Origin of the sequence: Curtobacterium sp. MMLR14_002 (assembly GCF_001864975.1) — a bacterium.
Classification (GTDB): domain Bacteria; phylum Actinomycetota; class Actinomycetes; order Actinomycetales; family Microbacteriaceae; genus Curtobacterium; species Curtobacterium flaccumfaciens.
Genome location: NZ_MJGT01000047.1, coordinates 113,737 through 169,162 on the forward strand (window position 1 = coordinate 113,737; position 55,426 = coordinate 169,162).

At 71.1% G+C, this 55,426-nt stretch carries 56 protein-coding genes and 3 tRNA genes; 35 read left to right on the forward strand and 24 right to left on the reverse strand.

Annotated elements, in window-relative coordinates; genetic code table 11:
* Positions 1-103 precede the first annotated feature (103 nt).
* Genes BIU91_RS05000 through hemL form a run of 3 tightly spaced genes read left to right on the forward strand, consistent with a single transcriptional unit; the run spans position 104 to position 3,065 of the window.
* On the forward strand, positions 104-685 hold the full coding sequence (locus tag BIU91_RS05000; RefSeq protein WP_290439502.1) for a uroporphyrinogen-III synthase: 582 nt from the start codon (positions 104-106) through the stop codon (positions 683-685).
* Positions 682-1,737, forward strand: a complete 1,056-nt coding sequence (hemB, locus tag BIU91_RS05005; protein WP_290439503.1) for a porphobilinogen synthase — start codon at positions 682-684, stop codon at positions 1,735-1,737. The genes BIU91_RS05000 and hemB overlap by 4 nt, the downstream gene beginning before the upstream one ends.
* Positions 1,734-3,065, forward strand: a complete 1,332-nt coding sequence (gene hemL, locus BIU91_RS05010; protein WP_071404478.1) for a glutamate-1-semialdehyde 2,1-aminomutase — start codon at positions 1,734-1,736, stop codon at positions 3,063-3,065. The genes hemB and hemL overlap by 4 nt, the downstream gene beginning before the upstream one ends.
* 48 nt (positions 3,066-3,113) lie before the next feature.
* Here hemL and BIU91_RS05015 read toward each other — a convergent pair whose 3' ends face one another.
* The 6 genes from BIU91_RS05015 to BIU91_RS05040 all read right to left on the reverse strand — a co-directional run bounded on the left by BIU91_RS05015 (position 3,114) and on the right by BIU91_RS05040 (position 9,080).
* Positions 3,114-3,797 (reverse strand): hypothetical protein, encoded by a 684-nt coding sequence (locus BIU91_RS05015; protein ID WP_071404479.1) that lies wholly within the window; start codon positions 3,795-3,797, stop codon positions 3,114-3,116.
* Positions 3,798-3,896: 99 nt separating this feature from the next.
* Positions 3,897-4,694 carry an ATP-binding cassette domain-containing protein gene (locus BIU91_RS05020; protein WP_071404480.1) on the reverse strand — a complete coding sequence of 266 codons (798 nt, stop codon included), beginning with the start codon at positions 4,692-4,694 and terminating at the stop codon, positions 3,897-3,899.
* Positions 4,691-6,013, reverse strand: a complete 1,323-nt coding sequence (locus tag BIU91_RS05025; RefSeq protein ID WP_071404481.1) for a hypothetical protein — start codon at positions 6,011-6,013, stop codon at positions 4,691-4,693. The genes BIU91_RS05020 and BIU91_RS05025 overlap by 4 nt, the downstream gene beginning before the upstream one ends.
* 3 nt (positions 6,014-6,016) lie before the next feature.
* Entirely contained in the window at positions 6,017-6,685 is a 669-nt protein-coding gene (locus BIU91_RS05030) for a GntR family transcriptional regulator (RefSeq protein ID WP_071404482.1), read from the reverse strand.
* Between the two features lie 92 nt (positions 6,686-6,777).
* Entirely contained in the window at positions 6,778-7,755 is a 978-nt protein-coding gene (locus BIU91_RS05035) for an MDR family oxidoreductase (protein ID WP_071404483.1), read from the reverse strand.
* A 296-nt stretch (positions 7,756-8,051) separates the two neighbouring features.
* On the reverse strand, positions 8,052-9,080 hold the full coding sequence (locus BIU91_RS05040) for a 6-phosphofructokinase (RefSeq protein ID WP_071404484.1): 1,029 nt from the start codon (positions 9,078-9,080) through the stop codon (positions 8,052-8,054).
* Positions 9,081-9,153: 73 nt separating this feature from the next.
* Between BIU91_RS05040 and BIU91_RS05045 the strand changes: the two genes are divergently transcribed.
* Positions 9,154-10,119, forward strand: a complete 966-nt coding sequence (locus BIU91_RS05045; protein ID WP_084740648.1) for a DNA-3-methyladenine glycosylase — start codon at positions 9,154-9,156, stop codon at positions 10,117-10,119.
* Positions 10,120-10,208: 89 nt separating this feature from the next.
* Positions 10,209-11,696: a sugar porter family MFS transporter gene (locus BIU91_RS05050; protein WP_084740651.1), complete on the forward strand. Its 1,488-nt coding sequence runs from the start codon at positions 10,209-10,211 to the stop codon at positions 11,694-11,696.
* A 68-nt stretch (positions 11,697-11,764) separates the two neighbouring features.
* Here the strand turns inward: BIU91_RS05050 and BIU91_RS05055 are convergent, their stop codons facing one another.
* Complete coding sequence (locus tag BIU91_RS05055; protein ID WP_084740654.1) at positions 11,765-12,622, reverse strand: NAD-dependent epimerase/dehydratase family protein; 858 nt, start codon at positions 12,620-12,622, stop codon at positions 11,765-11,767.
* 99 nt (positions 12,623-12,721) lie between these two features.
* Here BIU91_RS05055 and BIU91_RS05060 point away from each other — a divergent pair, with 99 nt between their 5' ends.
* A complete protein-coding gene (locus tag BIU91_RS05060) occupies positions 12,722-14,086 on the forward strand; it encodes a hypothetical protein (protein WP_071404486.1) in 1,365 nt (454 codons plus the stop codon).
* Positions 14,087-14,152: 66 nt separating this feature from the next.
* On the forward strand, positions 14,153-14,680 hold the full coding sequence (locus BIU91_RS05065; RefSeq protein ID WP_071404487.1) for an AAA family ATPase: 528 nt from the start codon (positions 14,153-14,155) through the stop codon (positions 14,678-14,680).
* On the opposite strand, the gene BIU91_RS05070 is transcribed toward BIU91_RS05065, so the two are convergent.
* Entirely contained in the window at positions 14,669-15,340 is a 672-nt protein-coding gene (locus tag BIU91_RS05070; RefSeq protein ID WP_071404488.1) for an HAD family hydrolase, read from the reverse strand. The genes BIU91_RS05065 and BIU91_RS05070 overlap by 12 nt on opposite strands.
* A gap of 162 nt (positions 15,341-15,502) precedes the next feature.
* On the opposite strand from BIU91_RS05070, the gene BIU91_RS05075 reads away from it, so the two are divergent.
* From BIU91_RS05075 to BIU91_RS05090, 4 genes are read left to right on the forward strand one after another with little or no spacing between them, the layout of a single operon-like run.
* Complete coding sequence (locus tag BIU91_RS05075) at positions 15,503-16,564, forward strand: TerC family protein (RefSeq protein ID WP_071404489.1); 1,062 nt, start codon at positions 15,503-15,505, stop codon at positions 16,562-16,564.
* A gap of 43 nt (positions 16,565-16,607) precedes the next feature.
* Positions 16,608-17,297 (forward strand): YceI family protein, encoded by a 690-nt coding sequence (locus tag BIU91_RS05080; protein WP_071404490.1) that lies wholly within the window; start codon positions 16,608-16,610, stop codon positions 17,295-17,297.
* 2 nt (positions 17,298-17,299) lie between these two features.
* Complete coding sequence (locus tag BIU91_RS05085; RefSeq protein WP_260688267.1) at positions 17,300-17,809, forward strand: sigma-70 family RNA polymerase sigma factor; 510 nt, start codon at positions 17,300-17,302, stop codon at positions 17,807-17,809.
* Positions 17,806-18,513 (forward strand): zf-HC2 domain-containing protein, encoded by a 708-nt coding sequence (locus tag BIU91_RS05090; RefSeq protein ID WP_071404492.1) that lies wholly within the window; start codon positions 17,806-17,808, stop codon positions 18,511-18,513. Before BIU91_RS05085 ends, BIU91_RS05090 begins: the two co-directional genes overlap by 4 nt.
* Here the strand turns inward: BIU91_RS05090 and BIU91_RS05095 are convergent.
* Complete coding sequence (locus BIU91_RS05095; RefSeq protein ID WP_071404493.1) at positions 18,510-18,989, reverse strand: MarR family winged helix-turn-helix transcriptional regulator; 480 nt, start codon at positions 18,987-18,989, stop codon at positions 18,510-18,512. The genes BIU91_RS05090 and BIU91_RS05095 overlap by 4 nt on opposite strands.
* A gap of 128 nt (positions 18,990-19,117) precedes the next feature.
* On the opposite strand from BIU91_RS05095, the gene BIU91_RS05100 reads away from it, so the two are divergent.
* Positions 19,118-22,687, forward strand: a complete 3,570-nt coding sequence (locus BIU91_RS05100) for a bifunctional proline dehydrogenase/L-glutamate gamma-semialdehyde dehydrogenase (protein ID WP_071404494.1) — start codon at positions 19,118-19,120, stop codon at positions 22,685-22,687.
* Positions 22,688-22,796: 109 nt separating this feature from the next.
* On the opposite strand, the gene BIU91_RS05105 is transcribed toward BIU91_RS05100, so the two are convergent.
* From BIU91_RS05105 to BIU91_RS05120, 4 genes are read right to left on the reverse strand one after another with little or no spacing between them, the layout of a single operon-like run.
* Complete coding sequence (locus tag BIU91_RS05105; RefSeq protein WP_071404495.1) at positions 22,797-22,994, reverse strand: hypothetical protein; 198 nt, start codon at positions 22,992-22,994, stop codon at positions 22,797-22,799.
* 10 nt (positions 22,995-23,004) lie between these two features.
* On the reverse strand, positions 23,005-23,547 hold the full coding sequence (locus BIU91_RS05110; RefSeq protein WP_071404496.1) for a dihydrofolate reductase family protein: 543 nt from the start codon (positions 23,545-23,547) through the stop codon (positions 23,005-23,007).
* A 33-nt stretch (positions 23,548-23,580) separates the two neighbouring features.
* Positions 23,581-23,901 carry a hypothetical protein gene (locus tag BIU91_RS05115; protein ID WP_139196653.1) on the reverse strand — a complete coding sequence of 107 codons (321 nt, stop codon included), beginning with the start codon at positions 23,899-23,901 and terminating at the stop codon, positions 23,581-23,583.
* 17 nt (positions 23,902-23,918) lie between these two features.
* Complete coding sequence (locus tag BIU91_RS05120; RefSeq protein ID WP_071404498.1) at positions 23,919-24,914, reverse strand: SDR family oxidoreductase; 996 nt, start codon at positions 24,912-24,914, stop codon at positions 23,919-23,921.
* 92 nt (positions 24,915-25,006) lie between these two features.
* On the opposite strand from BIU91_RS05120, the gene BIU91_RS05125 reads away from it, so the two are divergent.
* On the forward strand, positions 25,007-25,720 hold the full coding sequence (locus tag BIU91_RS05125) for a DUF4175 domain-containing protein (RefSeq protein ID WP_139196654.1): 714 nt from the start codon (positions 25,007-25,009) through the stop codon (positions 25,718-25,720).
* On the opposite strand, the gene BIU91_RS05130 is transcribed toward BIU91_RS05125, so the two are convergent.
* The 4 genes from BIU91_RS05130 to BIU91_RS05145 are packed head-to-tail and all read right to left on the reverse strand — an operon-like array spanning position 25,692 to position 28,115.
* On the reverse strand, positions 25,692-26,453 hold the full coding sequence (locus tag BIU91_RS05130) for a DUF2071 domain-containing protein (protein WP_253183693.1): 762 nt from the start codon (positions 26,451-26,453) through the stop codon (positions 25,692-25,694). The two genes, BIU91_RS05125 and BIU91_RS05130, sit on opposite strands and share 29 nt — an antisense overlap.
* Complete coding sequence (locus tag BIU91_RS05135) at positions 26,450-27,283, reverse strand: nitroreductase family protein (RefSeq protein WP_071404500.1); 834 nt, start codon at positions 27,281-27,283, stop codon at positions 26,450-26,452. Before BIU91_RS05135 ends, BIU91_RS05130 begins: the two co-directional genes overlap by 4 nt.
* A 3-nt stretch (positions 27,284-27,286) precedes the next feature.
* On the reverse strand, positions 27,287-27,667 hold the full coding sequence (locus BIU91_RS05140) for a hypothetical protein (RefSeq protein WP_071404501.1): 381 nt from the start codon (positions 27,665-27,667) through the stop codon (positions 27,287-27,289).
* Positions 27,668-27,677: 10 nt separating this feature from the next.
* Positions 27,678-28,115: an Lrp/AsnC family transcriptional regulator gene (locus BIU91_RS05145; RefSeq protein WP_017887694.1), complete on the reverse strand. Its 438-nt coding sequence runs from the start codon at positions 28,113-28,115 to the stop codon at positions 27,678-27,680.
* 303 nt (positions 28,116-28,418) lie between these two features.
* Between BIU91_RS05145 and ddaH the strand changes: the two genes are divergently transcribed.
* Both ddaH and rocD read left to right on the forward strand, forming a co-directional pair.
* Positions 28,419-29,327 (forward strand): dimethylargininase, encoded by a 909-nt coding sequence (gene ddaH, locus BIU91_RS05150; RefSeq protein WP_071404502.1) that lies wholly within the window; start codon positions 28,419-28,421, stop codon positions 29,325-29,327.
* The gene (gene rocD / locus BIU91_RS05155) at positions 29,327-30,556 is read left to right on the forward strand and encodes an ornithine--oxo-acid transaminase (RefSeq protein WP_139196655.1); all 1,230 of its coding nucleotides are present in this window, start codon (positions 29,327-29,329) and stop codon (positions 30,554-30,556) included. Before ddaH ends, rocD begins: the two co-directional genes overlap by 1 nt.
* 120 nt (positions 30,557-30,676) lie before the next feature.
* On the opposite strand, the gene BIU91_RS05160 is transcribed toward rocD, so the two are convergent.
* Positions 30,677-31,669, reverse strand: a complete 993-nt coding sequence (locus BIU91_RS05160; protein WP_071404503.1) for an NAD-dependent epimerase/dehydratase family protein — start codon at positions 31,667-31,669, stop codon at positions 30,677-30,679.
* Between the two features lie 99 nt (positions 31,670-31,768).
* On the reverse strand, positions 31,769-32,356 hold the full coding sequence (locus BIU91_RS18435; protein ID WP_139196656.1) for a hypothetical protein: 588 nt from the start codon (positions 32,354-32,356) through the stop codon (positions 31,769-31,771).
* Positions 32,357-32,599: 243 nt separating this feature from the next.
* Here BIU91_RS18435 and BIU91_RS05170 point away from each other — a divergent pair, with 243 nt between their 5' ends.
* On the forward strand, positions 32,600-33,610 hold the full coding sequence (locus BIU91_RS05170; RefSeq protein WP_071404504.1) for an aldo/keto reductase family protein: 1,011 nt from the start codon (positions 32,600-32,602) through the stop codon (positions 33,608-33,610).
* A 142-nt stretch (positions 33,611-33,752) separates the two neighbouring features.
* Here BIU91_RS05170 and BIU91_RS05175 read toward each other — a convergent pair.
* From BIU91_RS05175 to BIU91_RS05185, 3 genes are all read right to left on the reverse strand, one after another.
* Positions 33,753-33,825 (reverse strand) — tRNA-Phe (locus BIU91_RS05175).
* A gap of 1 nt (position 33,826) precedes the next feature.
* A tRNA-Asp gene (locus BIU91_RS05180) sits at positions 33,827-33,903 on the reverse strand.
* A 53-nt stretch (positions 33,904-33,956) separates the two neighbouring features.
* Positions 33,957-34,029: transfer RNA gene (locus BIU91_RS05185), tRNA-Glu, on the reverse strand.
* Positions 34,030-34,287: 258 nt separating this feature from the next.
* Here BIU91_RS05185 and BIU91_RS05190 point away from each other — a divergent pair.
* Positions 34,288-35,565 (forward strand): M23 family metallopeptidase, encoded by a 1,278-nt coding sequence (locus BIU91_RS05190; protein WP_071404505.1) that lies wholly within the window; start codon positions 34,288-34,290, stop codon positions 35,563-35,565.
* A gap of 34 nt (positions 35,566-35,599) precedes the next feature.
* Positions 35,600-37,090 (forward strand): NlpC/P60 family protein, encoded by a 1,491-nt coding sequence (locus BIU91_RS18440; protein ID WP_071404506.1) that lies wholly within the window; start codon positions 35,600-35,602, stop codon positions 37,088-37,090.
* Between the two features lie 256 nt (positions 37,091-37,346).
* Here BIU91_RS18440 and BIU91_RS05200 read toward each other — a convergent pair whose 3' ends face one another.
* Entirely contained in the window at positions 37,347-37,838 is a 492-nt protein-coding gene (locus BIU91_RS05200) for an inorganic diphosphatase (RefSeq protein WP_027467055.1), read from the reverse strand.
* Between the two features lie 64 nt (positions 37,839-37,902).
* On the opposite strand from BIU91_RS05200, the gene tilS reads away from it, so the two are divergent.
* The 15 genes from tilS to BIU91_RS05270 all read left to right on the forward strand — a co-directional run bounded on the left by tilS (position 37,903) and on the right by BIU91_RS05270 (position 50,890).
* Positions 37,903-38,922 carry a tRNA lysidine(34) synthetase TilS gene (gene tilS, locus BIU91_RS05205; RefSeq protein ID WP_027467056.1) on the forward strand — a complete coding sequence of 340 codons (1,020 nt, stop codon included), beginning with the start codon at positions 37,903-37,905 and terminating at the stop codon, positions 38,920-38,922.
* 9 nt (positions 38,923-38,931) lie between these two features.
* Positions 38,932-39,483, forward strand: a complete 552-nt coding sequence (gene hpt, locus BIU91_RS05210; protein WP_017887686.1) for a hypoxanthine phosphoribosyltransferase — start codon at positions 38,932-38,934, stop codon at positions 39,481-39,483.
* A gap of 158 nt (positions 39,484-39,641) precedes the next feature.
* A complete protein-coding gene (gene ftsH / locus BIU91_RS05215; protein ID WP_027467057.1) occupies positions 39,642-41,630 on the forward strand; it encodes an ATP-dependent zinc metalloprotease FtsH in 1,989 nt (662 codons plus the stop codon).
* 6 nt (positions 41,631-41,636) lie between these two features.
* Entirely contained in the window at positions 41,637-42,605 is a 969-nt protein-coding gene (folP, locus tag BIU91_RS05220) for a dihydropteroate synthase (protein WP_171907780.1), read from the forward strand.
* Positions 42,602-42,991 carry a dihydroneopterin aldolase gene (folB, locus tag BIU91_RS05225; RefSeq protein WP_071404507.1) on the forward strand — a complete coding sequence of 130 codons (390 nt, stop codon included), beginning with the start codon at positions 42,602-42,604 and terminating at the stop codon, positions 42,989-42,991. Before folP ends, folB begins: the two co-directional genes overlap by 4 nt.
* Positions 42,988-43,542: a 2-amino-4-hydroxy-6-hydroxymethyldihydropteridine diphosphokinase gene (folK, locus tag BIU91_RS05230; RefSeq protein ID WP_071404508.1), complete on the forward strand. Its 555-nt coding sequence runs from the start codon at positions 42,988-42,990 to the stop codon at positions 43,540-43,542. Before folB ends, folK begins: the two co-directional genes overlap by 4 nt.
* Positions 43,539-44,030, forward strand: a complete 492-nt coding sequence (locus BIU91_RS05235) for a DUF3180 domain-containing protein (protein WP_071404509.1) — start codon at positions 43,539-43,541, stop codon at positions 44,028-44,030. The genes folK and BIU91_RS05235 overlap by 4 nt, the downstream gene beginning before the upstream one ends.
* A 24-nt stretch (positions 44,031-44,054) precedes the next feature.
* The gene (locus tag BIU91_RS05240) at positions 44,055-44,576 is read left to right on the forward strand and encodes a PH domain-containing protein (protein ID WP_071404510.1); all 522 of its coding nucleotides are present in this window, start codon (positions 44,055-44,057) and stop codon (positions 44,574-44,576) included.
* A 9-nt stretch (positions 44,577-44,585) separates the two neighbouring features.
* Positions 44,586-46,346 (forward strand): PH domain-containing protein, encoded by a 1,761-nt coding sequence (locus BIU91_RS05245; RefSeq protein WP_071404511.1) that lies wholly within the window; start codon positions 44,586-44,588, stop codon positions 46,344-46,346.
* Entirely contained in the window at positions 46,343-47,035 is a 693-nt protein-coding gene (locus BIU91_RS05250) for a Rossmann-like and DUF2520 domain-containing protein (protein ID WP_071404512.1), read from the forward strand. Before BIU91_RS05245 ends, BIU91_RS05250 begins: the two co-directional genes overlap by 4 nt.
* 253 nt (positions 47,036-47,288) lie before the next feature.
* Complete coding sequence (gene lysS, locus BIU91_RS05255) at positions 47,289-48,815, forward strand: lysine--tRNA ligase (RefSeq protein WP_071404513.1); 1,527 nt, start codon at positions 47,289-47,291, stop codon at positions 48,813-48,815.
* Positions 48,816-48,844: 29 nt separating this feature from the next.
* Positions 48,845-49,048 carry a hypothetical protein gene (locus BIU91_RS05260; protein ID WP_071245264.1) on the forward strand — a complete coding sequence of 68 codons (204 nt, stop codon included), beginning with the start codon at positions 48,845-48,847 and terminating at the stop codon, positions 49,046-49,048.
* A 58-nt stretch (positions 49,049-49,106) separates the two neighbouring features.
* Positions 49,107-49,280, forward strand: coding sequence for a hypothetical protein (locus tag BIU91_RS18830; protein ID WP_171907781.1), 174 nt, complete (start codon positions 49,107-49,109; stop codon positions 49,278-49,280).
* Positions 49,281-49,343: 63 nt separating this feature from the next.
* Positions 49,344-49,478 (forward strand): hypothetical protein, encoded by a 135-nt coding sequence (locus tag BIU91_RS19440; protein ID WP_258320880.1) that lies wholly within the window; start codon positions 49,344-49,346, stop codon positions 49,476-49,478.
* A gap of 353 nt (positions 49,479-49,831) precedes the next feature.
* Complete coding sequence (locus BIU91_RS05270) at positions 49,832-50,890, forward strand: sigma-70 family RNA polymerase sigma factor (protein ID WP_035809350.1); 1,059 nt, start codon at positions 49,832-49,834, stop codon at positions 50,888-50,890.
* Positions 50,891-51,078: 188 nt separating this feature from the next.
* Here the strand turns inward: BIU91_RS05270 and BIU91_RS05275 are convergent, their stop codons facing one another.
* Entirely contained in the window at positions 51,079-52,011 is a 933-nt protein-coding gene (locus tag BIU91_RS05275; protein ID WP_071404515.1) for an NAD(+)/NADH kinase, read from the reverse strand.
* Between the two features lie 70 nt (positions 52,012-52,081).
* Between BIU91_RS05275 and BIU91_RS05280 the strand changes: the two genes are divergently transcribed.
* Together BIU91_RS05280 and BIU91_RS05285 are read left to right on the forward strand one after the other, a co-directional pair.
* Complete coding sequence (locus tag BIU91_RS05280; protein ID WP_071404516.1) at positions 52,082-52,558, forward strand: Clp protease N-terminal domain-containing protein; 477 nt, start codon at positions 52,082-52,084, stop codon at positions 52,556-52,558.
* 291 nt (positions 52,559-52,849) lie between these two features.
* Complete coding sequence (locus tag BIU91_RS05285) at positions 52,850-55,369, forward strand: ATP-dependent Clp protease ATP-binding subunit (protein ID WP_027467068.1); 2,520 nt, start codon at positions 52,850-52,852, stop codon at positions 55,367-55,369.
* The last annotated feature ends 57 nt before the right edge of the window (positions 55,370-55,426 follow it).

Below are 55,426 nucleotides of genomic sequence, written 5' to 3' on the forward strand. Positions count from 1 at the left end.
GCCGTCCGACCCCGCCGCGCTCGACGCTGCGGTCCGCCGCCTGGTCGCCTCCGGGGCGGCCGGGAGGAACGGATCGCCGAATCCCATCGGTGACCGGACCCCTGTGGCTGGTTACGCATGGGTGGTGGTGACCAGTGCGACGGCCGTGACGGTCCTGTCGGAACGCGTGGCGGGCCTCCCGGCCGGGGTGCGCGTCGCCGCGGTCGGCGAGCCGACCGCCCGTGCCGCGCGCGCTGCGGGCTGGGTCGTCGACCTGGTGCCGGACGAGACGTCCGCAGCCGGCCTGGTGCAGGAGTTGCCGGACACCGACGGCACCGTGCTGTTCCCCCGCTCCGAGATCGCGGCACCCACGCTCGTCGAGGGCCTCCGTGCCCGCGGCATCGACGTGGACGACGTGGTCGCGTACCGTACCGTGGGGACCGGCGACGAGCCGATCACCCTCGAGACGGCGCCCGCTGCGGTGCTCGTGACGAGTGGCAGCGTCGCCCGCGAGATCGCCCGCCGGATGACCCCGCTCGACCCCCGCACCATCGTGGCCTGCATCGGCCCCGGGACCGCGACCGACGCCCGTGCGGCCGGACTGCCCGTGCACGCCGTCGGACGCACGCGGTCCGCAGAAGCCCTGCTCGACGCCGTCGTCGAGGCACTGAACCCAACCACCCCCCACCAGGAAGGTCACCCGTGACTGGACGCTTCCCCCAGGTCCGCCCCCGTCGGCTGCGCGCCACCCCCGCGATGCGACGACTCGTGGCCGAGACCCGGCTCCACCCCGCCGAGCTCGTGCTGCCGATGTTCATCCGCGAAGGTGCGACCGACGCCGTGGACATCTCGAGCATGCCGGGCGTGCAGCAGCACTCCCTCGACTCGTTCCGCCGCGCGCTGGTCGACGCCGCGTCGGTCGGTGTGGGTGGCGTGAACCTGTTCGGCGTCCCGACCACGAAGGACGCCGAGGGCTCCGGCGCGACCGACCCGGACGGCATCCTCAACGTGGCCATCCGGGTGGCGAAGGAAGAGGTCGGGGATGCCCTCGTGGTGCAGTCCGACCTGTGCCTCGACGAGTTCACCGACCACGGACACTGCGGTGTGCTGGCCGCCGACGGCTCCGTCGACAACGACGCCACCCTGCTGCGCTACCGCGACATGGCGGTCGCGCAGGCCGAGGCCGGTGCCGAGCTCGTCTGCATGAGCGGCATGATGGACGGCCAGATCGCCACCGCACGTGACGCCCTCGACAGTGCCGGACACAGCGGGACCGCGCTGCTCGCCTACGCCGCCAAGTACGCCTCGGCGTTCTACGGCCCCTTCCGCGAGGCCGTGTCGTCGTCGCTCGTCGGTGACCGCCGGACGTACCAGATCGACGCCGCGAACGGTCGACAGGGCCTCCGCGAGGTCGAGCTCGACGTCGACGAGGGCGCCGACATCGTGATGGTGAAGCCGGCGATGAGCTACCTCGACGTGCTCGCCGAGACCGCAGCCACCTCGCCGGTCCCGGTCTGGGCGTACCAGATCTCCGGCGAGTACGCGATGATCACCGCAGCAGCGCAGAACGGGTGGATCGACCGCGACGCCGCCGCGATGGAGTCGCTCGTCGGCATCAAGCGCGCCGGTGCCGACGCGATCCTGACCTACTTCGCCGTCGACATCGCGCGGAAGCTCAACGAGGAAGCGGGCCTCCGCACCTCGGGCAGCACCGCGGACGTCGCCGGCATCGCCTCGACCGGGAAGGCCCCCGAATGACCACGAACGACCAGCTGTTCGGCCGTGCCAAGAACGCGATCCCGGGTGGTGTGAACTCCCCGGTCCGCGCCTACGGGTCGGTCGGCGGCACCCCGCGGTTCCTGGTGTCCGCGAAGGGCGCCTACGTCACCGACGCCGAGGGTCGCGAGTACGTCGACCTCGTCGCGTCGTGGGGCCCCGCGATCCTCGGGCACGCCCACCCCGGCACGGTCGAGGCCGTGCAGCAGGCCGCCGCGCGCGGACTGTCGTTCGGGGCGTCGACCCCGGGTGAGACCGAGCTGGCCGAACTCGTGAAGCAGCGGGTGTCGGTGGACGGCGACGGCCCCATCGAGAAGCTCCGCATGGTGTCGACGGGCACCGAGGCGACGATGACCGCGATCCGGCTGGCCCGCGGCTACACCGGTCGTGACCTGCTCGTGAAGTTCGCCGGGCACTACCACGGGCACTCGGACTCCCTGCTGGCCGAGGCCGGCTCGGGCGTCGCGACCCTGGCCATGCCGGGCAGTGCGGGCATCACCGCCGAGACCGCCGCGCAGACCCTCGTGCTGCCGTACAACGACCTCGACGCCGTCCGCCGGGCCTTCGACGAGCACTCCGAGCGCATCGCCGCAGTCATCGTCGAGTCGGCCGCCGCGAACATGGGCGTCCTGGCACCGGAGCGCGGCTTCAACCGTGCACTGGCGCAGATCACCCGCTCGCACGGGGCGCTGCTCATCGTCGACGAGGTCCTGACCGGGTTCCGCGTCGGTGCTGCCGGCTGGTGGGGCCTCGAGGCGTCCAAGGTCGTGCCGGACGGCGCCGGGTGGAAGCCCGACCTCATCACGTTCGGCAAGGTCATCGGCGGTGGCATGCCCCTCGCCGCACTCGGTGGACGGCGCGAGGTCATGGACTTCCTCGCCCCGCTCGGGCCGGTGTACCAGGCGGGCACCCTGTCGGGGAACCCGTTGGCCGTCGCCGCCGGCATCGCCACGCTGCGGGCCGCGACGCCGTCCGTGTACGAGTCGCTCAACCGCACCGCTGCGGTCATCTCCGCGGCCACGTCGGAGGCCCTGTCGGCCGAGGGCGTCGCCCACACCGTGCAGCGCGCCGGCAACCTGTTCTCGTTCGCGTTCACCGACCAGGCACCGCGGAACTACGACGACGTGCGGGCGCAGGACGTGTTCCGCTACGCGCCGTTCTTCCACGCGATGCTCGACGCCGGGGTGACCCTGCCGCCGAGCGTCTTCGAGGCGTGGTTCGTCACGGCCGCGCACGACGACCGCGCCGTCGGACGGATCCTCGACGCCCTGCCCGCGGCCGCGAAGGCTGCTGCCGCCGCGACCGCGTGACGGGCGCGGAGGCTGCTGCCGCCACGCCCGCGTGACGGGCGCCGAGGCTCAGGAGCAGTCGGCCTTCGTGAAGGTCGTGTCGACGGTCTTCGACGAGCCCTCGAACTTGTAGGTGTACCGCATGTCGACGTCCTCGTCGAGGAGCTTCTTCGTCTCGCTGTTGGAGCAGAGGTTCGGCCCGACGGCGTCGCGGATGGCCCCCTCGGTGATCGAGGCCGGATCGACGTTCGACGACACCGTGTAGTCGTAGTGGATCGCGGCGCCCTCGGCCTCGATCCCGGTCCACGTCGTGACGGAGTCGACCTGCTTGGGCAGGTCGCTCTGCTCGCGGATCTGCTCGACGGCCTTCGAGACCTTCTCTTCCGTGGAGTCGCTGAAGGCCGCGTTGAGGCCCTGGCGGACGAGGAACGCCACCACCACGGCCACGACGACGCCGAGCACCGAGATGAGGACGCGCTTGCCGCGGGAGGACGACGACTTGGGCGGGGGTGCGTAGGGAGCGGCTCCGGCGGGGGCTGCCTGGGCGTACGGCTGGCCTGCGGGCTGCTGCGGCTGCTGCGCGTACGGCTGGCCTGCGGGCTGCTGCTGCGCGTACGGCTGGCCTGCGGGCTGCTGCTGGGGCTGGCCGGCGGGCTGCTGCGGGTACTGCTGGCCGTTCGGCTGGCCGGCGTTGGGCTGCCCGTCGTTCGGCTGCGGCTCGGACCCCGGGTAGGGCGGCGGCGTGTTCGTCATGGTTCCCCCTGGTGACGGTCCGCGGCGTGACACCGTGGTGCGGTGCCGGGTCCCTCCCCGACACGGGCCGCGGACACTGAACGGCCATTCAAGCACGCGTCAGGCGGATCGGCGTGCCGCCCAGCGCCCTTCCGACCGCAGGATCGCGAGCGGGAAGTCGAACGCGTGCGACACCGCCGACGACGTGATGACCTCGTCCGAGGTGCCCTGGGCCACGACGGCACCGTCGCGGAGCAGCATCGCGTGCGACGTCGAGGCCGGCAGGTCCTCCAGATGGTGGGTCACCATCACGCTGCCCAGCTCGGGGTGCCGGTGCCGCAGCGCGTCGACGGTCTCGAGCAGGTGCTCCCGAGCGGCGACGTCGAGGCCGGTCGCCGGTTCGTCGAGCAGCAGCAGCTGGGGTTCGGACATCAGGGCCCGGGCGATGAGGGCGCGTCCTCGCTCACCCTGCGACAGCACGGGCCAGCGGGCGTCCCGTCGAGCGGTGAGTCCGACGTCGGCGATGTGCTGCTCGGCCAGGGCGATCTGCTCGGCCGAGGGTTCCCACCGCATCATGAGGTCCGTCGTGCCGGTCAGCCCGGTCAGCACCGTCTCGAGCACCGTGAGTGGCGACAGCATCCGGTGCCGGGGGTCGACGTGGCCGATGTGCTCCCGGAGTTCGCGGACGTCGACGCGTCCGAGGCGGCGACCGAGGACCTCGACCATGCCCGCGGTGGGGTGTCCGGTCGCGCCGAGGACGGCGAGCAACGTCGACTTGCCGGCACCGTTCGGTCCGAGCAGCGCCCAGTGCTCCCCGCGCCGGACGGTCAGGTCGACGTCGTGCAGCAGGTCGCGGCCGGAGCGCGTGACGCGGACCCCGGTGGCGTGGATCAGGACGTCGTCGTGCGGGTCGGTCATGACCCCATCGTGCCCCACCGGGCCGTGACGTCGTCCACGTGCGCCCGTGCGACGTCGACGAACCGGCGGGCCGCTGCCCAGGCGGCACCGACGTCTCCGCTGCCGGCCGCCGTGTCGAGCGCCAGCCAGAGCGCTTCTGCGTCCCACTGCCGGAACGCCGGGGCCTCGGGCAGCGCGTAGGTGAGCCGCGCCATCGCGAGGCGGAGTGCCTGCCGTGTCCAGCGGTTGCCGGACTGCTCGGCCAGGAACCGGGTGACGGCGAACGCGCTCTCGGTGTAGCGGTGGTCGCGCACCTGGCCGTCCGCGCGCGTCCGTTCGACGAGCGCGCGGAACTCCTCGAGCGCGGGTCCCCGCAGGCCGGGCAGGACGTGGACGGCACCGTGGGTGAAGACGCCGGTGAGCAGCTCCATCGTGTCGCGCCAGGTCGCGAGCGACGGGTCCACGACGCGGTACCGGCCGCCGTCGTCCTCGACGAGCCCGAGGTCGTGCAGCCAGCGCATCCCGTCGAGGACCTGCTCGGGTGGAGCACCGGTCCGTGTCACGAGGTCCTCGAGCGTGTGCGTGGAGCCGACTGCCAACCCGCCGGAGCGGACGTCGCGGAGCAGGGCGCGGTCGACCGGGCCGACGCGGTGTTCGGTGGTGTCGTCCGCCGGGCGGCTCGTCCGCGGCACCCCGACGTTCCGCCGGTGGACCTCGAACAGCCCGTCGATGACCTCTGCCGCGGTGGTCGTGACGCCCGGGTCCCCGGTGTCCACGGCGCGGCCGGTGGTCACGAACCAGGCGTGCACGTCGTGGACCGACCAGAGCTGGGTGGGGACGCGTGCCCACCGCATCCGCTCGAACGCCCGCAGACCCAGGCTGCGCACCAGGGTGTTCGGGGAGTGCTCGAACCAGAACTGGCAGGCGGCGGAGAACGCCGTCGGGTACTCCGGCAACCGGAGGGCAGCGGTGGTGCGGGCCCGCGCGACCCGGCGATCGAGCTCGGCGCGCAGTTCGGGGGTGAGCGCCGGGATCGTGGCACGGAGTGCGGGACCGAGGAGCGAGACCCAGAAGTCCAGTGCGTCGGACAGGTCGGCGTCGGAGAGTTCCTCGTACTGCCACGTGCCGTTCGGCTGGTGGACCAGGATGCCGAGGTCCTCGAGCCGTGCCGCCGCCGATCGGACGTCACCGAGCGAAGTACCCCACTCCCAGCTCAGTGCGTCGAGGTCGACGGACACCGGTCCGCGGGGGCCGGTCCGGACGTGGGCGAGCAGGGACGCGTAGGCGTCGTCGTGCACGGCCGCCCAGGGGTCGGCGTCACCCCACTCGCCGGCGGCCACGGGTCAGCCGCGGTCGGCGCGGACCGCCTCGATGTGCTGTTCGAAGTTGCGGGTGAGGGCTCGTCCGGCCTCGGCAGCGCCTTCGCCGTCGCGCTCGGTGAGCGCTTCGCGCAGGATCGAGAAGAACGCCTCGGACCCGTACTGCTCGAACGCCGGCGTGGGGTTGAGCGTGAAGCGGACCCGCTCCATGGCGCCGACGGCCGCGTTCTGCACCAGGGGGTTGCCGGAGTGCTCGACGGCGAACTCGATGATCTCGGTGAGGGCGCCGCTGAAGCCGTAGTCCCGCACCTTGCGCATACGGTCGGCCTTGTCGAGCAGCGCGGTGAGGGCTTCGACGTCCTCGTCGCTGTACTCGGGGACGCCCCAGCGCAGGCTGAGCTCGAAGAACCCGGCGGTCGCGCGGGTCGCGATGACCCAGTCCTCGAAGGTCGGTGTGGCGACGCGGGTGTACCGGTTCGCCTCCATCTCGACCAGGCCGATGTCGACGAGCTTCGCGATCGCTTCGCGGATCGGGGTGCGACTCACACCCAGCCACTGGACCAGCTCGTCGTCGTTCAGGCGCTCGCCGTGCTGCAGCGTGCCGTCGCGGAGGGCCGCGAGCATCTTGTCGTAGACGACGTCGCGCAGGAGCTTCCGGGGAGAACTCTCCACGGTGGACTTGGGGACCGGCATGTCATCTCCTCGAGGACGAAATCGACACTCGAAATCCTAGCGTGCCAATATGCAAACGTTTGCTAAATGAATCGCTCGGAAAGCACGCCGGATCAGCCCGTGACGGCGACGACCGTTCGTCCGTGCACCCGTCCCGCGACGACCTCGGCCCCCACCGCGATGGCCTGCTCGGGCGTCACCGTGCGGGTGACGTCAGCCAGGAGCGCCGCGTCGAGGTCGGTCGCGAGCCTGTCCCACGCCCGACGTCGGAGCTCGAGCGGGGCGTCGACGGAGTTGATCCCGAGCAGCGACACCGACCGCAGGATGAACGGCAGCACGGTCGTCGGCAGCGCGGAGTCCTGCGCCAGCCCGCACGCCGTCACCGCACCGCCCCACCGGGTCGAGGCCAGGACGTTCGCCAGCGTGGCCCCGCCGACGCTGTCCACCGCTCCGGCCCAGGTGGCGCGCTGCATCGGCTTGCCCGGCTCGGACAGGGTGCCGCGGTCGATCACCTCGGTCGCCCCGAGTCGACGGAGGGAGTCCGTGTTGGCCGCGCGACCGGTCGATGCCGTGACCCGGTACCCGCGGGCCGTTAGGAGCGCGATCGCCACGGTGCCGACCCCGCCGGATGCCCCGGTCACCAGCACCGGCCCGTCGTCCGGCGCGACGAAGCGCTCCAACGCCAGCACACTGAGCATCGCCGTGAACCCCGCGGTGCCGATGGCCGCCGCGAACGAGTCGTCGATCGCCTCGGGCAGCACGACGAGCGACCCGGACGGCACCACGGCCTGCGTTGCCCACCCTCCGTGTCGGGTCTCACCCAGGCCGGCGCCGTTCAGCACCACCCGGTCACCGATCGCGACCTCGTGCACGCCCGGCCCGAGCCCCGACACCGTGCCGACGACGTCGATCCCCGGCACCAGTGGGTCGAGCCGGGCGACACCGGGGTTCCGCGCGAGGGCCAGGCCGTCCTTGTAGTTGACGCTCGAGTACGTGACATCGACGAGGGCCTCGCCCTCGGCCGGATCCGGCAGGTCGACGTCGGTGACGGTGGGCGGGGCTGCACTGGACACGAGGACGGCGCGGGTCATGCGCCGGACGCTACCCCGGGCCTCCCGGCCTTCGGTCCGTTCTTTCCCAGAACGCGTGCGATGCCTGGCGGATTCGGGCGTACCGGGGCAGAACATCCGACCAGGTACGCCCGATTCGACCAGGTACGCCGATCTGACGCGGCGCAGAGTCGGCGGCGCCTCGGCATGCCCGTTCTTTCCCAGAACGCGCGCGATGCCTGGCGGATTCGGGCGTACCGGGGCAGAACAACCGACCAGGTATGCCCGATTCGACCCGGTACGCCCAGCCCAGCCCAGCCCCCAGCCCCCAGCCCCGCTCAGCCGAACATGATGGCGGCCTCGTCGAACCGCGCCTGCGGCACGGTCTTGAGCTCCCCGAGCGCCTCCTCGAACGAGACGTGCTCGATCTCGGTGCCCCGCAGCGCCACCATCCGGCCCCAGCGCTCCTCGACGACGGAGTCGATCGCCGCCAGCCCGAGCCGGGTCGACAGCACCCGGTCGTACGCGGTCGGCGTGCCACCGCGCTGGATGTGCCCCAGGGTCGTGGCCCGCGTCTCGATGCCCGTCATCTCCTCGATGAGCGGCGCGAGGCGCTCGCCGATGCCACCCAGCCGCGGCCGCCCGAAAGCGTCGAGCCCGCGCTCGGTGTGCGCCGTGTCCTCGTGGTCGGGGACGAAGCCCTCGGCCACCACCACGAGCGGTGCGCGACCGCGGTCGTAGGCGGCCCGCACCCACTTCGCGATCTGTTCCATGCTCGTCTTCTGCTCCGGGATGAGGATCGCGTGCGCGCCCGCGGCCATGCCGGAGTGCAGCGCGATCCAGCCCACGTGCCGGCCCATCACCTCCGCGACCATGCAGCGCGAGTGCGACTCGCCCGTGGTGCGCAGGCGGTCCATCGCCTCGGTCGCGATGGCGACGGCGGTGTCGAAGCCGAACGTGTAGTCGGTCGCGCCCAGGTCGTTGTCGACCGTCTTCGGCACGCCCACGATCTGCAGGCCGGCGTCGGTCAGGCGCTTCGCGGCGGCCAGGGTGCCCTCGCCGCCGATCGCCACGATCGCGTCGATCCCGTGCCGCTGCAGGGTCGCGGAGATGTTCTCGAACCCGCCGTTGGGGCCCTCGAACGGGTTCGTGCGGCTGGTGCCGAGGATCGTGCCGCCCTGCTTCGCGATGCCCTGGATGTCCTTGCGGCCGAGCGGGACGATGTCGCCGTCGACCACCCCGCGCCACCCGTCGCGGAAGCCGACGAAGTCGTGTCCGTAGATGGCGATGCCCTTCAGGACGATCGCGCGGATGACCGCGTTCAGGCCGGGGCAGTCGCCTCCGGAGGTGAGGATGCCGATGCGCATGGGAACTCCGTCGTCGGGTGGTGGTGATCAGTGCCCATCATGACTGACGGTGGTTCCGCATTACCATCCCCGTGTGTCCCTGCTCGCTTCCGCCGCCGTCGACGACGTTGGTGCGTCCGGTGACGCGTCTCGCGTGGACACGGTGTACCGGCCTGGAGGCGCGGTGGACGTCGCGTCGACCCTGCGGCCCCTGCAGCGCGGCTCCGGCGACCCGGCCTTCCAGGTGGTCGGCGGCGTCGTGTGGCTCGCGCTGTGCACGCCCTCCGGTCCCGCTTCCGTGGCGATCCGGCGGGCCGGCGACACCATCGCAGTGTCGGCGTGGGGGAGCGGTGCGTCGTGGGCGGTCGAGCACGCCCCCGATCTGCTCGGACGCGGCGACGACTGGTCGTCGTTCGACGTCTCCGGCAACGAGTTCCTCGCCGCGGCACGACACCGGCAGCCCGGGCTCCGGCTGCTCCGCACGAACACCGTCGTCGCGATGCTCGTCCCGGCGATCATGGAGCAGAAGGTGACCTCGCGGCAGGCGTGGGGCGCGTGGCGGTACCTGCTCCGTCGGCACGGCACCCCGGCGCCCGGTCCGGCACCCGCGAGCATGATGGTGCCGCCGGACGCTCGGACGTGGGCGCGGATCCCGAGCTGGGAGTGGCACCGGGCGGGCATCGAACCGGGGCGCTCGGCCACCGTGATGCGCGCCGTGAAGCTCGCGCCGGCACTCGAACGGACCCTGGCGCACGGGCGCGGTGGCGAGGTCGTCTCCACGAAGCTGCAGTCGATCCCCGGGGTCGGTCAGTGGACCGCCGCCGAGACCGCGCAGCGCTCCCACGGCGACCCGGACTCGCCGAGCGTGGGAGACTTCCACGTACCGGCGCTCGTCGGGTGGGCGCTCACCGGTGCCCCGGTCGACGACGACGGGATGCTCGAGCTGCTCGAACCCTGGCGCGGGCACCGGGAGCGTGTCGTGCGGTTGATCGGTGGCTCCGGGTTCCGGAAGCCGTCGTTCGGGCCGCGGATCACGATCCAGGACCACCGCGGCCACTGAGCGCGAGCGACGCTTCCTCAACGTCCGTTCGTGCTGGTCCGCCTACCGTGACCGCCGGTCCGGGGCGCGCCCGGCACGGAGAGGACGCGATGACGACCACCACCGACGAGGACGAGCACGACAAGGTGCCCGGCGTCCCCCCGGAGATCCCCGAGGACACCGGGTCGGCCGAGACGGCTCGCATCACGAAGCGGCACGTCACCCGGGTCGCGTTCGTCGCGGCACTCGGCGGACTGCTCTACGGCTACGACACCGGTGTCATCTCCGGCACGCTCATCGAGATCGGCAAGGAGTTCTCGATCGGTTCCGCCGTCAAGGAGTTCATCACGGCGTCGATCCTGGTCGGCGCGATCCTCGGCGCACTCGTCACCGGCCCCATCTCGGCGAAGGTCGGCCGGCGGCGCACCATCCTGCTCATCGCGGGCGTCTTCGGTCTGGGCGTGCTCTTCGCCGCGGTGTCGCCGAGTCCGGTGTTCCTGATCCTCAGCCGGCTGTTCCTCGGTCTGGCGGTGGGTGGTTCGACCCAGACGATCCCGACCTACATCGCCGAGATCGCCCCGGGCCCGCGCCGCGGCAGCCTGGTCACGGTGTTCAACTGCGCGATCGGGGTCGGCATCCTGTCCGCCGCCATCGTCGGGGTTGCCCTGAACGGCGTCGTGTCCTGGCGCTTCATGATCGGGGTCGCCGCCGCACCCGCCATCGTGCTGCTGCTCGGGATGCTCCGCCTGCCCGAGAGCCCGCGCTGGTTCGTGTCGCAGGACCGCATCGGTCCGGCTCGACGGGTGCTGCGCTGGCTGCGCCCGGACCACGATGCCGCCGAGGACGAGCTCGACGACATCCGCAAGCTCGACGAGGCCGAACCGAGCGCCGGTTCCGGGCAGTGGGCGCAGCTGCGCAAGCCGTGGGTCCGGCCGGCCCTGATCGCGGGGCTCATCGTCGCCGCGTTCACGCAGCTGACCGGCCTCGAGATGATGATCTACTACACGCCGACGATCCTCACCGACGCCGGGTTCCCGCACGTCTACTCCCTGTGGGCGAACGTCGGTGTGGGGGTCGTCTACCTCGTGATGACGTTCGTCGGGTCGCGGTTGGTGGACCGGATCGGGCGTCGACGGCTGACCCTCGTGATGCTGCCGGGTGCCGCCGTGAGCATCGGCCTGTTCGGTGTGCTCTTCTCCGCGCAGGACGGCAAGCCCTCACCGGTGCTCACGCTCGTGCTGATCCTGGCGTTCATGTTCTTCCAGGCCGGCGGCATCCAGGTCGTCGGGTGGCTCGTCGGTTCCGAGATGTACCCGCTGCGGATCCGGGCCGCCGCGACGAGCCTGCACGCGATGGTGCTCTGGGGCGCCAACCTGCTGGTGACCTCGACCGCGCTGACCCTGACCGGCTGGATCAGCCTGGGCGGCACGATGCTCGTCTACGCCGCGCTCAACGTGCTCGGGTGGGTCCTGGTGTTCCTGCGGGTACCGGAGACGAAGGGCAAGTCCCTGGAACAGATCGAGCAGTCCCTGCGGGACGAGACGTTCCTGCCGCACCGGGGCGGACGCGAGCGTCGCGCCGTGGACCGGACCGCTTGACGGCCGGGAGGCCCGCGGTCGCGTCCGCCACGGGCCTCCCGGCCGTCAGATTGCGGCTCCCGTGCCCGTCACGGGTGGCGGGTGCCCGCACCCGCCAGCACGGCGCGGTAGCCCTCGCGGAACGTCGGGTACCGGGGTGTCCATCCCGTCGACCGGAGGAGCGCATTCGACAGGCGCTTGTCGCCGCCGGCCTGCCGCGCGTCGCCGTCGCCCGTCGACGGCTCGGCGACGTGGAGTTCGTCGGCCAGGAACCGCAGCACGTCGTCCAGCCGGCTCGGCTCGTCGTCCGTCCCCAGGTAGAGCGGCGCCGGGTCGGGCAGGGCCGCCAGGTGCACGAGCGCGGCGGCGGCGTCGTCGCGGTGGATGCGGTTCGTGTGCGGTGAGGTCCCCGGTGCCAGCCGTGCGGCACCGGATCGGACCTGGTCGATGAGCCGCTCGCGGCCCGGACCGTAGACGCCCGACAGCCGGACCAGCACGGCGCCGGGAGCGCGCTCGCGCAGCAGGACCTCGGCCTCGACCAGGACCTCGGCGGTCGGGGTCGCACCGCGCGCCGGGGTCTCCTCGGTGACCGCGCTGCCGTCCGAGACGTCGTACACGGCGGTCGAGGACACGACGAGCACCCGTGGGTCGGCGTCCGAGGCGTCGATGCCGTCGAGCACGTTGCGCAGGCCGTCGACGTAGGTGGCGCGGTACTCGTCGACGTCGCGGCTGCCGGCGGCGAAGGCCACGACGACGACGCTCGTGCCGGCCGGGATCTCGGGGACCTCGTGGCGCAGGTCGACGCTCCGGCCGGTGATCGGTGCGGGGATCAGCTCGGCGCGGCGGCGGAGTCCGATCACGTGGTGGCCCTGGTCGGCGAAGCGCAGGCCGGCTTCGGTCCCGAGGTCGCCGCATCCGGCGATGACGACTGTCGTGGAGTTCTGCACGGCTCGACCTTGGCACGGTCTCATGGTGGAAGGCGGGGAGTTTGATGATAATGGTTCTCAACTGGGCGATCACCGTCCGGTCTTCTCGACAGGAGTTCCATGTCCCCTCGATCCCTGCGTCTCCTCCCCGCGCTCGTCCTGGCCGGGCTCGTGCCGCTCGTCGGTACCGCGATCGCCGTCCCCGCGTCGGCTGCACCCGCCGTGACGCGGACCGCCCACCACAGCTGGCTCGTCACGGCTGACCCGACGGCGAAGCGCGTGTACGTCAACGACGCCGTGACCGGTCGGCGGACCGCCACCCTGAGCGGGATCGAGTTCGGCACCCACGCGGGCTCCGTGCAGCTCGGCCACGGGCAGATCGCGTTCATGGACGAGTCGAAGCCGCAGCTCGACGTCCTCGCCATCGGCCCGCACGGCACGGCGCGCATCGCCCAGCACTACGCGATCCCGAACGCCGACGAGCGCTGGGAGCGCGCCGGCTGGCTGTCGACCGACACCGCGCGCCGGCACCTGGCGGTCGGCTCCGACTTCGACGGCTCCGAGCGGCAGCGGGTCACCGTCATCGACCTGCGGCGGAAGACGGAGCGCACCGCCCGGATCGACACCTCGGCGGTGCAGCTCGCCACGACGGGCAAGCGCGGCACCGAAGAGGTCGAGACGTTCCTGGTCGGCAGCCCCCTGCGCCTGGTCGTCACCGCGGGCGGACGCCTCGACGCCTACTCCGTGTCCGGGATCATGCGCGGGGCGACGCACCCGCGCCCCGTCGCGACCACGCCCCTCGGCGCGTATCCGCACGGCCCGATCGTCAACGCCGCCGGGACCGTGATCGGTTCCGACCTGGCCGCCGGCGTGCAGACCGTCCGGGTGACACGGACCGGCTTCACGGGCTCCCGATCCGTCGCGTACCCGAAGCCGAGCGTGCAGAGCTACCGCCCCCGCATGGCGCCGGACGGGACGACCGTTGTCGGCACCCAGGCCGGCAGCACGGCTGCGGGCACCCCGTGGAACGCCGTCCCTGCGTACCTGACCACCTCGTCGACGTCGTCCAGCAGGATCAGCAGCGTCGACCTCGGCACCGGGTCCTTCACCCGGGTCGCCGTCACCGCCCGGTTCGCCGCCGTCGCGCTGACGTCGGGCACCGGGGACTCGCTCGTCCTGGTGCGGAAGCAGGCCGACGGCGTCTACTCCGGCCCGACGACCTCGGTCCCGCTCACGCCGCTCCGCAAGGGGCCCGTCGCCGGACAGCCGGCCACCGGGGCGTCGGTGCGGTTCACAGCAGCGACCGACGACGGCCGCAGTGTGTTCGTGACGCGGGGCGACGAGGGGAAGATCACCCAGATCGACACCGCCGGTGCGAAGCCCTCCGTGCTCCGCACCATCACGCTGCCGACGGCGCTCGCCGGGGGCGGGTACCTGACGACGGTCGACTCGGCGGTGGCCCCGTACGACCTCAGCGGTCGCTGACCGTTCGGTCGATCGACAACCAGCCGCCGACCGCCCCTCGGGGTGGTCGGCGGCTAGGGTCCTGGTGTGATCGTCTGGTTGAACGGAACACACGGGGCGGGCAAGACCACGACGAGCCGACTGCTCCAGCCGCTGCTGCCCGGCTCGCGGATCCTCGATGCCGAGAAGGTCGGCGAGGTGCTGATGGACGTCACACCGGGGCTGCCGGCCAGCGACAACTTCCAGCACTGGGACCCGTGGCGGCCGCTCGTGGTCGAGACCGCTCGCCGGGTGCACGACTACGTGGGCGGGCCGCTCATCATGCCGATGACGGTGCTGGTCGAGGCGTACTGGCGTGAGATCGCCGCGGGGCTCGCGGACCACGGCATCCCGGTCCGGCACTTCGTGCTGCACGTCGACGAGTCGACGCTCCGCGACCGGATCCAGAACGACCCGATCGTGGGGCCGTCCACGTTCCGGTTCGCGTACGTCGACGCCTACGCCGAGGCGGCTCGCGGCTGGCTGCACGCCGAGGCAGAGGTCATCGACGCGACCGAGGCCCCCGCCACCGAGGTCGCCCGGGCCGTCGCGGACGCGGTGACGTCAGCGCGCTGACCGCACGAGTGCGCGGAGACCAGGGGCCTCCGGCTGCGCGTGGTCGACCAGCACCGCCCGCATCCCGGCTGCCCGGGCACCGGCCACGTCGCGCTCGGGGTCGTCACCGACGAACAGACAGTCCGCCGGGTCGACGCCGAGCTGCCCAGCGAGGGCGTGGAACGCGCGGACGTCCGGCTTCTGGAACCCGATGCGTTCCGAGACGCAGACGCCGTCGAACGCGTCGGCCAGGCCGGTCCGAGCGAGCTTGTCGAGCTGCTGGCTCTCCGTGCCGTTCGTCAAGAGACCGAGGCGGTGTCCGCTTGCGCGCAGCTCGTGCAGCAGCGGCAGGCTCTCGGGGAAGAGCCGCCAGGCCTCGCGGTACGCGAGCAGGTAGTCGTCGAACACCGCGTCCAGGCCGGCCTCGTCGCCGGGCGCCTCGATGCCCAGGTGCGGCAGGACCGTGCGGAGCCGTGCGCGTCGCTGTTCCTGGAAGCTGATCGCCCCGGACCGCCAGCGCTCGAACTGCTCGTCCTCCGCCGTGAACCAGGCGCCGATCGCTTCCTCGGTGGGCTCGACGCCGAAGCCCTGCAGGAACCGGGTCACGCCCACCCGAGCGGACCCGTGGTGGTCGAACAGCGTCCCGTCCAGGTCGAAGCAGATCGCTCGCGGAGTCGCCACGCGCCCAGGCTACGGCGCGTCCGGACGGTGCGACGGCCGCCGAGCGGGACGGTCTGTCCGCCGCACGCAGCCCCGGGGTTCGCCACCGCCCGGATCATGCCGGAGACTGGTGCGGGTCGCTCACGAAGCTGCCCGCCCCACCACCAGCAAGGAAGGCTCCGCATGCCCGAGCTCCCCGTCGTGTTCGAAGTCGGCTCGATGATCGCCCTGGTCGCGATCCTGCTCGCCGACCTGCTCATCGTCGCGCGTCGCCCGCACGTGCCGACGCTGCGCGAATCCGGCATCTGGGTGGGCATCTACGTCGGGCTGGCACTGATCTTCGCGGTGCTCATGCTGGTCTTCGCCGGTGGCGACTCCGCCGGGCAGTTCCTGGCGGGCTGGCTGACCGAGTACAGCCTGAGCATCGACAACCTGTTCGTGTTCGTCATCATCATGGCGCGCTTCTCGGTGCCGAAGAAGATCCAGCAGGAGGTGCTGCTGCTCGGCATCATCATCGCGCTCGTGCTCCGCGGGATCTTCATCCTGGTCGGCGCGCAGCTCATCGAGAACTTCTCGTGGATCTTCTACATCTTCGGCGCCTGGCTGATCTGGACGGCGATCCAGCAGCTCCGCGGCGAGGACGAGGACGACCAGAAGGACACCTTCATCGTCCGGCTGCTGCGCCGCCGGGTCCGTCTCACCGACACGTACGACGGCATGAAGTTCCGCACCCACCACGACGGTGTCCGGCACTTCACGCCGCTGCTCATCGTGCTCATCGCGATCGGCACCACGGACCTGCTGTTCGCGCTCGACTCGATCCCGGCGATCTTCGGCATCACCGAGAGCCCCTTCATCGTGTTCACCGCGAACGTCTTCGCGCTGATGGGTCTGCGCCAGCTCTACTTCCTGTTGGGCGGACTGCTCGAGCGTCTGGTCTACCTGAAGTACGGCATCGCCGTGATCCTGGCCTTCATCGGCGTGAAGCTCGTGCTGCACGCGCTGCACGACAACGAGCTGCCGTTCCTGAACGGCGGCCACCACATCGAGTGGGCGCCGGAGATCAACACGTGGGTGTCCCTGCTGGTGATCGTCGCCGCGATGGCCGTGTCGACCCTGGCGAGCCTCGTGCGGATGCGCGGGGAGACCCCCGCCGACGCCGTGACCGCGGACGACACAGCGGCGGACGACGACCGGTCCGACCGGGACCGCGCCGACCAGGACCGCGCCCGCACCTCCGACTGAAACCCGTTTGAACGATCCGCCCGGCTGCCTCGTCGTTGAGGGTATGGCACTCCGCAAACGAACCAAGGTCATCATCGGGATCTCCGCCGGCGTCGTCGTCGTGGCGGCAGCAGCCGTCATCGCCGGCCCGGTCATCTACGCGAACACCGTCAACGGCCAGGCCGCCGCAGCACCCTCGCTGTCGGCGTCCTCGTCCGGCACCCTCGACGCGAAGGACGCCGACGGCACCTGGACCAGCAAGAGCAGCTCGTACGCCGGGTACCGGGTGCACGAGGTCCTGCAGGGGAATGATGTGAACGTGGTGGGTCGCACGAAGGACGTCAAGGGCACCGCCGTCGTCGACGGCGGGTCCCTCACCAAGGCGTCCGTCACCGTGCAGGTCGGCAAGATCAGCACCCCCGAAGCCGCCCGCGACGAGTACTTCCGTTCCACCGCGCTGCAGACCGACAAGTACCCCACGGCGACGTTCGAGCTGACGAAGCCCGTCGACGTCACGAAGGCGCTCGACGGCTCCACGCAGGACGTCACCCTGACCGGCACGATGGACCTGCACGGCGTCGAGAAGCCGGTCACGGCCGACGCCCAGGTCGCGGTCGGCAAGGGCGGGACCGTCCAGGTCGCCGGCACCGTGCCGATCACCTTCGCCGACTACGGCGTGAAGGCCCCGTCGCTCGGCTTCGTCACCGTGGACGGGAAGGGCTCCGTCGAGTTCTCCCTCGACCTCGGGAAGTGACCGTGACGAGTCGTTCCGCGGACGAGCTGCTCGCGACGCTGTACCGCGAGCACGGTGACGCGCTCACGCGGTACGTCCGGCACCTCACGCGGGACGGCTCGACGGTCGAGGACGTCGTGCAGGAGACGATGGTCCGCGCCTGGCAGCGCCCGGCCGTGCTCGAACGGGCACCCGACAGCGCGCGGGCGTGGCTCTTCACGGTGGCGCGCAACCTGGTGGTCGACGACGCACGGTCGGCCCGCAACCGCCGTGAGCACGGCACCGAGCACCAGGTCGAACGGATCGAGTCGGACAGCACGGACGCCGTGCTGGACCGGATCGTGGTCGCCGACGCACTCGCGTCGCTGAGCCCGGACCACCGTCGCGTGGTGGTGGACGCGTACTGGCTCGGGCACACGGTGCCGGAGATCGCACGACGACACGACATCCCGGAGGGCACCGCCAAGTCGCGGTTGCACTACGGGCTGCGAGCCCTGCGGCTCGCACTGCAGGAACGAGGAGTGACCCGATGAGCGACGACAAGTACGCGGAGTGGGATGCGGCGTACGTCCTGGGGTCGCTCCCGGCCGGTGAGCGGCTGGAGTACGAACGGCACCTCGAGACGTGCGACCGCTGTGCGGCCGCCGTCGCGGAGCTGGTCGGTCTGCCGGGGCTGCTCGGCAAGTTGCCGGCCGACCAGGCGATCGAGATCGCAGAGCCGGACGGGAGGCCCGACACCCGTTCCGAGAGCGACCTCGCCTCCGTCGCGCACCGCGTCCGACACCGTCGCCGCCGTCGCCGGGTCTGGGTCGCCGCAACCGCGGGGCTCGCGGTGGTCGCCGCCGTCCTGGGCGGGCTCGCGGTCGGTGCCGCGGGGGAGCGCACCACGGTGCAGGCCGGTGCCGCTCCGACGGCGGCTGCCACCGCAGACCGCTACGACATGACCGGCGTGCAGGGACTCGACGTCCAGCTCGCCATCAGCGGCGAGCAGTGGGGCACCCGCTTCGACTGGGGGTGCTCGTACGGCGGCAAGGAGTGGTCGCCGGACGGGTCGATCCTCTACGACCTGGTCGTCGTCCGGACCGACGGCACGACGCAGACCGTGGGCTCGTGGACGGCTGCCGGTGCCGATGCGCGCGGACTGTCGGCGTCAACGGACATCCCGCGGGACGAGATCAAGAGCGTGCAGGTCCGGCTGCGCGGTGAGCGCGGCGCGCTCGCCGTCGTCACGCTCTAGCCGACGTCGGCCTCGTCCGAGGCGTCGTCGGGGCCGATGGCGTCCTGGACGCGCGCACTGACGGACCGCAGCGTCTCGGCGTCGGTCCCCACGGGCCTCCAGAACAGGTCCTCGAGCGCACCGGTGTGCGCGCGGATGCCGGCGAGCACCGCGCGACGACCGTCCGCGGTCATCACCACCCAGCTGCCACGGGCGTCGCTCGGGCAGTCCGCCCGCTCGACCAGGCCGCGGGAGACCATCCGCGTGACCTGGTGGCTGACGCGCGACTTCTCCCAGCCGATCCCCGCCGCGATGTCCCGGACGCGCAGACGGTGGTCGGGGTCGCGGTGCAGGCCGATCAGGATCTCGAACTCGGGGACGGAGATGCCGGCGCCCGCCTGGACGGCCCGGTCGAGCGCCCGGTCGAGTCGTCGCCAGGCGTCGTGGTACGCGTCCCAGGTGGCCCAGTCGTGGCCACCGTTGCCCTCCGTCGACATGCCGACCAGCGTATCCACCGGGCGGACGATCGGACCGCGCCGCGAGCCCTTTCATCCGCTCGGATGACTCCTGGCCGACGTACGGCGTGCTCCGAGGTCGCGTCGGACGTGCGGCATACGATCGGGGGATGCCGAGCGCTCGCCTCCAGGACACCACCGATGACGCCGTCGCGCTCGTGCGCCGGTGGCTGGCGGCGTCCGCCGGGGTGAAGCCCGACCCGGGTGCGGTCCGTCTGGCCGAGGTCCTGCGCGACGAACAGGGCCTCGACTTCACGCGGGGGTTCGTGGACAAGGTCATCCGCCCCGAAGACCCCCGGGTGGCGGCACGGAACCTCGAGCAGCTGAGCCGCGACGTCCCCGACTTCCTCGCCTGGTACCTGCGCGGGGCGGTGACGCTCGGCGGCGGGTTCGCCACCATGGCGCCGTGGGCCGTGATCCCGACCGCGCGCCGGATCCTGCGCCGGATGACCGGGCACCTCGTCATCGACGCGAGCACGAGCAAGCTCGGCCCGGCCCTCGCCAAGGTCCGCGGTCCGGGGACGCGACTGAACGTGAACCTGCTCGGCGAAGCCGTCCTCGGCAGTGCCGAGAGCGACCGACGCCTGCAGGGCACCATGGACCTGCTCGCCCGCGACGACGTCGACCACGTGTCGATCAAGGTGAGCGCCGTCGTGCCGCAGACCTCGCCGTGGGCCTTCGACCAGACGGTCGAGCGCGTCGTCGACCGGCTCGTCCCGCTCTACCGCCTGGCCGCGGCACCGACGGCCGCCGGACGCCCCGCCAAGTTCATCAACCTCGACATCGAGGAGTACCGCGACCTCGACGTCACCCTCGCCGTGTTCCGGGCGCTGCTCGACCGTGACGAGTTCGCCGACCTGCCGGCCGGCATCGTGCTGCAGGCCTACCTGCCCGACGCAGCGGGAGCACTCGACGCGCTGACCGCGTGGGCGCAGGAACGCCGGGCGCGCGGCGGTGCCTCGATCACGGTGCGGCTCGTCAAGGGCGCGAACCTCGCCATGGAGCACGTCGACGCGATCCTGCACGGGTGGCCCCTCGCCACCTGGGGCAGCAAGCGCGAGACCGACACCGCGTACCTGCGGCTGCTCGACGCCGCACTGACGCCCGAGCGCACCGACGCTGTGCGGATCGGGGTCGCCGGGCACAACCTGTTCGACCTCGCCACCGCGTGGGTGCTCGCCCAGCGCCGTGGGGTCACCGACGCCGTCGACGTCGAGATGCTGCTCGGCATGGCGTCCACCCACGCCCAGGCCGTCCGGGCCGACGTCGGCCAGATCCTGCTCTACACGCCCGTCGTGCAGCCGGACGAGTTCGACTCGGCCATCGCGTACCTGGCCCGTCGCCTGCAGGAGAGCGCGAGCCCCGAGAACTTCATCGCCGCCGCGTCCGACATCGACCACGACGCCAGCGTCTTCGAGCGGGAGCACAGCCGGTTCCTGGCGTCCGTCGCCGCACTCGACGAGCCCGTCCCCGCCACCCACCGCACGCAGGACCGCCACCGCGCGCTCGGCGAGCCGGTCCTGCGCGACGCGTTCCGCAACGCCCCCGACACCGACCCGTCCATCGCCGCGAACCGCGCCTGGGCGCTCGACGTCCTGCGCCGGGTGCCGCGCTCGCAGCTCGGCGCGCAGACGATCCGCGGTGCGAAGGTCGCCGACCGCTCCAAGCTCGAGCGGATCATGGCGCGCACCGCCCAGGCCGGCGTGAACTGGGGGCGGCAGGACCCGTCCGACCGTGCCGAGCTCCTCGACCTCATCGGGCACGAACTCGAGACCCGCCGCGCCGACCTGATCGAGGTGATGGCCGCCGAGACCGGCACGACCTTCGCCGAGGCCGACGCCGAGGTGACCGAGGCCGTCGACGCCGCGCACTACTACGCCGAGAGCGCCCGCCGCCTCGGGGACATCGAGGGCGCGCAGTACGTGCCGCCGCGGCTGACCGTCGTCGTGCCGCCGTGGAGCTCCCCCGTCGCCATCCCCGCCGGTGGTGTGCTGGCGGCGCTCGCCGCGGGCAGCGGTGTCGTGCTCAAGCCGGCGCCCGAGGCCAAGCGGTCCGGTGCCGTGCTCGCCGACGTGCTCTGGGACGCCGGGGTGCCGCACTCGCTGCTGCAGCTCGTCGACCTGGCCGAGGACGAACTCGGCCGCGACCTCATCGGCCACCCCACGGTCGACCGCATCATCCTGACCGGCTCGTCCGACACCGCCCGTTCGTTCCGCTGGTGGCGCGCCGGACTGCCGCTCACCGCCGGGACGAGCGGCAAGAACGCCATCGTCGTCACGCCGAGCGCCGACCTCGACCTGGCGGTGCAGGACATCGTGCAGTCCGCCTTCGGGCACGCCGGACAGCAGTGCTCGGCGGCGTCCCTCGTGATCCTGGTCGGGTCGGTGGGGGAGAGCGAGCGCTTCCAGCGGCAGCTCGTCGACGCCACCCGCACGCTCCGGGTCGCGTGGCCGGACGACCCCACGGCGCAGGTCGGCCCGCTCATCGCCGAACCGCAGGGCAGGCTCCGCCAGGGGCTGACCGAGCTCGGGCCGGGGGAGTCCTGGCTCGTGCAGCCCGAGGCGGTCGACGACTCCGGCCGGCTCTGGTCGCCGGGCATCCGCGACGGCGTCCGACCCGGCAGCGACTTCCACCAGACCGAGTACTCCGGCCCGGTGCTCGGCATCATGCGCGCCGAGACCCTCGAGCAGGCCATCGCCATCCAGAACGGCACCGACTTCGGGCTGACGGCGGGCATCCACTCGCTCGACGTCGACGAGGTGTCCGAGTGGCTGGCTCGCGTCCGCGCCGGCAACCTCTCCGTCAACCGCGGCATCACCGGTGCCGTCGTGGGACGCCAGCCGTTCGGCGGCTGGAAGGGCTCCTCGGTCGGCACCGGCACCAAGGCCGGCGGGCCCATGTACGTCGCGACGCTCGGCCGCTGGCTGCCCACGCCCCGGACCGTGCACAAGAGCATCCAGCTGCACGGCCTGCCCCCGCGCGTCACCGCGGTGATCGAGGCCGCACGCAGCGGGCTGTCCTTCGAGGAGTTCGACCGCGTCCGCGCCGGGGCCCTGAGCGACGTGCATGCACGAGAGACCCTCTTCCGGTCGCGGGACCTGTCCGGGCTCGTGGTGCAGCGGAACGTGCTGCGCCACCGCCCCCAGTCCGTCATCGTGCGCCAGGCCGAGGACGCCTCGACCGTGGACCTCGTCCGGACGCTCGTCGCCGCGACCTCGGCACGTGCGCACGTCCTGCTCAGCACAGCTCGCCCGCTACCCGGCCCGCTCACGCAGCTGCTGGCGGGGAACCGGTCCCCGCTCGACGTCGTCGACCACCTGGTCGAGTCCGATCAGGAGTTCCACGCCCGCGCGTCGTCGGGGGCTGTGTTCCAGGCGGACTGGTCCACCGACCAGGACGACCAGCCCGTCGACGCGCTCGAGGCCGTGCTGTCACAGGGGCAGGACCGCCCGGCGCACACGGCGTTCGGTGGTCCCGGTGCCCGGATCCGGTTGCTCGGCGGTGACCCGCTCGCCCTCGAGGAAGCCCTGGGTGCGAGCATCGACGTCGCGATCCACGACGCGCCCGTGGTCGAGGCCGGCGTGATCGAGATGCTGCCGTACCTGCGCGAGCAGTCGGTGTCGATCACCGCGCACCGGTTCGGCGACGTCGACAGCGACTTCTCCGAGCTGCGCGTCTAGGCGCTTCCGCTTCGCGCGCGTTGCGCTTCGTACGTTCCGCTTGGTGAGCAGAAGAGGTCGGGTCCCGTGTGGGGACCCGACCTCTTCTGCTCACGAAGTGACCCGAGGATCAGTCCTCGGCGTCACCCGCTTCTTCGTCCTCGACGCCGGTCTCGTCCATGCGGTCGCGCAGGTGGTCGGCCATCGCGCCGGCACCCTCACCGGCATGGTCGTGGTCGACCTGCTCGATCAGGCCCTGCAGCTTCTCGTGGTTCGTGGCATCGGTGGCACCGTCCATGACGGGCTCGGTCTGCTCGTTGTCGCTCATGCTCCGGACGCTACGCCGCGGTTGCTGCGGAACGGTAGTGGAGCTCGACCGCCCCGCCGTCGAACTGCGTGGTGCCGACGAGCTCGAACACCGGGGTCGGTGCGGCGACCGGCAGCAGGGGTGCTCCGGCGCCGAGCGCGATCGGCATCACGGTGACCCGCAGCTCGTCGAGGATGCCCGCCTGCTGGTACTGCGCCGCGAGCAGTCCGCCCCCGACGATCCAGACGTCGCGGCCGTCGGCCACGCGCTCGAGGTCGGCCTGGTGGTCGCCGACCTCGCCGGAGACGAAGCGCACGTCGGCGCCGTCCGGCACCGGAAGGTCTCGCGTGGTGAACACCCACGTGGCCAGGTCCGGGTACGCCCACGTGTCGTCGTGCTCGAGCAGCCACTCGTACGTCGTCGACCCCATCGCGATCGCGCCGACGCCCGCGTAGAACCGGTCGTGGTGCTCCTGGAACGGCTCGAACCCGAACTGCAGCAGCCAGTCGAGGTCGTCGTCGGGCGCAGCGACGAAGCCGTCCAGCGAGGACGCGACGGAGTAGATCGTGCTCATGCCGGGGACGCTACCGAGCACCTCCGACAGGAGTCAGCGACGACCCCCGCGACCGACGACCGCTGCCTCGGCGACCGCGAGCACCACGGCGATCCAGAACTGGTCGACCGCGAACCGGCGTCGACGTGGATCGACGGCGAGCGGCACCATCGTCGCGCCGTGCAGGGCGTCCACGACGGCACTCAGGGTGTGCGCGTTGCCGGAACCCGCCCGCGCGACGAGGACGGCCTGTGCGATCTGCCGGACCCCGAGCACGCCGTGCAGCACCGCCTGGTCGGACCCTCGGGCCGCACGGCTCAGGTGCCACAGGCCGAGCCCGGCCCGGGCCAGCTCGACGACGGCTGTCCCGCTCACGGTCGACGACCGGCGGCTCATCGTCGGCGTCCCGCGACGAGTGCGACGGCCCCGGCGGCACCGAGCACGGCCCCGATGATGCCGTTGCCGACCCGGCGGTGCTCCACCCACCAGGTCTGCGGCGACCAGGCGTGGGCGGACTCGTCGAAGACCCCGTGCGCACCGTGGTCGCCCGGCACCGGCTCGTACAGGTTGTCCCGCATCTCGAGGCCGTCCTTGTCCGGCGCCTGCTGCCCGTCGACCAGGGTCTTGGCGGCGTACCAGTCGGCGAAGCGTCCGCTGATCCGGTTGCCGAGGATCGTGTAGACCGTCGACTCGCCCACCCAGGTGCGGCTGCGCGGTCGCTCGGCCACGGCGGCGATGGCCCGGGCACCGACCTCGGGCTGGTAGATCGGGGCGACCGGCTGCGGGTGGTGCGGCAGCTTCGACTTCACCCACTGGAACTGGATCGTGTTGAGCGCGGGCATGTCCACGCGGGACACCTTGACCTTGCTGCCCTGTTCGCGCAGCTCGGAGACGACGGACTCGGTGAACCCGACGATCGCGTGCTTCGCACCGCAGTACGCGGCCTGCAGGGGGATCCCGCGGAACCCGAGCGCCGAGCCGACCTGGATCACGTGCCCACGACCGCGGGGGACCATCCGCGACAGTGCCGACCGGGTGCCGTTCACGAAGCCGAGGTAGGTCACGTGCAGCGCCCGCTCGAAGTCCTCCGGCGCGGTGTCGAGGAACTTCCCGAACACCCCGACCATCACGCCGTTCACCCACAGGTCGATCGGTCCGAGCTCCTGCTCGACCCGGTCGGCCGCAGCCTCGACGGCGTCGCGGTCGGAGACGTCGGCGACCAGGGCCAGCCCGCGGCGCCCGGCGGCCTCGACCTCGGCGACGGCGGCGGCGACCCCTTCTTGCCCGCGGGCCAGGACGGCCACGTCCCACCCCCGTGCGGCGAGCTCCCGGACGGTCGCCCGTCCCAGTCCTGCGGATCCACCGGTCACCACTGCCACTCGAGTCATGGCTCCCTTGTACCTGCGGTCTGCCGTGCACCACTCAGCCGCTGTCCCCCGACGACCCGTGCCTCAGGGCGGTGGCCGAGCATGATGGTGGTGTGGACACACGAGACGACCCCGTGGAACCCGAGCCGGACGCGGAGCCGCAGCCGCGCTGGATCCGCCGGACGCCGATCGTCCCCGAGCAGTGGTGGGGTCCGCCGACGGCTCTGGCAGTCGGGGTGATGGCGATCGTGGCGATCGGCATCTGGTTGCAGCGTCCCGCCCTGCCCGTCGTGATCCCGGTCGGCGCCGTGGTGCTGGCCGGTGCGTTCGTGCTCGCGGTCGCCGGGCGGCGTGCGTACTGGTATCCGAGTCGGGCGGAGGCTTGGCGCTTGCATCGCACACGGGTCCTCGTGTGGAACGCGGTGGGCGTCGCGTTGTCGGTGTTCGCCTTCGCGGTGGGAGCACGGACGCTCCTGATCGGGTACCTGGTCGCCGCCACCGGCCTGTACACGATGCGACGCGACGACCCGACGCGGTTCGAGCGGCGCGGTCGTGCGGTGGCGTCGGCGGCCGTCGCGGTGGTGGCGGCCGTGTTCGCGGTCGTGGCGTTGACGGTCCCGGTCGTCGACGAAGCGCACGCATCGCTGTGGATCGGGTGGAGCGTCCTGGTCATCCCGGTCGCTGGCGTCGTCGCGGTGCTGAACTGGCGAGCCGCGTCGAGGACGGCCGAGCCCGACCTTGACGGGGCGGAGGGAGTCGAGGGTCAGCGACCGGGACCGGAGCCGGGCACCGATCCGCTCAGCGCCCCCGACCGAACCGCGTCGTGACCCCCGGCGAGTAGAGCACCGAATCCGGCTCGAGCTCGGTCAGCCCGAAGGGCAACCCGGCCGCTCCGACCAGGTCGTCCCGCAGCGACACGACCGAGGCCCGGTGCAACGGCCACGACTCGTGCTCGTTCGGCCAGAACCGCGTCCGCCCCGCCCGGTGCACGTGCATGCCCCACCGCGCCGTCAGGAACGTCTCGAGGGGCCCCGGCTCGTCGAGCACCTCGCCCACACGGACGTCGAGCATCGACCGCAGGTGGGTGCCGTGCCGACGCATCGCGTAGCCCACGCGGCCGTGACCGCTGCGCGACTCCGCGACCGCCCACCGGTACGGCAGTCCGGTCGCGACGCGTGCGCCGATGGTCGGCAGGAGCTTGCCGGCGTCGAGCGACAGGAACACCACCCCGCGTTGCCCCTGCTCGTCGACCGTGTAGACGCGGACGTTCAGCTCGACGAAGTCGCCGATGCTCCCGGTCGAGAACGGCGGGAACCGCGTGTCCTCGAACCGGAACGCGATGAGGCCCACCCAGGTGGTCACCCCGTCGTCGGTGCCGTCGAGCGCCATCGTGTCGGGCCGGGTGCCGGCCGGCAGCAGCGGGGCCACCGCCGACACATCGACGCGCCAGTGCACGAAGACGACGTCGAGCCAGTCCTGCGAGATCCAGGGGCGGCCCGGCAGGCCGGGGGCAACGGCCTGGAGGCCCGGGGTCACGTGGGTGGGTCGGGTGTCGGTCACGATGTGGTCGCCTCCGGTTCGATGTGGGCTGCGACGGGTGCGTCGTCCCACCCGCGCTGCGGGGTGTCGCAGGTGCCGCGGAACACGTACTGCGAGGGTCGCTTCCGCTCGCTCGACGTCCAGTCGATGGCCGGACGTCGTCGTTCCGGGGGCAGGTACCCGATCCGGTAAACGGCCATCAGCTCGAGCGACTCGGGCACGCGGAGCAGTCCCTCGATCTCCTCCCACGCGCCGGGGGTCTCCATCGGGAAGGACACGAACTGGATCCCCAGGCCGAGCTCGGTCGTCGCGAGCCAGATGTTCTCCATCGCCGCGCCCATGCTGAACACCGAGTAGAAGCCGGACAGCTCCTCCTTCCGGTACTCGTGGCGGTCGAGCAGCACGCCGAGCAGCAGCGGTGACCCGGCGACGAGCTTCCGGTTCTCCTCACCCAGGGTCTGCGGCACCCGGAGCGTGTTCATGAGCAGCTGCCCGCGCTTCGTGAACACCTGCTTCGTGAACGGCCGCAGCGGCCCGGGGAGCTTGTCGAACAGCATCCCGTCGCGCCGCTCGTCCATCTCGGCCTTCGAGAACCGGAAGTACGGCTTGTACCGCTCGAAGAACGTGCCCTCGGCCATGGTGCGGGTCATCGAGCTGCCGCTGATCTCGGCGACGCGGTCGATCGTCTGGCGCTCCTCGATCAGCACGAAGCGCCACGGCTGGCTGTTGAGCTGCGACGGTGCCCGGCCGGCGAGCTCCATGAGCAGCCGCTGGTGCTCGTCCGACACCGGATCGGGCAGGAACGGCCCGTTCGTCGTGCGTCGTCGTCGGATGGCCTCGAACAGCTCCACTGCTCACCTCTCTGATCGCCTGCGAGCGAGCACGGCCCCCAGGTAGGACGGTGCGGCGGCGACCGCGACCTTCCAGTGTGCTCCGGAGCGCGGGTTGGTGCGTGGAGCGACCGCCAGGGGCACGAGTGCCGGCAGCAGGAACAGTGCGGTCCGGTCGCGGGTCCACGCGGGGGTCGTCGCGGCGACGCCGGTCAGGGTCGCGGTCACGACGAACAGGCCGTGGTGCACGACACGGAGCTTCTTCGTGCGGATCAGCCGCACGGCGACCGCGGTGCCCCACAGGCAGTTCGCGACGTAGGCGAGGCCCGCAGCGGTGACCAGCTGCCGGGCCGGACGCGATCCCGTGGGCGGTGATCCGCGCCTCCCGGCCGTCTTCCGTCCCATGCGTGGGACGTTACGCGGTCTCTCGACTGACGAGCTTGGAGAGCACGATCGCGGAGCGGGTGTGGTCGACCTGGGGTGCGAGGCGGACCTTGTCGAGCGCCTCCTCGAGCGCGGACAGGTCCTTCGAGCGCATGTGCACGACGGCGTCGGCGCTGCCGGTGACCGTGCCGGCGTCGATGACCTCGGGGACGGTGTCGAGCAGGGCACGCAGCTCGTCGGGCGAGACGGTGCCGCGGCAGTAGAGCTCGACCCAGGCCTCGGTCCCGCGGTCCTCGACGGCGGGGTCGACCTTGATCGTGAAGCCCTGGATGACGCCGTCACCGACCAGCCGGTCGACACGGCGCTTGACGGCCGAGGCCGAGAGTCCGACCACCGACCCGATGTCGCCGTAGCCGGCGCGGGCGTTGTCCCGGAGCTGATCCAGGATGCGGTGGTCGAGCGTATCCATTTGTCCCCATCGTACGCGGACTTGTTGCGAGGCTGGTGGGTCTCGCGCACGAAACGTGCGTCACCCGAACGGGTGTCACGGTCCCGCAGGCGGGGGACTGCACTCCGTGGACGGTGTGTGCCAGGACCGGAGTGGCGTCGATGCTTGAGTGTCACTGTTCCGCTGCGGTGAGTCTGTGGAAGGATCGACTCGGCGTCGACCTGGTCCGCTGCGGTGAGTGAGCCTGCATCTCACCGGAGCTCTTCTCCTCGTTCCGTTTCGGTTCCTGGCAGGCTCGGGCCCCGGTCCCTTCCAGGAGGACTGATGTCGAACACCGCACCCGCCCCTGAGTCCGTCGCCACCCCGGCCCGTGTCGCCACCAAGCGCACGATCCTGATGTGCAAGCCGGACTTCTACACCGTGAGCTACCGGATCAACCCGTGGATGCACCCGGAGGAGCCGACCGACACGTCGAAGGCCGTCGAGCAGTGGGAGTCGCTCGTCGCCGTCTACGAGCAGCTCGGCTTCGACATCTCGTACATCGACCCGATCGACGGCCTGCCGGACATGGTCTACGCGGCCAACGGCGGGTTCGTCCTCGACGGCATCGCGTACGGCGCGAAGTTCCAGTACCCCGAGCGCCAGCCCGAGGGCCCCGCGTACATGGACTGGTTCCGCCAGGCCGGTCTGACCGTCGCCGAGCCGGAACAGACCAACGAGGGCGAGGGTGACTTCCTGCTCATCGGGGACACGATCTTCGCCGGCACCGGTTTCCGGTCGGACAGCACCTCGCACGACGAGCTCGCGAAGATCTACGGCCGCGAGGTCGTCACGCTCAAGCTCATCAACCCGAGCTTCTACCACCTCGACACCGCCATCGCCGTGCTCGACCCCGAGCCCGCCGTCGACGGGGCGAGCAACATCGCGTACCTGGAGAGCGCCTTCGACGAGCCGTCGCTGGCGATCCTGCGCGAGCGCTTCCCGGACGCGATCATCGCCACGGAAGAGGACGCCGCGATCCTCGGCCTGAACTCGTACTCCGACGGGTACAACGTCGTGATCGCCGCCCGGGCTGTTCGGTTCGCCGAGCAGCTGCGCGAGAAGGGCTACAACCCGATCGGCGTCGACCTGTCCGAGCTGCTGCTCGGTGGTGGCGGCGTGAAGTGCTGCACGCTCGACCTGCACCCGGTCGGCACCGGCACCTCGGTCGCGCGTTCGCTCGGGGTCAGCTGATGTCGGCGGCAGCGTCGCTCGGGGTCAACACCGCGGCGGCGCTCGCCGTCGAGGACCGCGCCCTCGCGCACAACTACAGCCCGCTGCCCGTCGTCATCGCGTCGGGTGCCGGAGCGACCGTCACCGACGTCGACGGCAAGCAGTACCTGGACGGCCTCGCCGCGTACTCGGCGGTGAACTTCGGCCACGGCAACCCGCGGCTGCTCGATGCCGCACGGGCGCAGCTCGACCGCGTGACGCTCACGAGCCGCGCGTTCGTGAACGACCAGCTCGGGCCGTTCGCGGCAGCACTGGCGGCGTTGACGGAGACCGAGATGGTCCTGCCGATGAACACCGGTGCCGAGGCCGTCGAGTCCGCGATCAAGGTGTCCCGCGCCTGGGGCTACCGGGTCAAGGGCGTGCCGGCCGAGCGGGCGACGATCATCGTCGCGTCCGGGAACTTCCACGGGCGCACCACGACGATCATCTCGTTCTCGGACGACCCCTCGGCCCATGATGACTTCGGACCGTTCACGCCCGGCTTCCGCACGGTGCCGTACGGCGACGTTGCGGCCCTGCGCGAGGCGATGGACGAGACCGTCGTCGCCGTGCTGCTCGAGCCGATCCAGGGCGAGGGCGGCGTGGTCATCCCGCCGGAGTCCTACCTTCCCGACGTCCGCGCGGTCTGCGACGAGTTCGGTGCGCTGTTCATCGCCGACGAGATCCAGTCCGGCCTCGGTCGCACCGGACACACGCTCGCGGTGCAGCGCGTCGGGGTGCGTCCCGACCTCATCACGCTCGGCAAGGCCCTCGGTGGCGGCATCGTGCCGGTGTCCGCGGTGGTGGGCTCGCGCGATGTCCTGGGCGTCCTGCGCCCCGGCGAACACGGATCGACCTTCGGCGGCAACCCGCTCGCCGCAGCCGTCGGCGCCGAGGTCGTGGCGATGCTCGGTGAGGGCACGTTCCAGCAGCGGGCCCTCGACGGCGAACCGCTGTTGCGCGGCCTGCTCGACGACCTGCTCGGCAAGGGTGTCGTCTCGCACCGGGTCGCCGGACTCTGGGCAGGGATCGACATCGACCCCGCGCTCGGCACGGGCAAGGCGATCTCGAAGGACCTCGCCGACCGCGGGCTCCTGGTGAAGGACACCCACGGGTCGACGATCCGCTTCGCGCCGCCCCTGGTCGTCACCGACGACGAGCTGCGTTTCGCGATCGGAACCCTGGCGGACGTGCTCGCCGCGCGCGCCTGACGCGCGCGCCGCGGGATCGCTCGCGCGCCCAAGCGCGCTTCTCGCGCTTCTCGAGTTTCGTGAGCAGAAATGGTCGGGTCGCCACACGGCACCCGACCATTTCTGCTCACCAAGTGCGGCTCACACCGCCCAGCGCGCCGCCAGCTCGTCCATCAGGCCATCGAGTCGCTCGTCGACGACCTGCTCCTCGGGGTGCGCCTCGTACCAGGCGATGACCTCGCGCACACCCTGTCGGTAGGTCGTGCGCGGCCGGTACCACGGCACGAGCGACCGGACCTTGCTGTTGTCGAACACCGAGCTGTTCGCCTTGTCGCCGAGCAGCGCCGCGCCCCACTCGGGGTCGACGGCGTTGATCGCGTCCGCCGGCACGTGCACGATCCGCAGGTCCTCGACCCCGGCCGCCGCAGCGATCTCGTGCGCGATGGCGTTCCACGTCGGCGCCTCGTCGCTCGTGATCGTGAAGGGCTCACCGATCGCCTCGGCCCGGTCGAGCAGCCCCGTGAACCCGACCGCGAAGTCGCGGCTGTGCGTCAGGGTCCACAGCGAGGTGCCGTCGCCGGTGATGATGACCGGCTTGCCGGCACGCATCCGAGCGACCGCGGTCCAGCCGCCGGTCAGCGGCAGCTTCGTCTCGTCGTAGGTGTGCGACGGCCGCACGATGGTCACCGGGAAGTCCTGCTCCCGGTACGCCTCCATCAGCAGCTCCTCGCACGCGATCTTGTCGCGCGAGTACTGCCAGTACGGGTTCTTCAGCGGCGTCGACTCCGTGATCGGCAGGTGCGTCGCCGGCGTCTGGTACGCCGAGGCCGAGCTGATGAACACGTACTGCCGCGTCCGCCCGGCGAAGAAGTCGACGTCGGCCTGCACCTGGTCCGGCGTGAAGGCGATCCAGTTCACGACCACGTCGAAGCGCTGGTCGCCGAGTGCGTCCGCCAGTGCGCTGCGGTCCGACACATCAGCCTGGAGGCGCGTCACACCCTCCGGGATCGGCCTGCCCCCGGTGGTCCCCCGGTTGAGCACGGTCACGTCGAACCTCCGCTCGACGGCTTCCCGGACGCAGGCGGCGCTGATCACGCCGCTCCCGCCGATGAACAACACGCTCGCTCCGGTCATGGACGCTCCCTCGCTCTCCGCGGCGCAGCCCTGCGCCGAACCCCTCCGATCCTGCCCCTCAGATGCTGGGTCGGGCATCGAGCACCGTGCCGAGCATCGTCACGTCCTGTGCCCAAGCCGCGGCGCCGGGGTGGATCCATCCGAGCAGTTCGATCGCGTAATCGTGGTCCCGCCGAAGATCACGCCCATGGATCGGCTCGTGGCGGCGGCGCGGTTCCGCACGAAGTGCAGTTGCTGCATACGTGTCCGAACCTCGCGCTGGCGAGTCAGCGCATCCGCCGGGCCGTGTGGGAACGCGCGGTGGAGTGCCGGTGTCCACAGGGCCGTCAGGTAACGAGACTCGAACAGGTACCGCCAGAACCCGAAGCTCAGTTCGGCGACGACTCGCCCGTGCACTTCTGCTCGTTTCCCTCCTCGCGTGGCACGTCGTCGCGCGACGACCAGATCGTTCTTGCCTTGGGCGTCGAGGGGAAGGACGTCGAGCCAGGATGAGCCGGGGTGACGAGCAGTTGCCCAAGCGCGGAGCTGCACGTCTGCGGTGTTGCGCACCACGCTCTCGACCGCCCCGGTCAGCTCCATCACGGCAGCTGCAGCTCGCATGTTCCATTCGTAGAGCCCGACAGCGCGTGCGTCGTCGGGCACAGCGTGGAAGTAGGAACGAAGGCGTTCCCGGGTCAGCAGGTCCACGACGTCCGCCGGCTCCACGCGACCTCCAGTTGACATCGAACGCTCGCCCCGTAAACTCATATATCGAAGACCCCGGAACGATCACTGGCTCAGGCCACATCGCCGGGGTTTCGTCTTTGCCGACCATTTCTGAAACATCAGCGTACAGCGCTGCGCCGCCTTGCCGAGTGCGCGCCGACGACGTCGGACTACCGTCACGGTTCGGGTCGCACCGACGCGCCCCACGACAGGAGTGACACGCACATGGAGTACCGCTACCTCGGCAACTCGGGCCTCAAGGTCTCCGAGATCACCTACGGCAACTGGCTCACCCACGCATCCCAGGTCGAGAACGACGCGGCGATCGCCTGCGTCAAGGCAGCCCTCGAGGTCGGCATCTCGACGTTCGACACCGCCGACGTCTACGCCAACACCGGCGCGGAGACGGTCCTCGGCGAAGCGCTCAAGGGGGAGCGGCGCCAGTCCCTCGAGATCGCCACGAAGGTCTTCGGGCCGACCGGTCCGAAGGGCCACAACGACACCGGGCTGTCCCGCAAGCACATCCTCGAGTCGATCGACGGCTCGCTGCAGCGGCTGCAGACGGACTACGTCGACCTGTACCAGGCGCACCGTTACGACCACGAGACCCCGCTCGAAGAGACGATGCAGGCCTTCGCGGACATCGTGCGTCAGGGCAAGGTCCTGTACGTCGGCGTCAGCGAGTGGACCGCGGACCAGCTGCGGGCCGGCGCTGCGCTCGCGAAGGACCTCGGCTTCCAGCTCATCTCGAACCAGCCGCAGTACTCGGCGCTGTGGCGGGTCATCGAGGACGAGGTCGTCCCCACCTCGAAGGAACTCGGCATCTCGCAGATCGTCTGGTCGCCGATCGCCCAGGGTGTGCTCACCGGCAAGTACAAGCCGGGTCAGCCGCTGCCCGAGGGCTCCCGCGCGACCGACGACAAGGGCGGCGCGGACATGATCAAGCGGTTCATGCGCGACGAGGTGCTGTCCTCGGTGCAGGAGCTGCAGCCGGTCGCCGACGAGTTGAACCTGTCGATGGCGCAGCTCGCGGTCGCTTGGGTCCTGCAGAACGAGAACGTCGCCTCGGCGATCATCGGGGCTTCGCGTCCGGAGCAGGTGCACGACAACGCGGGCGCAGCCGGCGTCACGATCCCCGCGGAGCTCATGTCGCGGATCGACGATGCCCTGGGCGCCGTGGTCGAGCGCGACCCGGCGAAGACGAACGACAGCAGCCCGAAGACCCGCGAGGCGTAGGCAGTCCGCAAAACACCGGTGTTCACTCGTTGAACACGCGCATGCCACGGTTCGACGCGCGAACACCGGTGTTTTTGCGGCCGACGTCACACCGGCCGGACAACGGAAAAGGCCCCCTGCCGAAGCAGGGGGCCTTCACCGGTGGCTGGACACGGCATCGATCCGTGGACCTTTCGATTTTCAGTCGAACGCTCTACCAACTGAGCTATCCAGCCGTGGCGACCCTGACGGGACTTGAACCCGCGACCTCCGCCGTGACAGGGCGGCACGCTAACCAGCTGCGCTACAGGGCCATATTGAATTGCTGTGGTGTTGTTCAGTACTACTTGCTCGCTCACTCAAGGAGTGACCCCAACGGGATTCGAACCCGTGCTGCCGCCGTGAAAGGGCGGTGTCCTAGGCCACTAAACGATAGGGCCGCAAGCAGTGCATCGCGCTACCGATGGACAAGCATACGGATGCCCCCCGGGTTTCACAAATCCAACCCCGCCAACCGTGCATCCCCGGCGTGTCGCGGCGTCAGCGCACGGGTCTCCGATGCTGTCGGTGCGAGCATCGTCGGCGGCCGCACCCCTCGTCCGAGGGGCTGTCGAGCCTGCGACCCGTGTTGTTACTGTTGCACCTGTTAACAGTGTTACGTGCGTGAGCCTTGCCGCGCTGTTACGAAATCGAGATACATGTCGACCTCCACTCCCTTCTCCCTCCGCTCCCGCAGCCGCCTGATCGCCGCCGCGGTCGCCGTCGCGCTCACAGCCGGCACGCTCGCGGTCCTCGCCCCGGCGTCGTCCGCCAGCGCCGCGAGCTACCCCAGCTGGGACGAGGTGCAGCGGGCGAAGTCGTCGACCAGTGCCCAGCAGGCCAAGGTCAGCGAGATCAAGTCGCTCATCTCATCGCTGAAGAGCGAGGCCGCTGCCAAGCAGAAGGCCGCACAGGCCGCGGGCGAGGCGTACCAGGCCGCGCAGAACAAGTACGACGAGGCGACGCTCAAGCAGAAGAAGTTCCAGTCGCAGGCGGATGAAGCCAAGCAGACCGCCGCGCGGTCGGAGGAGCAGGCCGGTCAGCTCGCCGCCCAGCTCGGTCGCACCAGCGGTGACGACGTGACGACGGACATCCTCACGCACCCGTCCGACTCCGGCGACCTGCTCTACGAACTCGGCGCCATGTCGAAGCTCAGCGAGCAGTCCGAGGGCATCTACGCGCAGGCCTCGCAGGACCGCGGTGTGGCCCAGGGCCTCGCCGACAAGGCCGACCGCGCCAAGCAGGCCCTCGGGGACCTCGCCGACGCCGCACAGTCGAAGATGCAGCAGGCCCAGGGTGCCGCCGACGCCGCACAGACCGCGGTGGACGCCCAGAACGACAACGAGTCCCGGCTCGAGGCGCAGCTGACCGCGCTCACCTCGAAGCAGCGCGGCGTCGAGGCCGACTACCGCAAGGGCGTCGCCGCCGAGAAGGCCCGCCAGGCCCGCCTCGCAGCAGCCGCCGCGAAGGCAGCAGCCAAGGCCGCGGCGACCAGCCAGGGCGGCACCGGTGGCGGCAGCGCCAACCCGGCCGGGTGGGTCCGACCCGCCGGCGGGTTCCAGACCAGCCCGTACGGCTACCGCGTCGACCCCTACACGCACGTCAGCGCCCTGCACGCGGGCGTCGACCTGGCCCCGGCCTGCTACGCCCCGATCTACGCGGCACACGACGGCACCGTGACCTTCGCCGGCAACGGCGGCGGGTACGGCAACGAGGTCATCCTCGACAACGGCGGTGGCATCTCCACCGCGTACGGCCACGTCGTCGACGGCGGGATCATGGTCACCGCCGGCCAGCACGTCACCGCGGGACAGCAGATCGCCAAGATCGGCTCGACCGGCTGGTCGACCGGGTGCCACCTCCACTTCGAGACCCGGATCAACGGCGCTGCCGTCGACCCGGTCCCCTTCATGGCAGCGCGGGGGATCTCGGTATGAGCATCAGCGCCACCAGAAGGCGTCGACCCACGTCATGAACACCTCCGCTCGCTCGTTCTCCTGCGGGATCGCGACCATCGCCGTGCTCGGCATCGGCCTGTCGGTCGTCATCGCCGGACCGGCCCAGGCCGCACCCTCGGGTCCGTCCTGGGACGACGTCAAGGCCGCCAAGTCCGATGCGGCCGACGCCCAGCAGACGGTCGACGAGCTGAGCGACCGGCTCGGCACGCTGCAGGACGCCGCCGACCAGGCCGGTGTCGCCGAGCAGCAGGCCGGGCAGGCGTACGCCCTGGCGGCGTCGCAGCAGCAGGAGGCGAAGGACACCCTCGCCGACCTGTCCGCGCAGTCGAAGCGTGCGAAGGCCCGGGCGGACGACTCTGCCGGCCAGGTCGCCGGGCTCGTGGTCGAGCTGTCCCGCACGGGCGGCGGTGACCTGTCGACGACCATGCTCATGGACTCGTCGGACTCGAAGGACCTGCTCTACCGCGTCGGCACGATGTCGCACCTGTCCGAGCGCTCCGCGACGGTCCTGGCCGAAGCACGCGCCGATCAGAAGACCGTCGAGTCCCTGGCCGCCCAGCAGTCCGCGGCCGAGAAGGCCCTGAGCAAGGCGACCGAGGCGACGAAGACCACCTTCGCGACGGCCAACGACGTGGCCGCAGGCGCCCAGGCCCGGGTGCAGAAGGAACAGGACCAGCAGACCGAGGTCCTGCGCCAGCTCGCGTACCTGAAGGGCACGAGCGTCGCGACGGAGACCGCGTACTGGAGTGCGCAGCAGGCGAAGGCCGCCGCGGCCGCCATCGCGAAGCAGACGCGCGACGCCGGCACCGGGAACGGCTCCGGCACCGGGAACGCCTCCGGCGGCGGCACGAGCGGTGGCAACACCGGCAACACCGGCAACACCGGCAACACCGGCAACACGGGCGGCACCGGCAGCACCGGCGGCGGGACCTCCACCCCGGCCGTGCCGAGCACGCCGTCCACGCCCAGCACCCCGTCGAACCCCGGCACCCCCGCGAAGCCGAGCACCCCGAGCAAGCCGAGCACCCCCAGCACGCCGAGCAAGCCGGCACCCTCCCCTGCTCCGGCACCGGCGCCCGCTCCGGCCCCCGCTCCGACCCCGAGCAGCCCCTCGAAGGCCGCCGGCGCCATCGCGTTCGCCCGTGCCCAGCTCGGCGAGCCGTACGTCCTGACCGGCGCCGGCCCGAACACCTGGGACTGCTCCGGCCTCGTGATGATGGCCTACAGCTCGCAGGGCATCGCGACCGGCGGACACAACGTCGTCTGGCAGTACAACTACTTCAAGTCGATCGGCCGCCTCGTCCCGCTGTCCCAGCGCCAGCCCGGCGACATCCTGTTCTACTCGTCGAACGGCACGGCCTCGGGGGCGTACCACGACTCGATCGTGACGAGCTACGGCACCATGGTCGAGGCCGCGCGCCCCGGCGTCGGCGTCGTCGAGCGTGCCATCTGGCTGCCGAACCAGCTCATGCCGTACGTCGCCCGCCCGAGCGGTTCCCTGTAGCCCGCTCCCGCTGTGCCCGTTCTTTCCCAGAGCGGCTGCGGTACCAAGCGAGATCGGGCGTGCCTGCACGGATCAACGCACCAGGTACGCCCGTTTCCACCCGGTACGCCCGTTTCCACCAGGGGCGCCCCCCGCACGCCGCGCCCCCGCACGCCACGCTCCGCCCGCGCACGCCCCGCCCCGCGCGACAGCAGCACCACAGAACGGCGCCCGCCCTCCGGAAGGAGAGCGGGCGCCGTTCGTCGTCAGGGAATCGTCAGTGCGAGCCGGGCACGTACGCGGCTTGACCGGCCTGCACGATGCGCTCGGCCTCGGCGGCGTCGCCCCAGCCCTCGGCCTTGACCCACTTGTTCGGCTCGAGGTCCTTGTAGCGCTCGAAGAAGTGCGCGATCTCGGCCTTCGTCTGCTCCGGCACGTCCGAGATGTCCTGGATGTGCGCCCAGCGCGGGTCCTTGGCGGGGACGACGAGGACCTTCTCGTCGTTGCCGGCCTCGTCGCTCATCTTGAAGACGCCGACGGGGCGGACCTTGACGCCGACGCCGGGGAACGTCGGGAACTCGAGCAGCAGCAGCGCGTCCACGGGGTCACCGTCGTCGGCCAGGGTCTTCTCGAAGAACCCGTAGTCGGTGGGGTAGACGAACGAGGTGAACAGCACGCGGTCGAGGTAGACGCGACCGGTCTCGTGGTCCACCTCGTACTTGTTGCGGCTGCCCTTGGGGATCTCGACGACGACGTCGTACGCGGCCATGTTGCGCTCCTGTGTCTGCTTCGGGGACTGTCGTGTGTTGCGAAAGCGCGGCTAACGTTACCGGGTGAACTCTCCGCGTCCCCGGCTCGACCCCGCCGTCGCCGAGACCCGCCTGGCCGTCCGCGACCTGCTCGCCGCAGCCGTCGACGACGGCGTGGTCGCCGCAGGCGACCTGGTGCTCGTCGCACTGAGCGGCGGACCGGACTCCCTCGCCCTCGCTGCGGCCACCGCGTTCGAAGCGGGCAAGCAGGGTCTGCGGGCCGGGGCAGTGGTCGTCGACCACGCGCTCCAGGCGGGCTCCGAGGCGGTCGCGAGCCGCGCCTCCCGGCAGGCATCCGAGCTGGGACTCGACCCGGTGACGGTCCGCAGGGTCACGGTCGGCTCCGACGGTGGTCCGGAAGGCGCCGCCCGGGAGGCCCGCCACGCGTCGATCGCCGAGGTCGCGGCCGCCACCGGGTCACCCCTGGTGCTGCTGGGCCACACCCTGGACGACCAGGCCGAGACCGTGCTGCTCGGCCTGCTGCGCGGCAGCGGGCCGGACAGCCTGTCCGGCATGCAGCCGCTCGCCCGCCGTGACGGCGGTCCGGCCTACGGCCGGCCGCTCCTGTCGGTCCGGCGCCACGCGACCCGGCAGGCGTGCGCCGCAGCGGGGCTGGCACCGTGGCACGACCCGCAGAACGACGACCCCGCGTACGCACGGGTGCGGGTGCGGAACACCCTGCTGCCGGTGCTCGAACGGGAGCTCGGCGCCGGGGTGCCCGAGGCCCTGGCCCGCACGGCCGACCAGCTGCGCGAGGACTCCGCGGCGCTGGACCACTTCGCGGAGGAGATCGCGGAGGACATCGCCGAGCACTCCGAGGCGGGCATCTCGCTGTCGGTGCGGGCGCTCGGGGCGAACCCGCCGGCGCTCCGGCAGCGACTCGTGCGCCTGGCGGTGGAGAGCGAGTTCGGGGTGACGCTGTCGCGCGTGCAGACGCTCGAGGTCTGCCGGCTGGTCACGGACTGGAGCGGACAGGGCCCGATCGACCTGCCGGGCGTCCGTGCCACGCGGACCGGCGACCGCATCGAGTTCAGCGCCGGTTAGGCTGGCGTGGTGGAACTCTCCGACGTCCAGGCAGACCTGTCCGAAGTGCTCTTCACCCCCGAGCAGATCGACGAGAAGCTCGCCGAGCTCGCGGCGGTCGTCGACGCCGACTACGCGGGCCGCGACCCGCTGCTCGTCGGGGTGCTCAAGGGTGCCGTCATGGTGATGGCGGACTTCTCGCGCCACCTCAAGATGCAGGCGCGGATGGACTGGATGGCGGTGTCGTCGTACGGCTCCGGCACGAAGTCGTCCGGCGTGGTGCGGATCCTCAAGGACCTCGACACCGACCTGCACGGCCGCGACGTCCTGATCGTCGAGGACATCATCGACTCCGGTCTGACCCTGTCGTGGCTCAAGCAGAACCTGCAGTCCCGTGGTGCCGCGAGCGTCGAGATCGTCGCCCTGCTGCGCAAGCCCGAGGCCGCCAAGGTCGAGGTCGACGTGAAGTACGTGGGCTTCGACATCCCCGACGCCTTCGTGGTCGGGTACGGCCTGGACTACGACGAGCGCTACCGCAACCTGCGCGGCGTCGGCGTCCTCGCTCCGCACGTCTACTCCTGACGGGCGGCCCGCCGCGCTCGGGTCGCACTCGGCCGACTCTGGCCCGGGGGTGAGTTCGCCCGCAGAGGACACCCATTCTCGCCACAGAATCGCGGCCGTATGCTGACCTGCACGCAACTTCGGCAGAGAAAGGTGTCGGGCACTCGCGCCCGGATCACATGAACTTCAAGCGCATCTTCCGCGGCCCGTACCTCTACGTGCTGATCGCGCTGGCGGGCATCTTCATCGGCTGGAGCGTCATCAGCCAGGGCAGCACGCAAGAGATCGACACCCAGAAGGGTCTCGAGCAGCTCTCCGATGACAAGGTCTCGTCCGCGACCATCAACTCCACCGAGCAGCGGGTCGACCTCGTCCTGAAGGACGGCGACAAGCAGGAGCAGTTCTACTACTCCACGCCACGCGGCGAAGAGGTCGTCCAGGCCGTCAACGACGCCAACCTGCCGGACGGCTACAACGACCGCGTCGCCCAGGGCAACTGGTTCCTGTCGCTGCTCGGCATCCTGCTGCCGTTCCTGATCATCGGTGCCCTGTTCTGGTTCCTGCTCTCGAGCGCCCAGGGTGGCGGCTCGAAGGTCATGCAGTTCGGCAAGTCGAAGGCCAAGATCAACAACAAGGAGAACCCGCAGGTGTCGTTCGCCGACGTCGCGGGTGCCGACGAGGCGATCGAAGAACTCCACGAGATCAAGGAGTTCCTCAAGGAGCCCGCGAAGTTCCAGGCCGTCGGGGCGAAGATCCCGAAGGGCGTGCTGCTCTACGGCCCTCCCGGAACCGGCAAGACCCTGCTCGCCCGCGCCGTCGCGGGAGAAGCCGGCGTGCCGTTCTACTCGATCTCCGGTTCGGACTTCGTCGAGATGTTCGTCGGTGTCGGTGCGAGCCGTGTCCGTGACCTCTTCGAGCAGGCCAAGGCGAACTCGCCGGCCATCGTCTTCATCGACGAGATCGACGCCGTCGGTCGTCACCGTGGTGCCGGCATCGGCGGTGGCAACGACGAGCGCGAGCAGACGCTGAACCAGCTCCTGGTCGAGATGGACGGCTTCGACGGCAAGACGAACGTCATCCTCATCGCCGCGACGAACCGTCCCGACGTGCTCGACCCCGCGCTCCTGCGCCCCGGCCGTTTCGACCGCCAGATCGGCGTCGACGCCCCGGGCCTCGCCGGCCGCAAGCAGATCCTCGAGGTGCACGCGAAGGGCAAGCCGCTCGCCGCGAGCGTCGACCTCGAGCTGCTCGCCCGCAAGACGCCGGGCTTCACCGGTGCCGACCTGGCGAACGTCCTGAACGAGGCGGCCCTGCTGACCGCCCGCTCGAACGCGCAGCTCATCGACAACCGTGCCCTCGACGAGGCCGTCGACCGCGTGATGGCCGGCCCGCAGCGCCGCACCCGGATCATGTCCGACCAGGAACGCCTGATCACCGCGTACCACGAGGGCGGCCACGCCCTGGCGGCAGCGGCGATGCGGCACACCGACCCGGTCACGAAGATCACGATCCTGCCCCGCGGCCGTGCCCTCGGCTACACGATGGTGCTCCCGCTCGAGGACAAGTACTCGGTCACCCGCAACGAGCTCCTCGACCAGCTCACCTACGCCATGGGTGGTCGCGTCGCCGAGGAGATCGTCTTCCACGACCCGACCACGGGCGCCTCGAACGACATCGAGAAGGCCACCGGCACCGCCCGCAAGATGGTGACCGAGTACGGCATGAGCCAGGCCGTCGGGTCCGTGAAGCTCGGGTCCGGTTCGAGCGAGCCGTTCGTCGGCCGTGACATGAGCGGTGGCACCGGTCGCGACTACTCGGAGACCATCGCCCAGACGGTCGACGCCGAGACCCGCGCCCTGCTCGAGGCCGCGCACGACGAGGCCTACCAGGTGCTCAACGACAACCGCGACATCCTCGACCGCCTGGCCGGCGAGCTCCTCGAGAAGGAGACGCTCGACGCTCCGGAGCTCGTGGAGATCTTCAAGGACGTCCGCAAGCTGCCGGAGCGCCCGCAGTGGCTCTCCAGCGACAAGCGCCCGGTCAGCAACCTGCCCGCGATCGACGTGCCCGGCAAGGCCGCCTCGACCGCAGCGGACCCGTCGGACTCCGAGTCGACCTCGAAGACCCGTCGTCGCCCGTTCGGCAACCCGGGTATCGCCCCCGCGTAGGCCGGCATGACCGAGCTGCCGACGCGACGAGAGCGTCGACTCGCCGAGGTGAGTCGTGCCCGCGCCGCCGCCGCCGAACCGGCGACGGTCGCGATCGACCTCCGTGCACCCCGGCCGGTACCGGAGGTCGTGACCGGCCGTCGCCGTGACCGCGGTGGTCCGGCCGAGGAGCGCACCCGGGTGCTCGGCATCCTCAACGTCACCCCCGACTCGTTCAGCGACGGCGGGCTGCACCAGGCCTACGACGCCGCCGTGCAGCACGCACGGGACCTCGTCGCCGCCGGTGCGGACGTCATCGACGTCGGTGGGGAGTCCACCCGCCCCGGTTCGGAGCGCGTGCCCGTGCCGGTCGAGCAGGAACGGGTGCTGCCGGTCGTGCAGCAGCTCGTCGCCGAGGGCATCCCGGTCAGCGTCGACACGATGAACGCCGCGACGGCCGAGCGTGCCGTCGACCTCGGTGCCGCCATCGTCAACGACGTCTCCGGTGGGCTCGCCGACCCCGACATGGCCCGGGTCGTGGCGTCGACGGGCGTCGGCTTCGTCGTCATGCACTGGCGCGGCCACAGCGACCGGAGGTACCGCAACGCCGAGTACACCCACGCGGTCGAAGAGGTCCGGCGCGAGGTCGAACTCCGGGTCGCCGAACTCATCGTGCTCGGCGTCCGGCAGGAGCAGGTCGTCATCGACCCGGGCCTCGGCTTCGCCAAGCACGGCGTGCAGAACTGGGAGATCCTGGCCGGCTACGAGCGCTTCGCCTCGATCGGCCTGCCGGTGCTCGTCGCCGCCTCACGCAAGCGGTTCCTCGACGGTGTCGGGAGCCCCGAGGGTGCCCCGCCCAGGGAGCGCGACCTCGCCACCGCCGCCATCAGCCTGCTCGCCGCCGAACGCGGCGCGTGGGGTGTGCGCGTGCACGACCCGGCACCGACCCGTGCCGTGCTCGACGTCTGGGACGCCTGGAGGGCAGCTCGATCGTGAACGACACCATCCGACTCACCGGGGTCCGCGCCCGCGGACACCACGGCGTCTTCGACCACGAGCGCGAGGACGGCCAGGACTTCGTCGTCGACGTCGCCGTGGAGCTCGACGCCCGCGCCGCCTCGGGCAGCGACGACCTCGACGCCACCGTGCACTACGGCGTCCTCGCCGAGCAGGTCGTCGCCGAGATCGAACGCGACCCGGTCGACCTGATCGAGACCCTGGCCGAGCGCATCGCCGCGGCCGTGCTGACCCACCGAGCCGCACTCGCGACCGAGGTCACGGTGCACAAGCCGCAGGCCCCGATCACCGTGCCGTTCACCGACGTCTCGATCACCATCCGGCGTGCCCGCGGCGCCACGGTGCCGGACGAGGAAGAAGAATGACCCACCGGGTCGTCGTCGCCCTCGGAGCGAACCTCGGCGACCGGGGGAGCACGCTCCGCGCCGCCGCCACCGCGATCGCCGCCCTGCCCGGGGTCGAGCCGGTGGCCTCGAGCCGCGAGGTCGAGTCCGTCGCCGTGACCCTCGACGGCCTCGACACGTCGAAGCCCCGCTACCGGAACGCCGTCGTGGTCGTCGACACCGAACTCGAGCCGCAGGCCTTCCTCGACGCCCTGCACGGCATCGAGGACGCCCACGGCCGCACGCGCGAGGTCCGGTGGGGCGACCGCACCCTGGACCTCGACGTCATCGCCGTGGATGACCTGCGGATCGCCACGGACACCCTGGTCGTGCCCCACCCCCGGGCAGCGGAGCGCGCGTTCGTGCTCGCCCCGTGGCTCGACGCCGACCCCGAGGCCGTCCTGCCCGGTGCCGGGCCGGTGGCCGACCTGCTCGCCGCCGTGGGGGACGACACCGAGCGCGTCGACGAGCCGCGCCTGTTCGCGGAGCCGGCACGGGCCTCCCGGCCTGCGGGGAGCGCGACCAGCGCATGAAGCCCACCCGCGCCTCCACGCTGATCAGCATCGCCGTCGTGACGGTGGTCGCCGGCTTCGCACTCGACGCCGTCCTGGCGTCGCGCCAGCTGCCGACGTTCCTGTTCTCGATCCCGCTCGGCGTCACGCTCGCGTTCATCGGCGTCGCCGTCGTGCTCATGGCGCGCCCGGTGCGCCGGCACGCGCGCGACGGTGCCGGACGCCAGCGGCCGGTCGACCCGCTCTACGCGACGCGGGTCGTCGTGCTCGCGAAGGCGTCCAGCATCTGCGGCACGCTGCTGGGCGGGTTCGCCCTCGGCCTCGTGCTGTACCTGCTGACCCGTTCCGCGACGCCTTCGCTAGGCTCGACCCTGCCGAACGTGATCGCCGTCGGGGGCGGGATCGTCCTGACGGTCTGCGCACTCGTGGCGGAGCGCATGTGCATCGCACCCCCGGGTGACGACGACGACCGTGACGATCCCCGCAACGGTTCGACGACGGTGAACTGACCGAGCAACCCCAGGAGGCCCGCGATGCCGCGTGAACGACTCGACGAGCCCGGCCTCGGCCTCGGTGGGATCGCCTGGCAGCGGGTGTCCGCGAAGCTCGTGTGGACCGAACTCATCACCACGCTCGTGATCGGTGTCGTGCTCACCGCGGGCTGCGTGCTCATCGGGATCGTCACCGACGGCTTCGGTTCCGGGGCCGGCACCGTCTGGCTCTCCATCGGCATCGTCGTCGCGGTCGTCACGGCGATCACCGCCGCGCTCACGCCCCGACGGGTCCGGGCCATCGGCTACGCGCTCCGTGACGACGACCTGGTCGTGCGCCGCGGCCTCATGTGGCAGCGCTTCACGGCGGTCCCGTACGGCCGGATGCAGCTCGTCGACGTCGCCCGCGGGCCGCTCGACCGGGCGCTCGGCATGAGCGAGCTCAAGTTCGTCACCGCCGCCGCTGCGACGAACGTCCGGATCCCGGGTGTCCCGGCAGCGGACGCCGACGAACTGCGCGACCGCCTCGTCGAGCTCGCCGAGTCCCGTCGCGCCGGACTGTAGGGGTCGTCCGTGACCTTCCGACCGGGCACCCCGCCACCCGCCCCGCCCGCCCCGCCCACCCGGGGCAACGCGGCCGCCGCGGCACCCCTGACCGACGGCGAGTGGCACCGCCTGCACCCGCTCACCCCGCTGCTCAAGGGCGGGATCTTCCTCATCGTCATCCTCGGCTACGTGCTGAACAGCCTGCGTGACCAGCTCGTCGAGTTCTTCATCCCGGGCGAGCAGCAGGAGGACGGTGACCCGGTCCGGTACGTGTACGAGCACGGTGTCGTCGGCTGGGTCCTGCTCGGCATCGTGGTGCTGCTCCTGGTGCTGATCGGCCTGTTCTACCTGTCCTGGCGCATGCACGAGTTCCGCGTCACCGGCGAGATCGTCGAGGTGCGCTCGGGCGTGCTGTTCCGGAACCACCGCAAGGCCCGGCTCGACCGGATCCAGGGCATCAACATCCAGCGGCCGCTCGTGCCCCGGGTGTTCGGCACCGCCAAGCTCGAGATCGCGCAGGCCGGCAACGACGCCAACGTGCAGCTCGCCTACCTCGGGGCCCGCGCCGCCGACGACCTGCGGCAGCGGATCCTGGTGCTCGCGTCCGGCGCGAAGGACGACGACGGCCACGGTGGCCCGTCGCGGCAGTCGCACGGAGCACTGCAGGACCGCGTCGACGAGATGTTCTCGCCCGAGCTCGACCCGGCAGCCGTGCACGCCACCCGTATCGTCAAGGTGCGCCCGGGGCGGCTCATCGCGTCGATGCTGCTGTCCGGCACGACGCTGTTCCTGCTGATCGTCATCGCCGGCATGATCGTCAGCGTCGCCCTCACCGGCGAGTTCGCGGTGCTGTTCGGGCTGTTCCCCGCCGTGCTCGGTGCCGGTGGCTACTACGTCCGCAAGTTCTCCCGTTCGCTGCAGTACACGATCGCCGAGACCCGCGACGGCATCCGGATCGGCTTCGGGCTGGTCTCGACGTCGAACGAGACGCTGCCGCCCGGCCGCATCCACGCCGTCAGCGTCGCCCAGCCGCTGCTGTGGCGTCCGTTCGGCTGGTGGGACATCCGCATCAACCGGGCGACGAGCGCCGGCAACGGGGCGTCGAGCAACCAGCAGGTGTCCTCGATCGTGCTGCCCGTGGGTACAACGGCGGACGTCCGCGAGGTCCTCGACATCATCCTGCCCGGGCTCGTCGGCACCGTCGTCGCCGGCCCCGAGGCGTCGCAGGAAGCCCTGCGCGAGGGCGCGGCCGAAGCCGTGGACGTCGTCGACGACAGCCTCACCACCTCGGGCGACCGCGGTGGCTTCGTGCACTCCCCACGCCGTGGCGCCTGGCTCCGTCCGTTCGCGTTCCGGCGCAACGGCTACCGGTTCGTGCAGGGTGCGGTGCTGCTGCGGCTCGGTGCCGTGTGGCGCTCGCTCGTCATCGTGCCGCTGCCCCGGGTGCAGAGCGTCAAGGTCGAGCAGGGTCCCCTCGAGCGTGCCCTGCGGCTCGCGGCCGTCCACGTCCACACCGTGGCCGGCCCGGTCTCGGCCCGCGTCGGCGCGCTCGACGCGCGGGACGCGCAGCGCCTGTGGGCGGAGACGACGCAGCGTGCCGTCGAGGCGGCCGCGGTCGACACGACGCACCGCTGGCGCGAACGGGAGGCCCGTCCCGCGACCGCCACGCACGCTGCGGTCGACACCGTGCCCGGGTCCGGAGCCCCTGCCGGACCGACGGCGGCCCGCCGGTCCGGTGCCGTCCCTGCCGGCTGGGGCGACGTCCCACCGACCGGAGCCGCGCGATGAGGGCCGGGCGTCTCGGGGTCGGCATCGTCGGCGCCGGACGGGTCGGACCGGTCCTCGGAGCAGCCCTGGCGAACGCGGAGCACGCCGTCGTCGGGGTGACCGCCGTGTCCGACGAGGGCCGTGACCGCGCCGAGGCGATGCTGCCCGGCGCCCCGGTGCTCGCGACGCCGGACCTGGTCGAGCGAAGCGAACTCGTGCTGCTCGCGGTGCCGGACGACCAGCTCGCCTCGCTCGTGCAGGGGCTGGCGGACGCCGGGATCTGGCAGCCGGGGCAGCTCGTCGTGCACACCAGCCCCGACCACGGCGTCGGCATCCTCGCCCCGGCGATGGCGGCCGGTGCCATCCCGTTGGCGATCCACCCCGCGATGGCCTTCACGGGCACGAGCGTCGACCTGTCCCGGCTGCGCGACGCGTACTGCGCGGTGACCGCCCCGGCGCCCGTGTTGCCGATCGCACAGGCGCTCGTGGTCGAGATGGGCGCCGAACCGTTCGTCGTCGCCGAGGCGGACCGGCCCGCGTACGCCGATGCGGTGCGGGCCGCCGTGAGCTTCTCGACCGCGATCGTGGACCAGTCGGCGGGCACCCTGTCCGGCATCGGCGTCGAACACCCGGGCCGTGTCCTCGGTGCGCTCGTCCGCTCCGCCGTCGACAACGCGCTCACCGCCGCCGACGGGCAGTCGGCGCTCTAGCGGTTCGGGGGCGGGACCGCGGCGCGAGGAGTCGGTCGGGGCCGGGTGCTCGAGTGGTCAAGACTCCCCGCTCAGTTCGCCCGAGTGGTCACGACCTGTCGGTTGCGCGTGCTCGAGCCGACGGATTGTGACCGGTGGGCGTGGTGCGGGCGGGGTGTTGTGACCGCGGTCTCGGGCGGGCACGGTTCGGGGGCGGGACCGCGGCGCGGGTAGCATTTCCCCCGACCCCCACGACCATCGGAGCCGCACCCGCATGACCGACGAGACCGTCACCCCCGACACCGCGATCGCCGACGCCGCCGCACTGGCCGAGCAGGAGACCAGCGAGCAGCGACAGGTCCGGCTCGACAAGCGGGCGAAGCTGCTGGAGTCGGGCATCGAGGCGTACCCCGCCGAGCTCCCCATCACCACGACGATCCCGGCCGTGCGCGAGCAGTACGCGCACCTGGAGACCGGCGAGGAGACCCAGGACGTCGTGGGCATCGCGGGTCGTGTGGTGTTCTCGCGCAACACCGGCAAGCTCTGCTTCGCGTCCCTGCAGTCGGGCGACGGCTCGCGCATCCAGGCGATGGTCTCCCTGGCCGAGGTGGGGGACGAGTCCCTCGCCCGCTGGAAGGAGTTCGTCGACCTCGGCGACCACGTGTTCGTGCACGGACGGGTGATCTCCTCGCGCCGCGGCGAGCTGTCGATCATGGTCGACGACTGGGCGATCGCGGCGAAGGCGATCCTGCCGCTGCCGAACCTGCACAACGAGCTCAACGAGGAGACGCGGGTCCGCCAGCGCTACCTCGACCTCATCGTCCGCGACGAGGCCCGCGCCACCGTGCGTGCCCGTGCCGCCGTGATGGCCTCGCTCCGTCAGACCTTCACCGCGCACGAGTACCTCGAGGTCGAGACCCCGATGCTGCAGACCCAGCACGGCGGCGCCTCGGCCCGACCGTTCGTGACGCACTCGAACGCCTTCGACACCGAGCTGTTCCTGCGCATCGCACCCGAGCTGTTCCTGAAGCGCGCCGTCGTCGGTGGCATCGACCGGGTGTTCGAGATCAACCGGAACTTCCGGAACGAGGGCGCCGACTCGTCGCACTCGCCCGAGTTCGCGATGGTCGAGGCGTACCAGGCGTACGGCAACTACGAGCAGATGGCCGACCTGACGCAGGAGCTCGTGCAGAACGCGACCCGCGCGGTCACCGGTGGTGCGCTCGAGGTCACCCTGCCCGACGGCAGCACCTACGACCTGGGTGGCGAGTGGCCCCGCATCGACATGTACGGCTCGCTGTCCGAGGCCGCGGGGCGTGCGATCAGCCCGGAGACCCCGCTGTCCGAGCTGCAGGCGCTCGCTGAGGCCGAGGGCGTCGAGGTCGCCCACGCCACGCACGGCAAGTACGTCGAGGAGCTCTGGGAGCACTTCGTCATCGACTCGCTCGACCGCCCGACGTTCGTGATGAACTTCCCGGTCGACACCTCGCCGCTCACCCGGCAGCACCGAACCCGTCCGGGCGTCGTCGAGAAGTGGGACCTGTACGTCCGCGGCTTCGAGCTCGGCACGGCGTACTCGGAGCTCGTCGACCCGGTCGTGCAGCGGGAGCGGTTCGTCGAGCAGGCGAAGCTCGCGGCCGGCGGTGACCTCGAGGCGATGCGCGTCGACGAGGACTTCCTGCGGGCCCTGGAGCACGCGATGCCCCCGTCGGGCGGCATGGGCATGGGGATCGACCGCCTGCTCATGGCCATCACGGGCCTGGGCATCCGCGAGACGATCCTGTTCCCGCTGGTCAAGTAGCTCCCGGTCCGCCGGGGTACGATGCTCGGGTGCCTGAAGGAGTCGTAAGCGGGATCGTCTTCGCCCTGACGCCGACCATCGTCGTCGGCCTGATCTTCTGGTTCGTGATGCGCGCGATCATGCGTGCCGACCGGACCGAGCGTGCCGCGTACGCCAAGGTCGAGGCCGAGGAGCGCGCCCGCTTCGAGCGTGAGCACGGTCGCCCCGCGCCGGCTCCGACGTCGGCCGAGTAGGCGCCCGCGCACGATCCACTTCACCCCGTGTTCACCGCGCGGTGTGATCCTGTCGCGCATGCCCACCATCCCGGAGTCCGTCGCCGGCGTCGATGACCTCGATGACCTCGACGTGGAGGACGCCTTCGGGCACCCGGTGTCCGGCACGTCCGGCCGGCCCGACGGAACCGGCCGCGAAGCCGACGGTGGACCCCTCGACGACGAGGGCGACGTCGACGACCTCGACGTCTGAGCGCCGACGGACCGTCACGCACCGTTCACCTCGCCGACGCGTGCCGGGGTGAGCATCGTCCGCATGGCAACCACCGCACATCCCTTCACGGGCCGCAGCCTCGTCGGTGACATCGAGAGCGAGTACGACGAGTTCGACCGAGACGCAGACCTCGAGGTCTCCAAGCGCCGGGACGGGTGGCTCGAACCCTCCTGGTGACCCCCACCCATTCGGTATTCGGGGTACGACGACCAGATCGCACTGATCCGGTCGGACGTACCCCTTTTGCATGTCCGGAGTACGCAGTCGCCTGGGGTACACGATCGGAAACGCTGGTGAAACACGCCTGCAACGCCGGAAACACGGCGTTATCCGCTTGATCCAGGGCAGATTGGGGGACCAGACTGTCGGTGGGCTGTACCCCGCGGGGGACGCTTTCGATGATGAAGCACGGAGAACCCTGAGAATCGCTCCGAACGATTTGTGGGGTACACCTCCGGGCCGCTTTACTCATCAGCACCCCCAGGCAACGCCCCACGAAGCCATCACCGTCGAACGCAGGGAGAAACACCATGACGATCGCAACGGCTGCACCCAGCACCACCCGCCGCACCGCCACCAAGAAGGCATCGGCATCGAAGACCGCGACCGCCGAGTCCGCCACCACCTCCCTCGACACCGAGGTCGAGGCCGACGAGCAGCTCGCCGGTGTCCGCGGCGCCTCGGTCGACCAGGTCGGCGACTACCTCCGTCACATCGGCCGTCTCTCGCTCCTCACCGCCGAGGAAGAAGCGCAGATCGCACGCCGCATCGAGGTCGGGCTCTTCGCCGAAGAGAAGCTCGCCACCGAGAAGGGTCTCGCGAAGACCCTGCAGCGTGAACTCCGCTGGCTCGTCCGTGACGGTGAGCGTGCCAAGGAGCGCATGATCACCTCGAACCTCCGCCTCGTCGTGAGCATCGCCAAGCGGTACTCGCAGCGCGGCCTGCCCTTCATGGACGTCATCCAGGAAGGCAACCTCGGCCTGGTCCGTGCGGTCGAGAAGTTCGACTTCACGCAGGGCTACAAGTTCTCGACCTACGCCACCTGGTGGATCCGCCAGGCCATCTCGCGTGGTCTCGCCGACAAGGCACGTACGATCCGCATCCCGGTGCACACCGTCGAGCTCATCAACAAGATCTCGCGCACCGAGCGTGACCTCACCGTCGACCTCGGCCGTGCGCCGATGCCGGAGGAAGTGGCCGCCGAGCTGAGCATGAGCGTCGAGGAACTCGTCGACCTCAAGGGTCGCTCGCACGAGCCGGTCTCGATCCACACCGTGGTCGGCGACTCCGACGACAGCGAACTCGGTGACTTCATCGAGGACGAGGACGCCGCGAGCCCGAACGAGCTCACCGAGACGACGCTGCTGCACCGCGACATCCGCTCCATCGTCGCCGAGCTGCCCAGCGACGAGGCGAACGTCATCCGCATGCGCTACGGCCTGGACGACGACAAGCCGATGACCCTCGACGAGATCTCGAAGATCGTGCACACGACCCGCCAGGCCGTCAGCCGGGTGGAGTCGCGCGCGAAGCTGCGCCTGTTCGCCAAGGCGGTCTCGCAGGACATGCAGCTGTACCTGACCGACTAGGTCAGTGGACTTCGGCCGGCACGTTCACCCGTGCCGGCGCGGGGAAACCGGGTCGTTCTGTGGGAAGACGATCCGGTGGGGTGATGGGACGGCCCGCTCGAGCACTGCTCGAGCGGGCCATTCACGTTCCCGGAGCCGGAGCCGGAGCCGGAGCCGGAGCCATAGCCAGGGCCAGCCCCGGCGCGGCGTTAGTCGTCGATCTCGCGCCGGAGCTTCTGCCGCAGGTCGCTCGGGATGAGCTCGACCAGCTGGTCGGGCCGCACCGGCAGGTCGAGCAGGCTGAGCTTCACGCGTCCGGTGCGCCCGTGCCGCTCGGCGTCGAGGCGCACCACGCTGCCGGCGTCCTTGCGGAGCCGCATGTCGATCTGCGCCCCGGTGGCCACCTCGCCGACCACGAGCCCGTCCACCTCGAGCGCAGCGCTCCTGGTGCCCTCGGCGATGTCGAACCGGTAGCGCTCCCGCGCGGCGAGCACCACCGAGCGGTCGATCCCGGCCATCGGCGCGACCGGCGTCACCACCGAGCCGGACAGCGCGGGGGAGAGCACCGGCCCACCGGCGGCGTAGTTGTACGCCGTGGAGCCGGCGGGTGTCGCGGCCACGATGGCGTCGGCCCGGTAGTACCCGTACCCGAGGCCCCCGACGCTGAGGTCGGCCGACACCTGCCCGGAGCCCGGCCGTCGCACGATGGTCAGGTCGTTGAACGCCAGGTAGTCGGTGCGGGCACCACCCCAGGACAACCGGGCCTCGAGCGCGTGGTGCGGTTCGAGCTGGTACTCGCCGGCGGACAGCCGTTCGAGCGCGCTCTCGAGCTCGGGCGGCTCGATCTCGACCAGGAACCCGACGTTGCCGTAGTTCACGCCGAGGACGGGCACCGGGCGCTTCGCCACGAGCCGCATCGCGCCGAGCATGGTGCCGTCGCCGCCGAGGGCCACGACCAGGTCGACGCGGTCGGTGAAGTCGTCGTCGTCGACCACGTCGACCCCGCCGCCGATGCGCTGGGCATCCGCGCGGCGGGCGAGCAGCTCGCCCTGGCCGGACGCGTTCCAGCGCTGCAGGGTCGTCACGGACTCCTGCACGTTCTTGGTCGGGTGGACGACGAGGCCGACGACGGGCTGCTCCATGAGCGGATCGTACCGAGCGGACCTCCGATGCGGGCTGTCCCTTCGCAGCGGCATGCGATATTCTGAATACATGCAGACCGGTCAGCTCTCCGTCGCCCTCCCTTCCGTCCGGCACGGCCGCGAGATCGTGCTGCTCGCCGACCTCGAATCCCACGAGTCCGGCTTCGGCTTCGTCGACGCCGAACACCTGCTGCTGGCCGCCGTCACGCTCTGCGCCGGCATGCCCCGCTTCCGCCCCGTCCTCGACGCCCACCGGATCACCCCGGACACCGTCCGCTCCGGCATCCGCGCCTTCGTCGGTGCCCACACCACCTGCCCCGGCGAACACGACCGCGTCGCGTGCACGCCCGCTGCGATGCGCGTGCTCGCCCGAGCCGCGACGATCGCGGGCCGTTCGGAGCGCATCCGGCCACCGCACGTCGTCCTCGCCGTGCTCGACTCGGTCGACGATCCGCTCGCCGGTTCGGCGCACGACGTCCTCGACGCCCTGGGCGTCGACGCGCGCCGCTTCCGACGCGACCTGCGTCGCGCGGTGCGGCGCGCCTGACCCAGCGCGACCGACAAGCGGACTGGAGGCCCGTGGCGACCCCGCCACGAGCCTCTCCCACCGGCACGGCCGACCCGCCGCTGGCGCGTCGGTCCGGTACCGGCGGCGGGGCCCAGTCCGTCTCGCCCGTCTCGTCGTTCGCTCACTGCGCACAAGACGCACCCTGGTCACGCCCACGGCGAACAGGGGCAGCCCCCGGGGGGAGCGCTGGTTACTCTCGAAGTACTTGGCCGGACTCACACGAGACCGGCACAGCGTCGGCTCCGCTCATCAGGGGCCAAGGGAGAGCACATGTTCGAGAGATTCACCGACCGGGCCCGTCGTGTTGTCGTCCTCGCTCAAGAAGAAGCGAAGATGCTCAACCACAACTACATCGGCACCGAGCACATCCTCCTCGGCCTCATCCACGAGGGCGAGGGCGTCGCCGCCAAGGCGCTGGAGTCGCTGGGCATCTCGCTCGACGCCGTGCGCGAGCAGGTCCAGGACATCATCGGGCAGGGCCAGCAGCAGCCGACCGGGCACATCCCGTTCACGCCGCGCGCCAAGAAGGTGCTCGAGCTGTCCCTGCGCGAGGCGCTGCAGCTCGGCCACAACTACATCGGCACGGAGCACATCCTGCTCGGCCTGATCCGCGAGGGCGAGGGTGTCGCAGCCCAGGTCCTCGTGAAGCTCGGCGCCGACCTGAACCGGGTGCGCCAGCAGGTCATCCAGCTCCTGTCCGGCTACCAGGGCAAGGAAGCGGTCGCCGTCGGCGGCGAGCAGCAGCAGAACGCGCAGCAGGGTTCGCAGGTCCTCGACCAGTTCGGTCGGAACCTCACCCAGGCCGCGCGCGACGGCAAGCTCGACCCCGTCATCGGGCGCGAGAAGGAGATGGAGCGGGTCATGCAGATCCTCTCCCGCCGCTCCAAGAACAACCCCGTCCTGATCGGTGAGCCCGGCGTCGGCAAGACCGCCGTCGTCGAGGGCCTCGCCCAGGCGATCGTCAAGGGCGACGTGCCCGAGACACTGAAGGACAAGCAGCTCTACTCGCTCGACCTCGGGTCGCTCATCGCCGGGTCCCGCTACCGCGGTGACTTCGAAGAGCGCCTGAAGAAGGTCACGAAGGAGATCCGCACCCGCGGCGACATCATCGTCTTCATCGACGAGATCCACACGCTCGTGGGTGCCGGTGCAGCCGAGGGCGCGATCGACGCGGCCTCGATCCTCAAGCCGCTCCTCGCCCGCGGTGAGCTCCAGACCATCGGTGCCACCACGCTCGACGAGTACCGCAAGCACTTCGAGAAGGACGCCGCACTCGAGCGTCGCTTCCAGCCGGTGCAGGTCAACGAGCCGTCGCTGCCCCACGCGATCAACATCCTCAAGGGTCTGCGCGACAAGTACGAGGCGTTCCACAAGGTGTCCATCACCGACGGCGCGATCGTCGCCGCGGCGAACCTGGCGGACCGCTACGTGCAGGACCGTTTCCTGCCGGACAAGGCCATCGACCTGATCGACGAGGCCGGCGCTCGCCTGCGTCTGTCGATCCTGTCGGCACCGCCGGAGCTCCGCGAGTTCGACGAGAAGATCTCGACGGTCCGCGGATCGAAGGAAGCCGCCATCGAGGAGCAGGACTTCGAGAAGGCCGCGAGCCTGCGCGACGAGGAGAAGAAGCTCCTCGGCGAGCGTCTCCGCCTCGAGAAGCAGTGGCGTGCGGGTGACGTCGCCGCGTCCGGCACCGTCGACGAGGGAATCATCGCCGAGGTCCTGGCCCAGGCCACGGGCATCCCGGTGTTCAAGCTCACGGAGGAGGAGACCTCGCGTCTCGTCTTCATGGAGAAGGCACTGCACGAGCGCGTCATCGGTCAGGAAGAGGCCATCTCGGCCCTGTCCAAGACCATCCGCCGGACCCGTGCCGGCCTGAAGGACCCGAACCGTCCCTCCGGCTCGTTCATCTTCGCCGGCCCCACGGGCGTCGGGAAGACCGAGCTCGCCAAGGCTCTCGCCGAGTTCCTGTTCGACGACGAGGGTGCGCTGATCTCCCTCGACATGTCGGAGTTCGGTGAGAAGCACACCGTTTCCCGCCTGTTCGGTGCCCCTCCCGGGTTCGTCGGGTTCGAGGAGGGCGGCCAGCTCACCGAGAAGGTGCGCCGCAAGCCGTTCTCCGTGGTCCTGTTCGACGAGATCGAGAAGGCCCACCCGGACATCTTCAACTCGCTGCTGCAGGTGCTCGAGGAAGGCCGTCTCACCGACGGTCAGGGCCGCGTGGTCGACTTCAAGAACACCGTCATCATCATGACCACGAACCTCGGTTCGCAGGGCATCGCCGGTGGCCCGGTGGGCTTCCAGGTCGAGGGTGACTCGGCCGTCGGCTACGACCGCATGCGCGGCAAGGTCAACGAGGAGCTCAAGAAGCACTTCAAGCCCGAGTTCCTGAACCGTGTCGACGACACGATCGTGTTCCCGCAGCTGTCGCAGCCCGAGCTGCTGCAGATCGTGGACCTGTTCGTGAAGCGTCTGGCCGACCGCCTGCTCGACCGCGACATGACCGTCGAGCTCACGCTGCCGGCCAAGGAGCAGCTCATCAAGGTCGGGTTCGACCCGTCCCTCGGTGCTCGGCCCCTGCGTCGCGCGATGCAGCACGAGGTCGAGGACCAGCTGTCCGAGCACATCCTGCAGGGTGAGCTCAACGCCGGTGACCACGTGAAGGTCGACTTCGTCGACGGTGCGTTCCACTTCGAGACCGGGCGTCAGCCGGGCCGCGAAGAGGTCCTCGCCGGTGCAGCCGCGGTCGAGGCCGCGACCGACACGCCCCAGGGCGAGATCGAGTCCTAGGACCTGACACCCCACGGACAGGAGGCTCGGTGCCAGCTGGCACCGGGCCTCCTGTCC

Excerpts from the sequence above, each read along its gene's own strand:
- BIU91_RS05020 (WP_071404480.1), bottom strand. The coding sequence starts at position 4,694 with ATGACCGACCCGCACGACGACGTCCTGATCCACGCCACCGGGGTCCGC.
- BIU91_RS05235 (WP_071404509.1), top strand. The coding sequence starts at position 43,539 with ATGAAGCCCACCCGCGCCTCCACGCTGATCAGCATCGCCGTCGTGACG.
- folK (WP_071404508.1), top strand. The coding sequence starts at position 42,988 with ATGACCCACCGGGTCGTCGTCGCCCTCGGAGCGAACCTCGGCGACCGG.
- BIU91_RS05275 (WP_071404515.1), bottom strand. The coding sequence starts at position 52,011 with ATGGAGCAGCCCGTCGTCGGCCTCGTCGTCCACCCGACCAAGAACGTG.
- BIU91_RS05240 (WP_071404510.1), top strand. The coding sequence starts at position 44,055 with ATGCCGCGTGAACGACTCGACGAGCCCGGCCTCGGCCTCGGTGGGATC.
- BIU91_RS18830 (WP_171907781.1), top strand. The coding sequence starts at position 49,107 with ATGCCCACCATCCCGGAGTCCGTCGCCGGCGTCGATGACCTCGATGAC.
- BIU91_RS05095 (WP_071404493.1), bottom strand. The coding sequence starts at position 18,989 with ATGTCGACGGAGGGCAACGGTGGCCACGACTGGGCCACCTGGGACGCG.
- BIU91_RS05110 (WP_071404496.1), bottom strand. The coding sequence starts at position 23,547 with ATGAGCACGATCTACTCCGTCGCGTCCTCGCTGGACGGCTTCGTCGCT.
- BIU91_RS05040 (WP_071404484.1), bottom strand. The coding sequence starts at position 9,080 with ATGCGCATCGGCATCCTCACCTCCGGAGGCGACTGCCCCGGCCTGAAC.
- BIU91_RS19440 (WP_258320880.1), top strand. The coding sequence starts at position 49,344 with ATGGCAACCACCGCACATCCCTTCACGGGCCGCAGCCTCGTCGGTGAC.
- BIU91_RS05075 (WP_071404489.1), top strand. The coding sequence starts at position 15,503 with ATGCCCGAGCTCCCCGTCGTGTTCGAAGTCGGCTCGATGATCGCCCTG.
- lysS (WP_071404513.1), top strand. The coding sequence starts at position 47,289 with ATGACCGACGAGACCGTCACCCCCGACACCGCGATCGCCGACGCCGCC.
- ftsH (WP_027467057.1), top strand. The coding sequence starts at position 39,642 with ATGAACTTCAAGCGCATCTTCCGCGGCCCGTACCTCTACGTGCTGATC.
- BIU91_RS05145 (WP_017887694.1), bottom strand. The coding sequence starts at position 28,115 with ATGGATACGCTCGACCACCGCATCCTGGATCAGCTCCGGGACAACGCC.
- BIU91_RS05200 (WP_027467055.1), bottom strand. The coding sequence starts at position 37,838 with ATGGCCGCGTACGACGTCGTCGTCGAGATCCCCAAGGGCAGCCGCAAC.
- BIU91_RS05170 (WP_071404504.1), top strand. The coding sequence starts at position 32,600 with ATGGAGTACCGCTACCTCGGCAACTCGGGCCTCAAGGTCTCCGAGATC.
- BIU91_RS05140 (WP_071404501.1), bottom strand. The coding sequence starts at position 27,667 with ATGGGACGGAAGACGGCCGGGAGGCGCGGATCACCGCCCACGGGATCG.
- BIU91_RS05100 (WP_071404494.1), top strand. The coding sequence starts at position 19,118 with ATGCCGAGCGCTCGCCTCCAGGACACCACCGATGACGCCGTCGCGCTC.
- BIU91_RS05250 (WP_071404512.1), top strand. The coding sequence starts at position 46,343 with ATGAGGGCCGGGCGTCTCGGGGTCGGCATCGTCGGCGCCGGACGGGTC.
- BIU91_RS05190 (WP_071404505.1), top strand. The coding sequence starts at position 34,288 with ATGTCGACCTCCACTCCCTTCTCCCTCCGCTCCCGCAGCCGCCTGATC.
- rocD (WP_139196655.1), top strand. The coding sequence starts at position 29,327 with ATGTCGGCGGCAGCGTCGCTCGGGGTCAACACCGCGGCGGCGCTCGCC.
- folP (WP_171907780.1), top strand. The coding sequence starts at position 41,637 with ATGACCGAGCTGCCGACGCGACGAGAGCGTCGACTCGCCGAGGTGAGT.
- BIU91_RS05060 (WP_071404486.1), top strand. The coding sequence starts at position 12,722 with ATGTCCCCTCGATCCCTGCGTCTCCTCCCCGCGCTCGTCCTGGCCGGG.
- BIU91_RS05280 (WP_071404516.1), top strand. The coding sequence starts at position 52,082 with ATGCAGACCGGTCAGCTCTCCGTCGCCCTCCCTTCCGTCCGGCACGGC.
- BIU91_RS05050 (WP_084740651.1), top strand. The coding sequence starts at position 10,209 with ATGACGACCACCACCGACGAGGACGAGCACGACAAGGTGCCCGGCGTC.
- BIU91_RS05080 (WP_071404490.1), top strand. The coding sequence starts at position 16,608 with ATGGCACTCCGCAAACGAACCAAGGTCATCATCGGGATCTCCGCCGGC.
- BIU91_RS05030 (WP_071404482.1), bottom strand. The coding sequence starts at position 6,685 with ATGCCGGTCCCCAAGTCCACCGTGGAGAGTTCTCCCCGGAAGCTCCTG.
- BIU91_RS05015 (WP_071404479.1), bottom strand. The coding sequence starts at position 3,797 with ATGACGAACACGCCGCCGCCCTACCCGGGGTCCGAGCCGCAGCCGAAC.
- BIU91_RS05090 (WP_071404492.1), top strand. The coding sequence starts at position 17,806 with ATGAGCGACGACAAGTACGCGGAGTGGGATGCGGCGTACGTCCTGGGG.
- BIU91_RS05120 (WP_071404498.1), bottom strand. The coding sequence starts at position 24,914 with ATGACTCGAGTGGCAGTGGTGACCGGTGGATCCGCAGGACTGGGACGG.
- BIU91_RS05270 (WP_035809350.1), top strand. The coding sequence starts at position 49,832 with ATGACGATCGCAACGGCTGCACCCAGCACCACCCGCCGCACCGCCACC.
- BIU91_RS05105 (WP_071404495.1), bottom strand. The coding sequence starts at position 22,994 with ATGAGCGACAACGAGCAGACCGAGCCCGTCATGGACGGTGCCACCGAT.
- BIU91_RS05285 (WP_027467068.1), top strand. The coding sequence starts at position 52,850 with ATGTTCGAGAGATTCACCGACCGGGCCCGTCGTGTTGTCGTCCTCGCT.
- hemL (WP_071404478.1), top strand. The coding sequence starts at position 1,734 with ATGACCACGAACGACCAGCTGTTCGGCCGTGCCAAGAACGCGATCCCG.
- BIU91_RS05160 (WP_071404503.1), bottom strand. The coding sequence starts at position 31,669 with ATGACCGGAGCGAGCGTGTTGTTCATCGGCGGGAGCGGCGTGATCAGC.
- BIU91_RS05035 (WP_071404483.1), bottom strand. The coding sequence starts at position 7,755 with ATGACCCGCGCCGTCCTCGTGTCCAGTGCAGCCCCGCCCACCGTCACC.
- BIU91_RS18440 (WP_071404506.1), top strand. The coding sequence starts at position 35,600 with ATGAACACCTCCGCTCGCTCGTTCTCCTGCGGGATCGCGACCATCGCC.
- ddaH (WP_071404502.1), top strand. The coding sequence starts at position 28,419 with ATGTCGAACACCGCACCCGCCCCTGAGTCCGTCGCCACCCCGGCCCGT.